General features: G+C 71.6%; 45 protein-coding genes (1 of these 45 running past the window's edge). 21 read left to right on the top strand and 24 right to left on the bottom strand.

All coding sequences use genetic code 11. From position 1 onward, the window contains the following. On the top strand, positions 1–1,128 hold the 3' portion of the coding sequence (locus Pma05_RS02415; RefSeq protein WP_203855587.1) for a nucleotide sugar dehydrogenase. 129 nt of this gene lie to the left of the window's left edge; only the last 1,128 of its 1,257 coding nucleotides appear in the window; its start codon lies off the left edge, out of view; the stop codon is at positions 1,126–1,128. Positions 1,129–1,191: 63 nt separating this feature from the next. Here Pma05_RS02415 and Pma05_RS02410 read toward each other — a convergent pair whose 3' ends face one another. Beyond that, a complete protein-coding gene (locus tag Pma05_RS02410) occupies positions 1,192–2,463 on the bottom strand; it encodes a putative hexosyltransferase (RefSeq protein ID WP_203855586.1) in 1,272 nt (423 codons plus the stop codon). 424 nt (positions 2,464–2,887) lie between these two features. Here Pma05_RS02410 and Pma05_RS02405 point away from each other — a divergent pair, with 424 nt between their 5' ends. From Pma05_RS02405 to Pma05_RS02390, 4 genes are all read left to right on the top strand, one after another. After that, positions 2,888–3,904, top strand: coding sequence for a glycosyltransferase family 2 protein (locus Pma05_RS02405; protein ID WP_307836835.1), 1,017 nt, complete (start codon positions 2,888–2,890; stop codon positions 3,902–3,904). Positions 3,905–4,223: 319 nt separating this feature from the next. Next, on the top strand, positions 4,224–5,894 hold the full coding sequence (locus Pma05_RS02400) for a glycosyltransferase family 4 protein (RefSeq protein ID WP_372441425.1): 1,671 nt from the start codon (positions 4,224–4,226) through the stop codon (positions 5,892–5,894). Beyond that, the gene (locus tag Pma05_RS02395) at positions 5,891–7,462 is read left to right on the top strand and encodes a glycosyltransferase family 2 protein (protein ID WP_203855585.1); all 1,572 of its coding nucleotides are present in this window, start codon (positions 5,891–5,893) and stop codon (positions 7,460–7,462) included. The genes Pma05_RS02400 and Pma05_RS02395 overlap by 4 nt, the downstream gene beginning before the upstream one ends. Positions 7,463–7,467: 5 nt before the next feature. Then, positions 7,468–8,751, top strand: coding sequence for a nucleotide sugar dehydrogenase (locus Pma05_RS02390; protein ID WP_203855584.1), 1,284 nt, complete (start codon positions 7,468–7,470; stop codon positions 8,749–8,751). Between the two features lie 92 nt (positions 8,752–8,843). Here the strand turns inward: Pma05_RS02390 and Pma05_RS02385 are convergent, their stop codons facing one another. Both Pma05_RS02385 and Pma05_RS02380 read right to left on the bottom strand, forming a co-directional pair. Next, positions 8,844–9,401 carry an acyltransferase gene (locus Pma05_RS02385; RefSeq protein ID WP_203855810.1) on the bottom strand — a complete coding sequence of 186 codons (558 nt, stop codon included), beginning with the start codon at positions 9,399–9,401 and terminating at the stop codon, positions 8,844–8,846. Between the two features lie 45 nt (positions 9,402–9,446). Beyond that, on the bottom strand, positions 9,447–11,183 hold the full coding sequence (locus tag Pma05_RS02380; RefSeq protein ID WP_372441424.1) for a glycosyltransferase family protein: 1,737 nt from the start codon (positions 11,181–11,183) through the stop codon (positions 9,447–9,449). Between the two features lie 215 nt (positions 11,184–11,398). Between Pma05_RS02380 and Pma05_RS02375 the strand changes: the two genes are divergently transcribed. Continuing rightward, the gene (locus Pma05_RS02375) at positions 11,399–12,454 is read left to right on the top strand and encodes an App1 family protein phosphatidate phosphatase (RefSeq protein ID WP_203855582.1); all 1,056 of its coding nucleotides are present in this window, start codon (positions 11,399–11,401) and stop codon (positions 12,452–12,454) included. Between the two features lie 25 nt (positions 12,455–12,479). Here the strand turns inward: Pma05_RS02375 and Pma05_RS02370 are convergent, their stop codons facing one another. After that, a complete protein-coding gene (locus Pma05_RS02370) occupies positions 12,480–12,833 on the bottom strand; it encodes an ArsR/SmtB family transcription factor (RefSeq protein WP_203855581.1) in 354 nt (117 codons plus the stop codon). A gap of 147 nt (positions 12,834–12,980) precedes the next feature. Here Pma05_RS02370 and Pma05_RS02365 point away from each other — a divergent pair, with 147 nt between their 5' ends. Continuing rightward, positions 12,981–13,835, top strand: a complete 855-nt coding sequence (locus tag Pma05_RS02365; protein ID WP_203855580.1) for a PhzF family phenazine biosynthesis protein — start codon at positions 12,981–12,983, stop codon at positions 13,833–13,835. 27 nt (positions 13,836–13,862) lie between these two features. Here the strand turns inward: Pma05_RS02365 and Pma05_RS02360 are convergent, their stop codons facing one another. From Pma05_RS02360 to Pma05_RS02330, 7 genes are all read right to left on the bottom strand, one after another. After that, entirely contained in the window at positions 13,863–15,497 is a 1,635-nt protein-coding gene (locus Pma05_RS02360; RefSeq protein WP_203855579.1) for a thiamine pyrophosphate-binding protein, read from the bottom strand. A 37-nt stretch (positions 15,498–15,534) separates the two neighbouring features. Continuing rightward, positions 15,535–16,296 (bottom strand): cyclase family protein, encoded by a 762-nt coding sequence (locus Pma05_RS02355; protein ID WP_203855578.1) that lies wholly within the window; start codon positions 16,294–16,296, stop codon positions 15,535–15,537. A 212-nt stretch (positions 16,297–16,508) separates the two neighbouring features. Then, on the bottom strand, positions 16,509–17,030 hold the full coding sequence (locus Pma05_RS02350) for a hypothetical protein (protein ID WP_203855577.1): 522 nt from the start codon (positions 17,028–17,030) through the stop codon (positions 16,509–16,511). A gap of 243 nt (positions 17,031–17,273) precedes the next feature. Next, on the bottom strand, positions 17,274–19,379 hold the full coding sequence (gene glgB, locus Pma05_RS02345) for a 1,4-alpha-glucan branching protein GlgB (RefSeq protein ID WP_203855576.1): 2,106 nt from the start codon (positions 19,377–19,379) through the stop codon (positions 17,274–17,276). Further along, positions 19,367–21,442 (bottom strand): alpha-1,4-glucan--maltose-1-phosphate maltosyltransferase, encoded by a 2,076-nt coding sequence (locus Pma05_RS02340; protein ID WP_203855575.1) that lies wholly within the window; start codon positions 21,440–21,442, stop codon positions 19,367–19,369. Before Pma05_RS02340 ends, glgB begins: the two co-directional genes overlap by 13 nt. A gap of 77 nt (positions 21,443–21,519) precedes the next feature. Then, entirely contained in the window at positions 21,520–22,752 is a 1,233-nt protein-coding gene (gene glgA / locus Pma05_RS02335; RefSeq protein ID WP_203855574.1) for a glycogen synthase, read from the bottom strand. A 215-nt stretch (positions 22,753–22,967) separates the two neighbouring features. Then, positions 22,968–23,609: a LysE/ArgO family amino acid transporter gene (locus Pma05_RS02330; RefSeq protein WP_372441423.1), complete on the bottom strand. Its 642-nt coding sequence runs from the start codon at positions 23,607–23,609 to the stop codon at positions 22,968–22,970. A gap of 72 nt (positions 23,610–23,681) precedes the next feature. Here Pma05_RS02330 and Pma05_RS02325 point away from each other — a divergent pair, with 72 nt between their 5' ends. The 3 genes from Pma05_RS02325 (at position 23,682) to pgm (ending at position 27,702) form a co-directional block, all read left to right on the top strand. Then, positions 23,682–24,572 (top strand): LysR family transcriptional regulator ArgP, encoded by an 891-nt coding sequence (locus Pma05_RS02325; protein WP_203855573.1) that lies wholly within the window; start codon positions 23,682–23,684, stop codon positions 24,570–24,572. Positions 24,573–24,695: 123 nt separating this feature from the next. Continuing rightward, positions 24,696–25,958 carry a glucose-1-phosphate adenylyltransferase gene (gene glgC, locus Pma05_RS02320; RefSeq protein ID WP_275414635.1) on the top strand — a complete coding sequence of 421 codons (1,263 nt, stop codon included), beginning with the start codon at positions 24,696–24,698 and terminating at the stop codon, positions 25,956–25,958. Between the two features lie 97 nt (positions 25,959–26,055). Then, the gene (gene pgm, locus Pma05_RS02315) at positions 26,056–27,702 is read left to right on the top strand and encodes a phosphoglucomutase (alpha-D-glucose-1,6-bisphosphate-dependent) (protein WP_203855571.1); all 1,647 of its coding nucleotides are present in this window, start codon (positions 26,056–26,058) and stop codon (positions 27,700–27,702) included. Positions 27,703–27,736: 34 nt separating this feature from the next. On the opposite strand, the gene Pma05_RS02310 is transcribed toward pgm, so the two are convergent. From Pma05_RS02310 to Pma05_RS02295, 4 genes are read right to left on the bottom strand one after another with little or no spacing between them, the layout of a single operon-like run. Further along, positions 27,737–28,198 carry a hypothetical protein gene (locus tag Pma05_RS02310; protein WP_203855570.1) on the bottom strand — a complete coding sequence of 154 codons (462 nt, stop codon included), beginning with the start codon at positions 28,196–28,198 and terminating at the stop codon, positions 27,737–27,739. 48 nt (positions 28,199–28,246) lie between these two features. After that, entirely contained in the window at positions 28,247–29,632 is a 1,386-nt protein-coding gene (locus tag Pma05_RS02305; RefSeq protein ID WP_239311554.1) for a S8 family serine peptidase, read from the bottom strand. Continuing rightward, complete coding sequence (locus tag Pma05_RS43365) at positions 29,629–31,098, bottom strand: MCP four helix bundle domain-containing protein (RefSeq protein ID WP_203855569.1); 1,470 nt, start codon at positions 31,096–31,098, stop codon at positions 29,629–29,631. Before Pma05_RS43365 ends, Pma05_RS02305 begins: the two co-directional genes overlap by 4 nt. Further along, positions 31,091–31,546, bottom strand: a complete 456-nt coding sequence (locus Pma05_RS02295; protein ID WP_203855568.1) for a hypothetical protein — start codon at positions 31,544–31,546, stop codon at positions 31,091–31,093. The genes Pma05_RS43365 and Pma05_RS02295 overlap by 8 nt, the downstream gene beginning before the upstream one ends. A gap of 490 nt (positions 31,547–32,036) precedes the next feature. On the opposite strand from Pma05_RS02295, the gene Pma05_RS42250 reads away from it, so the two are divergent. Beyond that, positions 32,037–34,091 carry a glycerophosphodiester phosphodiesterase family protein gene (locus Pma05_RS42250; RefSeq protein ID WP_239311553.1) on the top strand — a complete coding sequence of 685 codons (2,055 nt, stop codon included), beginning with the start codon at positions 32,037–32,039 and terminating at the stop codon, positions 34,089–34,091. A gap of 47 nt (positions 34,092–34,138) precedes the next feature. Here Pma05_RS42250 and Pma05_RS02280 read toward each other — a convergent pair whose 3' ends face one another. The 3 genes from Pma05_RS02280 to Pma05_RS02270 all read right to left on the bottom strand — a co-directional run bounded on the left by Pma05_RS02280 (position 34,139) and on the right by Pma05_RS02270 (position 38,632). Next, entirely contained in the window at positions 34,139–35,263 is a 1,125-nt protein-coding gene (locus Pma05_RS02280; RefSeq protein ID WP_203855567.1) for a DegT/DnrJ/EryC1/StrS family aminotransferase, read from the bottom strand. A 106-nt stretch (positions 35,264–35,369) separates the two neighbouring features. Continuing rightward, entirely contained in the window at positions 35,370–36,461 is a 1,092-nt protein-coding gene (locus Pma05_RS02275; protein ID WP_239311609.1) for a Gfo/Idh/MocA family protein, read from the bottom strand. Positions 36,462–36,733: 272 nt separating this feature from the next. Continuing rightward, positions 36,734–38,632 (bottom strand): polysaccharide biosynthesis protein, encoded by a 1,899-nt coding sequence (locus Pma05_RS02270; RefSeq protein ID WP_203855565.1) that lies wholly within the window; start codon positions 38,630–38,632, stop codon positions 36,734–36,736. A gap of 300 nt (positions 38,633–38,932) precedes the next feature. On the opposite strand from Pma05_RS02270, the gene Pma05_RS02265 reads away from it, so the two are divergent. The 5 genes from Pma05_RS02265 to Pma05_RS02245 all read left to right on the top strand — a co-directional run bounded on the left by Pma05_RS02265 (position 38,933) and on the right by Pma05_RS02245 (position 45,239). Then, positions 38,933–39,877, top strand: a complete 945-nt coding sequence (locus tag Pma05_RS02265; protein ID WP_203855564.1) for an NAD-dependent epimerase/dehydratase family protein — start codon at positions 38,933–38,935, stop codon at positions 39,875–39,877. A gap of 115 nt (positions 39,878–39,992) precedes the next feature. Continuing rightward, the gene (locus tag Pma05_RS02260; protein WP_239311552.1) at positions 39,993–41,351 is read left to right on the top strand and encodes a glycosyltransferase; all 1,359 of its coding nucleotides are present in this window, start codon (positions 39,993–39,995) and stop codon (positions 41,349–41,351) included. Then, entirely contained in the window at positions 41,348–42,595 is a 1,248-nt protein-coding gene (locus Pma05_RS02255) for an acyltransferase family protein (RefSeq protein ID WP_203855563.1), read from the top strand. The genes Pma05_RS02260 and Pma05_RS02255 overlap by 4 nt, the downstream gene beginning before the upstream one ends. 236 nt (positions 42,596–42,831) lie before the next feature. After that, on the top strand, positions 42,832–44,001 hold the full coding sequence (locus Pma05_RS02250; protein WP_239311550.1) for a glycosyltransferase: 1,170 nt from the start codon (positions 42,832–42,834) through the stop codon (positions 43,999–44,001). Beyond that, complete coding sequence (locus Pma05_RS02245; protein ID WP_203855562.1) at positions 43,998–45,239, top strand: glycosyltransferase family 4 protein; 1,242 nt, start codon at positions 43,998–44,000, stop codon at positions 45,237–45,239. The genes Pma05_RS02250 and Pma05_RS02245 overlap by 4 nt, the downstream gene beginning before the upstream one ends. On the opposite strand, the gene Pma05_RS02240 is transcribed toward Pma05_RS02245, so the two are convergent. After that, positions 45,204–46,409 carry an O-antigen ligase family protein gene (locus Pma05_RS02240; protein ID WP_203855561.1) on the bottom strand — a complete coding sequence of 402 codons (1,206 nt, stop codon included), beginning with the start codon at positions 46,407–46,409 and terminating at the stop codon, positions 45,204–45,206. The two genes, Pma05_RS02245 and Pma05_RS02240, sit on opposite strands and share 36 nt — an antisense overlap. A gap of 728 nt (positions 46,410–47,137) precedes the next feature. On the opposite strand from Pma05_RS02240, the gene Pma05_RS02235 reads away from it, so the two are divergent. Both Pma05_RS02235 and Pma05_RS02230 read left to right on the top strand, forming a co-directional pair. Then, positions 47,138–48,436 (top strand): glycosyltransferase, encoded by a 1,299-nt coding sequence (locus tag Pma05_RS02235; RefSeq protein WP_203855560.1) that lies wholly within the window; start codon positions 47,138–47,140, stop codon positions 48,434–48,436. A 181-nt stretch (positions 48,437–48,617) separates the two neighbouring features. After that, the gene (locus Pma05_RS02230; protein WP_239311549.1) at positions 48,618–49,907 is read left to right on the top strand and encodes an oligosaccharide flippase family protein; all 1,290 of its coding nucleotides are present in this window, start codon (positions 48,618–48,620) and stop codon (positions 49,905–49,907) included. On the opposite strand, the gene Pma05_RS02225 is transcribed toward Pma05_RS02230, so the two are convergent. The 5 genes from Pma05_RS02225 to Pma05_RS02205 form a co-directional block, all read right to left on the bottom strand. Beyond that, complete coding sequence (locus tag Pma05_RS02225) at positions 49,814–50,602, bottom strand: GNAT family N-acetyltransferase (protein ID WP_203855558.1); 789 nt, start codon at positions 50,600–50,602, stop codon at positions 49,814–49,816. The genes Pma05_RS02230 and Pma05_RS02225 overlap by 94 nt on opposite strands. Further along, positions 50,587–51,225, bottom strand: a complete 639-nt coding sequence (locus Pma05_RS02220; RefSeq protein ID WP_203855557.1) for a sugar transferase — start codon at positions 51,223–51,225, stop codon at positions 50,587–50,589. Before Pma05_RS02220 ends, Pma05_RS02225 begins: the two co-directional genes overlap by 16 nt. A gap of 7 nt (positions 51,226–51,232) precedes the next feature. Next, positions 51,233–52,282: a lipid II:glycine glycyltransferase FemX gene (locus Pma05_RS02215; RefSeq protein WP_203855556.1), complete on the bottom strand. Its 1,050-nt coding sequence runs from the start codon at positions 52,280–52,282 to the stop codon at positions 51,233–51,235. A 19-nt stretch (positions 52,283–52,301) separates the two neighbouring features. Then, positions 52,302–53,123, bottom strand: a complete 822-nt coding sequence (locus tag Pma05_RS02210) for an FkbM family methyltransferase (protein WP_203855555.1) — start codon at positions 53,121–53,123, stop codon at positions 52,302–52,304. A 143-nt stretch (positions 53,124–53,266) separates the two neighbouring features. Further along, positions 53,267–54,412: a DegT/DnrJ/EryC1/StrS family aminotransferase gene (locus tag Pma05_RS02205; RefSeq protein WP_239311548.1), complete on the bottom strand. Its 1,146-nt coding sequence runs from the start codon at positions 54,410–54,412 to the stop codon at positions 53,267–53,269. Between the two features lie 255 nt (positions 54,413–54,667). On the opposite strand from Pma05_RS02205, the gene Pma05_RS02200 reads away from it, so the two are divergent. From Pma05_RS02200 to Pma05_RS02190, 3 genes are all read left to right on the top strand, one after another. After that, positions 54,668–55,708 (top strand): polysaccharide biosynthesis protein, encoded by a 1,041-nt coding sequence (locus tag Pma05_RS02200; RefSeq protein ID WP_275414634.1) that lies wholly within the window; start codon positions 54,668–54,670, stop codon positions 55,706–55,708. Then, entirely contained in the window at positions 55,705–56,844 is a 1,140-nt protein-coding gene (locus tag Pma05_RS02195; RefSeq protein WP_203855554.1) for a polysaccharide biosynthesis C-terminal domain-containing protein, read from the top strand. Before Pma05_RS02200 ends, Pma05_RS02195 begins: the two co-directional genes overlap by 4 nt. Continuing rightward, positions 56,841–57,671, top strand: an 831-nt coding sequence (locus Pma05_RS02190) for a glycosyltransferase family 4 protein (RefSeq protein ID WP_203855553.1), incomplete at its 3' end; no start/stop codon positions are given. The genes Pma05_RS02195 and Pma05_RS02190, both read left to right, overlap by 4 nt.

The following is a 57,671-nucleotide window of genomic DNA, read 5'->3' as shown; positions in this document are numbered from 1 at the left end:
GTTTCGCACGTCGACGACCTTTCCGACGCCGACATCGCCGAGATGATCGACGGCGGCTTCCAGGCCACCACGGACGAGACCCGGATCGCCTCGGCGTCGACCGCGCTGATCTGTGTGCCCACCCCGCTCGCCGAGGACGGCGGTCCGGATCTGACCGCGGTCGAGTCCGCCGCGCGTGCGGTGTCGCGGAACCTCCGGCCCGGCATGCTGGTGATCCTTGAGTCGACGACCTATCCCGGTACGACCGACGAGATCGTCCGGCCGATCCTGGAGGAATCCGGGCTCACCGCCGGGGTCGACTTCCACCTCGCCTTCTCCCCGGAGCGGATCGACCCGGGCAACAAGGACTTCGGGCCGCGCAACACGCCAAAGGTCGTGGGTGGCCACACACCGGCCTGTACCGAGCGCGCCGCCGAGTTCTACGGCCGGTTCGTCGAGCGGATCGTGCGGACCCGGGGGACCCGCGAGGCGGAGACCGCGAAGCTGCTGGAGAACACCTATCGGCACGTCAACATCGCACTGGTCAACGAGATGGCCCGGTTCTGCCACGAACTCGACATCGACCTGTGGGACGTGATCAGGGCGGCGAGCAGCAAGCCGTTCGGGTTCCAGCCGTTCTACCCGGGGCCGGGCGTCGGCGGCCACTGCATCCCGATCGACCCGAACTACCTGAGCCACAACGTGCGGATGAAGCTGGGCTACCCGTTCCGGTTCGTGGAGCTGGCCCAGGAGATCAACGCGACGATGCCCAGTTACGTGGCGCGGCGCGCGCAGAACATCCTCAACGAGGCGGGCATGGCCACCAACGGCGCGAACATCCTGCTGTTGGGTGTGACGTACAAGCCCGACATCGCGGATCAGCGGGAATCGCCGGCGGTGCCCCTGGCCCGGCTGCTGACCGGCCTCGGCGCCAAGTTGAGCTACCACGACCCGTACGTGCGGAACTGGCACGCGTCCGGAGTCGACGTCCGGCGGGTGGAAGACGCGGAGACCGCCGTCGCCGAGGCGGATCTGGTCATCCTGGTGCAGAACCACCGCGCGTACGACGCGGAGAAACTGGCCGGGCTGGCCCGGCGGTTCTTCGACACCCGTGGCGTGACCACGGGCACCGAGTCGTACCGGCTCTGAGCCACCACGCATCTCGGGCGTGACGTCTGCTGGCGTCCCGCCCGAGATGCTTCCTGCATTTGGTTACGGCGACCAGCGCCAGTCCAGCGTCAGGTATGCCGCATACCAGCCGGAGGTGAGCACCAGGAACGTCAGGACCACGACCTGCGTCCGCCGACGGGCCGCGGCGAGAGCCGTTGCCACGGGCAGCAACAGGGTGAACACCGGCATCAGGTAGCGGCCCTTTCCGTAGTAGGCCCCGGCCGTGCCCAACACGAAGGCGACCGAGACCACCGAGAAGGCCAGCACCGGCAGCGGGTACCGGTCCAGCAGGAGCAGCACGGTCAACATGATCGCGATGCCGATCAGCAGGGTGACCATGTAGAAGGCCAGCAGTTGCGGCTTGGTCAACACCTCGTTCATGGCCGAGATCGTGTCCGCGCCACCGTCGAAGGTGTTGCCCCAGGACTCCCGCTGGACATAGAAGTAGCCGTCGAGGCGGCCCAGCCGGAGCCCCACGAAGGTCAGGTAACCGAGGTAGCCGAGCGGAGCCAGCGCCGCCGCCGCCCACGGCCGCCAGCCGTCCTGCCGGCGGAAGATCGCCACCAGCGCGGTCAGCCCCACCGCCGCGATCAGCGCGCTCGCGGTCGGGCGGGCCAGGCCGGCCACCAGGCAGAGGGCCCCGGCGAGCAGCCACTCGCGGCGGAGCAACGCGTAGAGGCTCCAGGCGGCGAAGGCGACGAACAACGGCTCGCTGTACGCCATGCTCTGCACCACCGCGTGTGGCACCGCGCCCCAGAGCATGGCCAGCAGCACGCCGACCGCCCGGGAGTGCAGGTGCCGGCCGACGGCGTACAGGCCCCAGGCGGCGGCGAGGCTGGCGAGCCAGGCGACGATCAGGCCGGCGGCGGCCGGGGAGAGCGGGGTGACGGCGGTCAGCACGTCGATCAGCAGCGGCAGTAGGGGGAAGAAGGCCAGGTTGCTGGAGCGGAACGACCCGTCCGGTTGCAGCGGGATCGCCGAGTCGTAGCCCTGCACCGCGATCTGTTGATACCAGCCGGAGTCGAACCGACCGGTCAGCAGCCACCACGGGTCCGGCCCGGCCCGCCAGGCGAAGACCACCAGGATCAGCAGCCCGACGAAGCGGACCAGAGCGTACCCGAGCAGGGCCGGGGTGGCGTCCGGCCACCGCCAGCGCCAGCGCCGTCCGCCGGCCGCAGGGGCCGATCCCGGTGCTTTCAGGGCGTCGCGGTCCGGTGTGCCGGAGCCGTCCTCGGCGTCCCGGGAACCGTCCGTGGAGACGGCGGCGGGGGGTACGGCGTCAGCGTCGGAAGGGGTGGCGGCGGGGGCGGACACAGGGCAAGACCTTAGCTCACCAACGGCCGGAAATGGCCCCACCGGGCGGGAGGATTGCGGTCCGTCGGACGCACGAGGGTGCCACGAATGGCGCCTGACGTATTAGAGTGGCCCCCGCTCGGTGCCGAGCGGCGTGATCCCCCCGCGCGTCGGCGTCGCCACCGGCACCGCACCGCCGTACCGCCCCATGGAACCCGCAGCGAACAGTGTCACCGCGGCATCGGTCGTCCCCCCGGCGCCGTACCGGACGATCCACGGCACGGCTCCGGCCGAGGCGTCGGTGTCGCCCGCACCCCAGCAATCGCCGAAGGGCGGTCCACGGTCGGATCCCGGCCGCCGGAACGGAGGTATCCACGTGTTCGAGCCAGCGTCGGAGGCCCGACCCACCGCTTGGCCTCCGGGCGCCGACGGGCGGGATGGCCCGCTGCTGTCCGTTGTCATCCCAATGTACAACGAGGAGTCCGCGCTGCCGATCATGTCCCGGCGGCTGCGGGGCGTGCTCGACGCGCTGGGCGACCGCTACGAGGTGGTGGCGGTCGACGACGGCAGCGCGGACCGGACCGCCGAGGTGCTGCGGGAGTTGCGGGCCGACTGGCCGGAACTCCGGGTGGTGAGCCTGCGGCGCAACAGCGGGCACCAGGCGGCCCTGCTCGCCGGCCTGATGCGGGCCAGCGGGGACTATCTGGTCAGCATCGACGCGGACCTACAGGATCCGCCCGAGGTGATCCCGGAGATGCTCCGGCTGGCCCAGCGGGACGGCCTGCACGTCGTGTACGGCGTGCGCAGCGACCGGAGCACCGACACCGCCTTCAAGCGCGGTACGGCCAGCGCCTACTACCGGCTGATGCGCAAGCTCGCCGGCCGGCACGTACCGGCACAGGCGGGCGACTTCCGGCTGCTCAGCCGGGATGTGGTGGAGGTGCTTCGGGAGCTGCCCGAGCGGACCCCGGTACTCCGGGTGGTGGTGCCCTGGCTCGGCTTCGCCAGCGGCGAGGTCAGCTACCTGCGCGCCGAGCGGGTCGCCGGGGAGACGAAGTATCCGCTCTCCCGGATGGTCCGGCTCGCCGCCGACAGCGTGACCAGCTTTTCCGCCGCCCCGTTGCGGATCGCCACCTGGTTCGGCGCCGCCGGCATGGTCGTCTCGTCGGTGTTGATCGTGATGGCGTTCGTCCGCTACCTGGCCGGGGCGACCGTGCCCGGTTGGGCGTCGGTGTTCGTCGCCGTCCTGTTCTTCGGTGCCGTCCAGATGCTCTTCCTGGGGCTGCTCGGCGAGTACGTCGGGCGGATCTACACCGCGATCCAGGGCCGTCCGGCATACCTGATCGCCGAGGACAGCATCGTCGCCGGGGAGAGCCTGGTGGGACGGCGGGTCGCGGCCGACGGTGCGGACCCGGGTCGGCTCCGGCAGCCGGAGCAGCGGTCGGTCGAGGTCTCCGTCTGACCGGATCGACGGGTCCAGGTAGCGCCGAAGAGGCCGACCGCGACGACGCCCGAGACGCCCGACGCCTCTCGCCGGCGGGCTCGGGCGCCGGGAAATGTGCTGACTGCGGGTGTCGCGCAGAACACGTACCGTAGCCCCGGCTGGTCGGCTGGCAGCGGGGATCAGGCAGGCTGGGTGCCGTACACTCGCCGGGGTCCACCGACGGACGGTACGGATCCGCGCCCGCTTTCCCGGCGGGTGTGCGGGATCCGACGTCCCGCCGGGACTTGGTTCGGCGGGTGTGCGCCGCTCTCCGGGCGGCACACGGGAGAGGCGGAGAATGGAGTTCGACGGCGCAGCCGACAGACCGGGCACTCGCGGTCGAATCGTGATGCTCGTGGACAACGGCGTCAACGGTGACTCCCGGGTGCAGAAGGTCGCCCGCTCGGCCGCCGAGGCCGGCTGGGACGTGACGCTGCTCGGCAGGTCGCCGCATGGAGCCGCGCAGACCTGGCGGCTCGGTCCCGCCGAGGTGCGACTGCTGCCGATGCCCGATCCGCTGGCCCGCCGCCGGCACGAGTTCCGGCGGGCCTGGCTGCGGTGGCCGCTGGCGTACCCGCCGAGTGGCATCGCCGCGCACCGGGCCCAGTGGGTGCGGGCCTGGCAGACGGACATCCGGCAGCGCGAGGCGGAGCTGACCCTGGCCGTCCGGGCCGGGCTGGCCGGCCGCCGGCTGGAGCGGCGGCGGCGCCGGCTGCGGATCGAGCGGAACGCCACGCACCTGCTCCGCCGCTGGGTGTCGCTCCGGTACTGGATGCTGACCCGGGCCCGGAAGGGCCGCAAGCTGACCGGCCCGTGGGACCGGCTCTACACCTGGTTCTGGTCGACCGTGCAGGGCGGCCGGGCCTGGCGCCGGCTGGAGCCAGGGCTGTGGGACTACGAGCTGGCCTTCGGGCCGGTGGTCGACGAGCTGGCACCGGATCTGATCCACGCGCACGACTTCCGGATGGTCGGGGTCGGCGCCCGGGCCAAGGTCCGCGCCGCCGAGGCCGGCCGGGACGTCAAGCTGGTCTGGGACGCCCACGAGTTCCTGCCCGGGGTGCAGCCGTGGCAGGACAACGCCCGGTGGCTTCCCGCGCACCGCGCACACGAGCGGGAGTACGTGCCGTACGCCGACGCCGCCATCACCGTCTCGGCGAGCCTCGCCGAGCTGCTGCGCCGGGAGCACGGGCTCGCCGAGCTGCCGGCGGTGGTGCTCAACGCACCCGACGTGACCGGCGAGCCGGCGGTGGACGCCGCACCGGCTCCGGAACTGCGCGCTCGGTGCGGCATCGGTCCGGAGGTGCCGCTGCTGGTATACAGCGGCGTGGCCGCCCCCAAGCGCGGCCTCGGCACGATGATCGAGGCGTTGCCGCAGTTGACCGGGGTGCACGTCGCCCTGGTGGTCAACAAGCCCGACGGCCCGTACGTCCGGGACCTGCTGTCCCGGGCCGAGGCGCTCGGCGTGCCGGACCGGGTGCACGTGCTGCCGTACGTCGCGCACTGGCAGGTGGTGCCGTTCCTCTCCGGTGCGGACGTCGGGGTGATCCCGATCCAGCACTGGCCCAACCACGAGATCGCGTTGATCACCAAGTTCTTCGAGTACGCGCACGCCCGGCTGCCGCTGGTGGTCAGCGATGTGAAGACGATGGCCGGGACGGTCCGGTCGACCGGGCAGGGTGAGGTGTTCCGGGCCGAGGACGTCGCCGACTACGTCCGCGCGGTCCGGGCGGTACTCGCGGACCGGGAGCGCTACCGGGCCGCGTACGACCGGCCGGGGCTGCTGGAGGGTTGGACCTGGGCGGCCCAGGCGGAGATCCTGACCGGGGTCTACCGGCGGCTGCTGGCCGGCGCCGACCCGACGGCGGCCGGCGCCGAACCGGCCCGCCCGGTGGCGTCCGCGTCCGGGGTGCCCGGTCCGGAGCCCGTCGAACCGAGCGGCCGGCCGGCCGCGGGGGCCACCGCGAGATGAGGGAACCCGACGTCAGCGTGGTGGTGGCGGTCTACAACACCATGCCCTACCTCACCAAGTGCCTGAACTCGCTGGTCCGGCAGAGCATCGGCCGGGACCGGATCGAGGTCGTCGCGGTCGACGACGGCTCCACCGACGGCAGCGGGCGGGAGCTGGACCGCTTCGCCCGGCTCTACCCGGAGACGGTCAAGGTGATCCACCAGGCCAACTCCGGCGGCCCGGCCGCGCCGAGCAACCGGGCCCTGGATGTCGCCACCGGCCGGTACGTCTTCTTCATCGGCGCCGACGACTACCTGGGGCCGGAGGCGCTGGAGCGGCTGGTACACGCGGCCGACGAGTACGACTCCGACGTCGTGCTCGGCAAGGCGATCGGAGTGAACAGCCGTAACATCCACCAGGCGGTCTTCGCCCGCAACGAGGTGGAGATCGACCTCTTCGACTCCGCCCTACCGTGGTCGCTGGCGAACACCAAGCTGTTCCGAAGGGAGCTGGTCGAGCGCCACCACCTGCGCTACCCGGAGGACATGCCGGTCGGCAGCGACCAGCCGTTCACCCTGGAGGCGTGCTTCCGGGCGAAGCGGATCTCGGTACTGGCGGACTACGACTTCTACCACGCGGTGCGCCGGCTCAACGCGCACAACATCACCTATCGGTCCCGGCACGTCGAGCGGCTCGGCTGCGTCAAGTCGATCATGGATTTCGTGGCCGGGCTGATCGAGCCGGGCGAGCGGCGCGACGCGATACTCGTCCGACACTTCGCCTGGGAGGTCGCCCGGCTGGTCGAGGACGACTTCCTGCAGCTGGATCGGGCGGTACAGGAGCAGGTGCTGGCGGGCGTCCGGGACCTCGCCGACCGCTACCTCACCGACCGGATCCGGGCCAGCCTGGAGATCGAACCCCGGCTGCGGATCGGCACCGCCCAGCGGGGCACCGTCGACGACCTCCTCGCGGTGATCCGGCAGGACGCCGAGGAGGGCGTACCGCCGACGGTCGTCGACGGCGACCGCTGGTACGCCGGCTATCCCGGCTTCCGGGACCCCCGGCTGGAGCTGCCGGACAGTTGGTTCGACGTCTCCGACAACGCCGCGGACTGGCTCGCCAGGCTGGAGGCGGTCGCCGTCACCTGGGAGACCTGCGACGACGGTGAGCGGGCGCTGGCCGTCACCGCCCGCACGCCCCGTCGTGACCTGGCGTCGCTGACCTCCGGCCCGATCGGGCTGACCGCCGGCGACGTCACCGGCACCACGCTGGAGACCAGCCGGGACGGCGCCGGCAGCACCGTCCGGGCCCAGTTCCGGGTGGGGCTGCTGCTCGCCGGCTCGGGAACCGGCGGTTCGCTGCTCTCCGTCCGGTCCCAGCTGACCGCCTTCGGCGGGGTCGGCACCGCGGCGGTACGGGCGCCGACCCGGCCCACCGTGTCACGCTTGATGTTCCGCCGGGGGATGCGGTTCTTCGTGATCACCCCGACAACGAGTCACCGAGGTCAACTCGTGATCGCCATCGCACCTGTCACCCCCCGTCGGGTACTGGCCCGACTTCGGCGCAGGTTGCCCCAGGGAGGAAAGTAGTAGGCATGAAAATCTGCGTCGTCGCTCTCGGAAAGATCGGCCTGCCGCTCGCCGTGCAGTTCGCCGACAAGGGGCACTCGGTGGTGGGTGCCGACGTGTCCGAGCGGGTCGTGAAGCTGGTCAACGACGGCGCCGTGCCGTTCCCGGGCGAGGCCGACCTCGACGTCAAGCTCAAGGAGGCGGTGGCGGCGGGCCGGCTCTCCGCCACCACCGACACCGCGGCGGCGGTCGCCGAGTCCGAGGCCGTGGTCGTGGTGGTGCCGCTCTTCGTGGACGCCGAGGGCGTGCCGGACTTCGGCTGGATGGACGACGCGACCCGGGCCATCGCGGCCGGGCTCAAGCCGGGCACCCTGGTCAGCTACGAGACCACGCTGCCGGTCGGCACCACCCGCAACCGCTGGGCGCCGATGCTGGAGGAGGGCTCCGGGCTCACGGTCGGCCGCGACTTCACCCTGGTGTTCAGCCCGGAGCGGGTGCTCACCGGCCGGGTCTTCGCCGACCTCCGGCGTTACCCGAAGCTGGTCGGCGGGGTGGACGAGGCGTCGGCCCGGCGCGGTGTCGAGTTCTACGAGGCGGTGCTGGACTTCGACGACCGTCCCGACCTGACCCGGCCGAACGGGGTGTGGGATCTGGGCTCGGCCGAGGCGTCGGAGCTGGCGAAGCTCGCCGAGACGACCTATCGGGACGTCAACATCGGTCTGGCGAACCAGTTCGCCCGGTTCGCCGACACCGTCGGAGTCGACGTCATCAAGGTCATCGAGGCATGCAACACGCAGCCGTACAGCCACATCCACTCGCCGGGGATCGCGGTCGGCGGGCACTGCATCCCGATCTACCCCCGGATGTACCTGTGGAACGACCCGGCGGCCACCGTCGTACGGTCGGCCCGGGAGGCCAACGCGGCGATGCCGGAATACGCGGTGGACCTGCTCGCGGCGGCGGTCGGTGACCTGACCGGGGTCGAGGTGCTGGTGCTCGGCGCCGCCTACCGGGGCGGGGTCAAGGAGACCGCGTTCTCGGGGGTCTTCCCGACCGTCGAGGCACTGCGCCGCCGGGGTGCGAAGCCGTACGTCTCGGACCCGATGTACACCGACGACGAACTCACCGCGCTCGGCCTGCCGGCGTACGCCGGTGAGTCGGTGACCGCCGCGGTGATCCAGGCCGACCACGCCGAGTACCGCACTCTCGGCAGCGCCGACCTGCCCGGGGTCGAGGTGCTGGTCGACGGCCGTCGGGTGACCGACCCGGCGCGCTGGTCCGACGTCCGCCGGGTGGTCATCGGCGGCTGAGTCCGAGACAGCCCGTACCCGCGAAACGCGTCGAGCCCTGGCCGCTCCGGAAGGAACGGTCAGGGCTCGGCTGTTAGGGCTCGTCCGGTCGGTCAGCGGGCGTCGGCGTCGGTCAGGGCCGGCGGGCGCTCCGGGTCCCGCGAGACGACCTCGCCCCGGGCGTCCACCCAGCCCTTCGGCCGGGCCGGGTTCCCGGCCACCAACTGGTACGGAGCGACGTCCTTGGTCACCACCGAGCCGGCGGCGATCATCGCGTACTCGCCGATCTCGACGCCGCAGACGATGGTCGCGTTCGCGCCGATCGAGGCGCCCCTGCGGACCATGGTCGGGGTGACCTGCCAGTCCGGGTTCTGGGCCCGCGGCCGGAGGTCGTTGGTGAAGACCGCGCAGGGGCCGACGAACACCTCGTCCTCGATCGTCACGCCCTGGTAGACGGAGACGTTGTTCTGGATCTTCACCAGGTCGCCGACCTCGACGTTCGCGTCCACGTAGACGTTCCGGCCGATCACGCAGTTCGCGCCCACCCGGGCGGTGGAGCGGACGTGGGCGAGGTGCCAGACCTTGCTGCCGTCGCCGATCCGCGCGCCCTCGTCGACCTCGGCCGAGGGGTGCACGAAGACCGTGTCGGGGAGGGCGGGAGGCTCGTTCATCGCTTGAGTCACGGCTTCGCAGGATACGCCGAGCGGCCCGGCCGGTCAGCCAGGGGGACGGAGGGTCGACTCCGGCAGGTAGATCGTGTGCGTGCCGACCCGGGTCACCCGGGCCGGCACGCCCGAGCGGCGCAGGTGGGCCTGGAACGCGGTGTCCGCGGGCGCGCCGGCCTCGAAGACGAAGGCCGGCCGGTCGGCGGCGCGGACCCGTCTCGGGTACGCCGAATAGCGGTCCTGCCCCGGCCGCAGGTTCGCGCCGAGTACCGCACAGGCGACCCGTTCCCGGGTGACGAACACCAGCCGGTTGCAGGTCCAGTACTCGGCGTACACCGCGCTGATCCCGGCCCGCTCCAGGGTGCGGGCGAGCTGCCGCTGCTGGCGCTCCTCGGCCCGGATCGTGCCGATCTCGCCGACCAGTTGTCCGGTGGCGCCGACCATCAGCACCACCAGCAGGGCGAGCACGGCGCTGGCGAGTACCCCGGCGAGCCGGGTCACCGGCCCGGTGGCCAGCCGCCCCGACCAGCGGGCGACCAGCCAGAGCGGCCAGAGTACGGCCGGCAGCGAGATCTGGAGGATCGACAGGTACCGGGCGCTGGCCAGTGGCGCGCTGCCGGCGAGCGAACTGCGGGCGTACGCCGCCACGGTGAGCGCGGCGCCGAGCAGCAGGGCGAGTTGGGTGGCGTACCCGAGCCGGGCGGTCCGGACCGCGCTACCGGCCGGGTCGGTCCCGGCCGTGCCGCCGGACGCGGCGTTCTCCGGCGTGCCGCCGGCTACCGCGTTCTCCGGTGTTCCGCCGGCTACGGCGTTCTCTGGCGTTCCGGAGGGCTCGGCGCCGTTCCCCGGCACCGGGGCCTGTCGACCGGCCCGGACGAGTCCGACCACCGCCAGTATCCCGGCGGCGAGCAGCAGCGCCAGGTAGAGCCCGCCCCAGGACATCTCGACGGGGTCACAGCCCTCCGGCCGGCAGAGCCCGGTGGCGAGCGGGATGCCGACCAGCAGCGCGCCGTGCAGCCGGGCGGTACCCGACGTCGCCTCGCCCTCGCCCGCGCTGACCTGTTGCAGTACGGAGAGCGAGTCCTGGCCGGGCGGCGCGGTCAGGTTGTCCACGATCAGCGGCGCGACCCCGAGCAGGAACCCGGCGACCAGTACGGCGCCGGCCGGCCCGAGCAGGTCCCGCCAGCAGCCGACCAGCAGCACCCCGAAGGCGACCACCAGGTAGGGCAGGACCAGCCAGTCGTCCCAGACGCAGAGCCCGGTGAGCAGGCCGAAGAGCCCGAACGCCCAGTACCGGCGCCGGTGCCGGGTTCGCCGCTGGCCGAGGGCGAGCGCGATCAGCAGCAGGCCCAGTACGGCGGGCTTGACCTCCGGCCGGCCGCCGACGGCGGTGATCTGGTCCCGGACCACCCGTTCGCCGCCGAGCGCGAGTACCCCGACCGTGAAGGTGGCCAGCCAGGGGGAGTAGAGCCGCCGGGTGAGCCGGTACGCCAGGTAGAGGAAGGCGGCGTACAGGAAGAGCAGGGGTATCCGCAGCGGTACCCAACCGGCGCCGAAGAGCAGGAAGAGCGGCGCGGCGAGGTAGCTCTGCACGGTACCCATGTAGTGCTGGCCGTAGAGGAAGACCGGCAGTTCACGGCCGTCGGCGATGTGCAGCGCGACGAGCCCGAAGGTGGCCTCGTCACTGTTCGAGCCGGGTACGGTCAGCAGGACCAGCGCCAGCCGGTAGCCCAGGCCGAGCAGCCCGAGGCCGAGCGCCAGTACGCCCGGCCGGTCGAGTGTTCGCAACCGCCGCCCCCCGCGCGGCACCGCCACCGACACCCCCCCGCGCCCCCGTCGCCGCCCCGCCTCGAAGTCTCGCACGGCGTGCTGCGGCCCAGGTCCGGATCGGCGCAGGTCGTAGCGGCTCCACCCGGTCCGGGAGCCCGCTCCGGGGGAGCGTTCCGACGGGTTAGTTGATCTGTCTCGTAGCCGGACCGGATGCTCTGTGGCAGGGTGTCAAGGTGTCGCTGATACCCGCCGGTCCAGCGTCCGCGCCCCGGCTGCACCGAGCGGCCCGGATCGAGGACGCGGTGCACCAGTTCATCGAGCGTCGCCTGGGGCAGGGTGGGTGGGATGTCACGATAATCCCGTACGCCGGCTATGGCGCGCCGGGGTGGATCCGGGTGCTGGGTCGGGTCCTGCTGACCCGGCTTCGCCGCCGTCCCCGCCGCCGTCCGGAGAAGGTACGCGGCTGGCGTAGCTTCGCCACCCTGCCGGTGCAGCACGCGCCGGTGGTGATCGAGGCGGGTGGCCGCCGACACGAGGCGCGGGCCGACCGGAGCGGCTTCATCGACCTCGTCGTCGAGGCCGACCTGGCACCCGGCTGGCAGAGCGTACGCCTGGCCAGTCCCGGCGCCGAGCCGGTCGACGCGCCGGTCCGGATCGTCGACCCGGAACTGCGGATCGGGGTCCTCTCCGACATCGACGACACCGTGATGGTGACCGCGCTGCCCCGGCCGCTGCTGGCCGCGTGGAACACCTTCGTGCTGGACGAGCACGCCCGGATGGCGGTACCCGGGATGGCGGTGCTCTACGAGCGCCTGGTCAATGCGCACCCCGGCGCCCCGGTGCTCTACCTCTCCACCGGTGCCTGGAACGTCGCGCCGGCCCTGACCCGGTTCCTCTCCCGGCACCTCTATCCGGCCGGCCCGCTGCTACTGACGAACTGGGGCCCGACGGCGGACAGGTGGTTCCGCAGCGGACGGGAGCACAAGCGGGCCACCCTGGCCCGGCTGGTCCGGGAGTTCCCGGAGATCCGGTGGCTGCTGATCGGCGACGACGGCCAGCACGACCAGGAGATCTACGCCGAGTTCGCCGCCGAGCACCCGGACAACGTGGCCGGGGTGCTGATCCGCCGGCTCTCCCCGACCCAGGCGGTACTGGCCGGTGGTTTCCCGGCGCCGGCCGGCAGCGCCGACGGCAGTACTCCGGCGGCCGGGCTGCTCGGCGAGCGCTGGTTCTGCGCACCGGACGGCGCCGGACTCTGGCGACTGCTCCGCGAGGCGAACCTCGTCTGAGGCGTGCCGGGTCCGAGCCGTCGGGTCAGCTTTCCCGGGCCGATTCCTCGGCTCGGCGGCGTTCGCGTCTGCCCCGGGCGATCTCGGTGCCGAGGGCGTCCAGCCGCTGGGTCCAGAACCCCCGGTAGCGCTCCAACCACCGGTCGATCTCCTGGAGCGGGGCGGGATCCACCGCGTAGAGCCGCCGGGTGCCGGCCGCGCGTACGGTGGTGAACCCGTTCTCCCGGAGCACCCGCAGGTGTTGTGAGACGCCCGGCTGGGAGATCCCGAACTCCTCCTGGATTACCGCGCTGACCTCGCCGGCCGACCGCTCGCCGTCGGCGAGCAGCTCCAGGATCCGCCGCCGGACGGGATCGCCGAGAACGTCGAACGCGTGCACGCCGCCATCCTTTCAGCGCTCACTTATATAACCAAAGTCTAACGCCCCGATCCGGAGATCGGTTCGGACGACCCTACCGGCCCGGTACCGGCGTCGAGCCGGACACCGGTCCCCGACAGCGTGGCCCGGTGCTGGTAGACAGGGGCGATGCGGCTCCGCCTGATCCAGATAGACGCCTTCGCCGACCGGGTGTTCCAGGGCAACCCGGCGGCCGTGATGCCCCTGCCCGGCTGGCTGCCCGACGCCGTCCTACAGGCCGTCGCCGAGGAGAACAACCTCTCCGAGACCGCCTTCTACACGGCGGAACTGCCGGCCGACGCCGCCCCGCCGCCCGGTGACGATCCCGCCTACCACCTGCGCTGGTTCACCCCGGCGGTCGAGGTCGACCTCTGCGGGCACGCGACCCTGGCCACCGCCGGGCAACTCTTCGACGACGTACACCCGGACGCGCGGCGGCTGCTGTTCTGGACCCGCAGCGGCTGGCTCCCGGTGGGCCGGGCCGACCGGGACGGCGAACTGGAACTGGACTTTCCGGCCGGGCGGCTGCGGGCGGTGCCGGACGGCGACGAGGTGTCCGCCGCCGCCGTGGCCGCGCTCGGCATCGAACCGGAGCACCGGTTCCAGGACACCGACCTGGTCTACCCGGTCCGCAGCGCCGCCGAGGTCCGGGCCGTCGCGGCGGACTTCACCACCCTGGCCCGACTGCCGGTACGCGGCGCGATCGTCACCGCCCCCGGCGACACCGACGGCGTCGACTTCGTCAGCCGGTGGTTCGGGGCCGGGGCGGGCGCCTTCGAGGACCCGGTGACCGGCTCCGCGCACAGCCAGATCGCGCCGTACTGGGCGGAGCGGCTCGGCCGGACGACGCTGACCGCCCGGCAGATCTCCGCTCGGGGCGGCACGGTGCACTGCGTGGTCGACGGCGACCGGGTACGCCTACGCGGCAGCTATCATCGCTACCTCGACGGCACCGTCACGCTGCCCGACCCGGCCGGCCGGTGACCGAGCCGCCCCGTGCGGCGGGTCGGGTCAGTGTCCGCGGAACGCCTCCGCCAGCCACCAGGCGCCGCGCTCGCTGGTGATCTTGGCGTCGACCACCAGCGGCCGGTCGCGGGGGCCGGTCAGCCAGTCCCGTACCGGGGCGAGGTCGTCGACGGTACGGACGGTCAGCGCGGCGCAGCCGTAGCCACGGGCGATCGAGGCGAGGTCGGTGTCGGGGAACCGGACCAGGTCCAGCGGGTGGCCGTCCGGGCCGAAGTGGTGCACCTCGGCGCCGTACGCCGCGTCGTCGTAGACCAGCACCAGCAGGGGCAGGCCGAGCCGGCTGGCGGTGACGAGTTCGGCCGCCGACATCAGGAACCCGCCGTCGCCGAGCGCCGCCACGGTGAGTCGGTCCGGTCGGGCCACGGCGGCACCGAGTGCGCTGGCCAGCCCCAGCCCGATCGACTGGAACGCCTGGGTGAAGCAGAACCCGGCGACGTCCGGTACGGAGAGGAACATCGACGGGTAGCCCATGAAGTTGCCGGAGTCGACCACCACGGTCCGCTCGGCCGGCAGCAGGTCGTCCAGCGCGATGGTCAGGGTACGCGGATCGATCCGTCCGTTACCGCTGTCGTCCGAATAGGACACGTCCCGCCAGCGTCCCTCGGTGGCGATCCGCCGCCGCAGTTCCGGGGTGCGCTGGGTGCCGGGCGGCCGGCCGACGCCCGGTTCCCGGTCCAGCCAGCGCAGCGCGTAGCGGGCGACCCGGGCCACGTCGCCGCTGACGTACCGGTCGATCCGGGGATGCCGAACCCCTCCGTCCGGCGCCTCGTCGACCTGGACCACCACCGCCGATGGGGAGATCAGTCGACCGTGCCTGGTGGTCCACATGTTCAACGTGCTGCCCCAGGCGACCACCAGGTCGGCCTCGGCGATCAGTTCGGCGGCGAGCGGGGTGGCGAACCCGCCCGAGACGTCGAGATACCACGGATCGCCGACGAAGAGTCCCTTGGCGGCGGCCGAGACCGCCAGCAGCGCGGCACACTCGTCGGCCAGCCGGGTCAGCGGCTCCCGGGCACCCCGGGCGCCCCGCCCGGCGACGAAGACCGGACGCCGGGCGGTGGTCAACGCGCTGACCAGCGGCTCCACGTCGGGAACCCAGTCGGTTTGGGCGGGCCAGGGATCAAGAGGGCCGGTCCAGGGCGCGATCTTGCGGCCCAGCACGTCCAGTGGCAGTCCCAGCAGTACCGTCTCACCCTGAGCCGCCCGCCGGTACGCGGCGTCGACGTCCACCACGACGTGCGCGGGGCGTACCCGTTGATAGTGGATGTCGAGCGCGGTCGCGGTGTGTGGCAGGTCGATGAAGAAGTTGGACCGTGCCTCGGTCGCCTCCGGCGCCAGCACCAGCATCGGGGTCCGGCTCTTGGCCGCCTCGACGATCCCGGTCAACGCGTTGGTGACCCCCGGTCCCTGGTGCACCGAGAGCACCCCGACCGACCCCGACGTACGCGCGTAGCCGTCCGCCATGCTCGCCGCCCCGCCCTCGTGCGCGGCGGCCACGAACCGGGCACCGCCGGCGACCAGCGCGTTGCTGACCTGGAAGTTGCCGCTGCCGACCACTCCGAAGACGTGCCGCACCCCGTGCGCGGCGAGGACCCGACCGACCACCTCGGCGACCCGCATGCCCTCACCCCCGTCCCGTCGCCCGCCTCGGCCGTCCCTACCGCTCGACCAGGGCGAGTACCCGGCACGGGCTGCCGGAGCCGTGCACGATCGGCAGCGGTCCGGCGACCACCACCGCACCGGTCGGCGGGAGCTGCGCCAGGTTGCGGAGCTGGGTGAGACCGTACTTGTCGGCGCCGAGCAGGAAGGAGTGGCACGGGAACGGCGGGTCGAACGAGTGCGCGGCCCCGGCGTCGGTGCCGACCGTCTCGACTCCGACGCCCTGCACCGGGGCCTCCTCGGCGAGCCACTTCGCGCAGCCGGGGGAGATCCCCGGAGTACGGCCGGCGTTGGCGTACCGCTGCGCGTCGTCGCCGTACGCGTCCCAGCCGGTCCGGTAGAGCAGCCAGCCGCCGGCCGGCAGCGGACCGTGCTCCGCCTCCCAGGCCCGGATGTGTTCGACCTCCAGCAGGAAGTCGGGGTCGGCGGCGGCTTCGGCGGTGTGGTCGAGCACCACCGCCGGGGCGATCAGCCGGCTCGGCGGCACCTGGGAGACGTCGTCGCCGTGCTGGCCGCTGACCCAGTGCACCGGTGCGTCGAAGTGCGTGCCGGTGTGCTCGCCGGTGGTGAAGTTGTTCCAGTACCAGGCCGGGCCGCGCTCGTCGTAGCGGCTGATCTCGCTCAGCGCGAACGGGACGGTCTGGCCGAACGGCTCGGGGAGGGTCAGGATCGGCGTCTGCGCCGAGAGCGGGGCGGTGAGGTCCACGACCTCGACCCGGCCGGTGGCGAGCGCGGCAACAAGATCTTGCAGCACGGTCATGGCGGAAACCTACCGGAGTTTCCGGGAATCGGGACCCGCGCGATCGGTCGGCAGCGCCCCGCCCGGCGGCCGAACCCGACGCGCGGAACGGCCACCCCGGGGGCGCCGCCGGCCAGGAGGACGACGCCACCGGGACGGGCCGGCACCGGCCGGTGCTCTCCGGGCGGGTGGAACGCGGCATCGTCGTCCTCCCGGTGCGTTCGGCCGATCGGTCAGCTCCAGTGCGACGAGTAGACCTGGGGTGTTCCGCAGTAGCCGGAAGGGATCGGCAGTGGTGTCGGTGCGTTCGCCGTCGCGGCCCGACAGACCTGGACGATCAGGGTGTCGACACCGGTGGACGGCTCTCGGGGGGCGAGTTGGAGGGTGTACTTGGTGATGTCGTTGTCCACCCTCGACGTGGCCTCGGCGACGAGGCGGCCACTGCCGTAGGCGTAGAAGGTGACGAAGCTGAACAGCCCGTCGTCCCGGCAGACCGGGCCGGGATCGCTCTCGTGGGGGCGATCGGCGATGGTGCCGATGACGGTCACCGAGCCGAGCCCGGGAGGTGCGGAGATCGGAATGAATTCGAGGGTTCCTTCGGCGACGCCGTACCGGCAGCTGTCGCCGCTGTCGGCGGCGAACGGTTGCGGGGCGAGGTCGGTGTCGGTGCCGGCCCGGGCGGGGCCGGTCAGGGCGGTGAGGGTGAGCAGGACGGCGGCGAGTACGACCGCCGACCGGCGGATCGGTCGCGGCATGGCGGTTCCTCCTGAGTAGACGGACGGTGCGGGTGGCGGTGCCTGTCTCGATGGCGGGGCGGGCGCAGGTGCGGCGGCCGGAGCCCCGCACGCGGTGGGCGGGACCTGCCGGCCGCCGGTCGGGACGGGAACCCAGCCGACCAGCCACCGAAAGACATTGTCACACGTCTATCTAATATTCGCAGGAGCTGCGCCACCGCTCGACCGATCGAGCCCAGGTGCCGGACGGCGCGGCGACCGTACTCAGCCCGGGCGGAGCCAGAGTACGCCGAGCGGCGGCACCCGCAGTGTCACCGAGGCGGGCAGGCCGTGCCACGGCTGGTCGTCGGCGGTGACCGCGCCCAAGTTGCCGACCCCGGAACCGCCGTAGCAGTCCGCGTCGGTGTTCAGGATCTCGGACCAGCGCCCGGCCAGCGGCAGCCCGATCCGGTAACCCTCGTGCGGCAGCGCGGCGAAGTTCGCCACGCAGACCAGCGGCGAGCCGTCGGCGGCGATCCGGACGAAGGCCAGGGTGTTGTTGGCGGAGTCGTCCGAGACGATCCACCGGAAGCCGGCCGGTACGGTGTCCTGGGACCAGAGCGCCGAATTGTCCCGGTAGCCGCGGTTCAGGTCCCGGAGCAGCCGCTGCACCCCGGCCCGGCCGGGATCGTCGACCAGGTGCCAGTCCAGTCCTCGGGTCTCGCTCCACTCCCGGTCGTCGCCCAGCTCGCAGCCCATGAAGAGCAGTTGCTTGCCCGGATGCGCCCACATGTACGCCAGCAGCGCGCGTACCCCGGCCAGTTTGCGCCACTGGTCACCGGGCATCTTGCCGAGCAGCGACCCCTTGCCGTGCACCACCTCGTCGTGGCTGATCGGCAGCACGTAGTTCTCGCTCCAGGCGTACACCAGGGAGAAGGTCAGCTCGTTGTGGTGGTGCTGCCGATAGATCGGGTCCTTGCCGAGGTAGCTGAGGGTGTCGTGCATCCAGCCCATGTTCCACTTGAAGCCGAAACCCAGCCCGCCGGAGTCGGTCGACCGGGTCACCCCCGGCCAGGCCGTCGACTCCTCGGCCACCATCAGCACGCCCGGATGCGCGCGATAGACGGTCGCGTCGACCTCCTGGAGCAGCGCGATCGCCTCCAGGTTCTCCCGGCCGCCGTGCTGGTTCGGCAGCCACTCGCCCTCGTTGCGGGAGTAGTCCAGATAGAGCATCGAGGCGACCGCGTCCACCCGCAGACCGTCCACATGGAACTCTTCGCACCAGTAGAGCGCGTTCGCCACCAGGAAGTTGCGGACCTCCGGCCGGCCGTAGTCGAAGACGTACGTGCCCCAGTCCGGGTGCTCGCCCCGGCGCGGGTCGGGGTGCTCGTAGAGCGGGGTGCCGTCGAACCGGGCCAGTGCCCACTCGTCCCGGGGGAAGTGCGCCGGCACCCAGTCCAGCAGTACCCCGATCCCGGCGCCGTGCAGCCGGTCGACCAGATAGCGGAAGTCGTCGGGGTCGCCGAAGCGCGCGGTCGGGGCGTAGTAGCCGGTCACCTGGTAGCCCCAAGAGCCGCCGAACGGGTGCTCCATCACCGGCAGGAACTCCACGTGCGTGAAGCCCAGGTCCAGCACGTACGCGGTGAGCTGCTCGGCCAGTTCCCGATAGGACAGACCCGGCCGCCACGAGCCGAGGTGCACCTCGTAGACGCTGACCGGCTCCTGGTGCGGCTGCCGCCGGGCCCGCCGGTCCAGCCAGTCGGCATCGGACCACGCGTAGCCGGACTCGAATACCACCGAGGCGGTGCTCGGCGGCACCTCGGTACGCCGGGCCAGCGGATCCGCCTTGTCCCGCCACCGCCCGTCCCGGGACAGGATCCGGTATTTGTACCGCTGCCCGGCCGCCGCCTCCGGCACGAAGATCTCCCAGACCCCGCTGCCGCCCAACGAGCGCATCGGCCAGCCCTCGTGCGCGCCCCAGCCGGTGAAGTCGCCGACCACCCGCACGCCCAGGGCGTTCGGCGCCCAGACCGCGAAGGAGACCCCGCCGCCGACGGCGGGCCGGGCGCCGAGCGCCGTCCAGAGCCGCTCGTGCCGGCCCTCCGCGATCAGGTGCAGGTCGAGTTCCCCGACGGTCGGCGGGAAGCGGTACGGGTCGTCACGCACCGCCCCGTCCACCACCACCCGGTAGTCGAGCACCGTGCCGGGGACCGTGGCCTCGAAGATCCCCTCGTCGTGTACCCGGCGCATCGGCTGGCGTTCCTCGCCGACCAGCACCTCCACCGTGCCGGCGCCCCGGCGCAGCGTACGGATCACCGTCCGGTCGCCGTCGGGGTGCGTACCGAGCAGGGCGTGCGGGTCGTGTGCGGTACCCGCGATCAGCTCGTCCATCCCTGGCCTTCCGGTCCGGCGGGGTTGTCGGTGCGGTCCCCGGCCGTTGCCCCGGTCTCGTCGCCCGGCCGGCCGTCCTGCCGGTGCACGGTGAAGCCGTCCTGCGGGTGCACGGTGAAGACGTGTGCGGGGCAGACGAACGGGTCGAGCCGGACGACGTTGCGCTGCCCCCAGTCGTAGCGGGCACCGGTCAGCTCGTCGTGCACGGTGAACCGCTCGTGCCAGTCGAAGCCGAGCGCCGGCATCTCCAGCACGGTGTTGCCCCACTGCACCTGCCCGGGGTCGACCGAGCAGACCACCAGCACGGTGTTGCCGGTCTGCTCGTCCCGTTTCGACCAGCAGAGCAGCGCCGGGTTGTCGATCTCGTGGAAGACCAGGTTGCGGAGCCAGTGCAGCGCCGGGTTGTCCCGCCGGACCGCGTTGAGCCGGGCCAGGAACGGTGCCAGCGACCGCCCCTCCGCCTCGGCCGCCGCCCAGTCCCGGGGACGCAGCTCGAACTTCTCGTTGTCGAGGTATTCCTCGGCGCCCGGCCGGGCAACATGCTCGAAGAGTTCGTAGCCGGCGTAGATCCCCCAGGAGGGCGAGAGCAGGCTGGCCAGCACCGCACGGATCTTGAACATCGGCGGCCCGCAGTGCTGGAGGTGCTCCGGCAGGATGTCCGGGGTGTTCGGCCAGAAGTTCGGCCGCATGTAGTCCGCCGCCGCCACCAGCTCGGTGCAGTATTCCCGCAGCTCGGCCGTGCTGGTCCGCCAGGCGAAGTAGGTGTACGACTGGGTGAAGCCGATCTTGCCGAGCCCGTGCATCACCGCCGGTCGGGTGAACGCCTCGGCCAGGAAGAGCACCTCGGGGTCGTACCGCTTGACCTCCCAGATCAGCCAGTGCCAGAAGTCGAACGGCTTGGTGTGCGGGTTGTCCACCCGGAAGATCCGGACGCCCTGGTCGACCCAGTGCCGCACCACCCGCAGCACCTCGGCCCGGATCCCCTCCGGATCGTCGTCGAAGTTGACCGGATAGATGTCCTGGTATTTCTTCGGCGGATTCTCCGCGTACGCGATCGACCCGTCCGCCCGGCTGGTGAACCACTCCGGATGGGCGGTCACCCACGGGTGGTCCGGCGCGGCCTGGAGCGCCAGGTCCATCGCCACCTCCAGGCCGACCTGCCCGGCGGCGGCGACGAACGCCCGGAAGTCGTCGAGTGTGCCCAGGTCGGGGTGGATCGCGTCGTGCCCGCCCTCGGCCGCGCCGATCGCCCACGGTGAGCCGACGTCGTCCGGGCCGGCGACCAGGGTGTTGTTCCGGCCCTTCCGGTTGATCCGGCCGATCGGGTGGATCGGCGGCAGGTAGAGCACGTCGAAGCCCATCGCGGCCACCCCGGGCAGCCGCTCGGCGGCGGTGCGGAAGGTCCCGGACCGGGCCGCCCGCCCGTCGGTGGCCAGCACCGCTCCCTCGGAGCGCGGGAAGAACTCGTACCAGGCGGAGAAGAGCGCCCTGGACCGGTCCACCCAGATCGGCTGGGTGGGGGCGCTGGTCAGCAGCGTCCGGACCGGATGCGCCCAGAGCAGGTCGGCCAGGTCCAGTGCGGGGGAGACCCGCTCCGGCAGCGGCCGGTCACCGTCCCGCAACGCGGCGGCGGCGGCCCGGACCCGGTCCCGCTCCCGCACCGGTACGCCGTCGGCGGCCCGGTCCAGCAGGTCGGCGCCCTCGGCCAGGTCGTTGGCCAACTCGGCCGGCCCCTGCCCGGCATCGATCTTCTTTCCGACGGCGTCCCGCCAGGTCAGGTAGGGATCCTCGAACGCCTGCACGGTGAAGCTCCACTCGCCCACCGCGTCCGGCCGGATGGTGCCGTGCCACCGGTCGTCGAAATGCGGGCCGGGGCGCATCCGGACCACCGGCCGCGACGCGCCGTCCGGGCCGCGCCAGGCGACCTGGCAGCCCATCGCCGCATGCCCCTCCCGGTACGACCGCGCGGTCACCGGGACCAGTTCGCCGACCACCGCCTTGGCCGGGTACCGGCCACAGGCCACGGACGGCGTCACGTCCTCGATCGGGATCCGTCCACTCACCCTGCCCAACCTACTGGCATTGATCGACCCCCGCCCGCTGGACGCCTCCGCCGGATAGGTGTCGTGTCGTGACCCGGCTAGGTGGCGTCGAGAGTGGAGCGGTAGACCGCCATGGTGCGGTCGGCGATGGCGTCCCAGGAGAAGTGTTCGACCGCCCGGCGCCGGCCGGCCCGGCCCAGCTCGACGGCCCGTCTCGGATCGTCGAGCAGTTCGGTGATCGCGTCCGCCAGGTCGGCGACGAAGCGCTCCGGGTCGAGCGGGGTGCCCGTGCCGTCGCTGGCCTGGGCGATCGGCACCAGCAGACCGGTCGAGCCGTCCGCGACCACCTCCGGGATGCCGCCGGTGGCGGTCGCCACCACCGCGGTCTCGCAGGCCATCGCCTCCAGGTTGACGATGCCCATCGGTTCGTAGACGGACGGGCAGACGAAGACGGTGCTGTGGCTGAGGACCTGGATCACCTCGGGCTTGGGCAGCATCTCGGCCACCCAGACCACCCCCGCCCGGCTGGCCCGCAGCTCGGTGACCAACTCCTCCACCTCGGCGGCGATCTCGGCGGTGTCCGGGGCACCGGCCAGCAGCACGAGCTGGGCCTCGGGCGGCAGCCGGCGGGCCGCCCGGAGCAGGTACGGCAGGCCCTTCTGCCGGGTGATCCGGCCGACGTACGTCACGCTGGGCCGGTCGGGGTCGACGCCGAGCCGCGCCAGCACGTCGGTGCCGGAATCCGGGGCGTACTGGTGGGTGTCGATGCCGTTGTGTACCACCCGGACCCGGTCCGGCGAGACCGTCGGATAGGCGGCCAGCAGGTCGTGCATCATCCCGGCGGAGACCGCGATCACCGCGTCGGCGGCCTCCAGCGCGGTCCGCTCGCACCACGACGAGAGCGCGTAGCCCCCGCCGAGCTGCTCCGCCTTCCACGGCCGCAGCGGTTCCAGGCTGTGCACGGTCACCACGTGCGGTACCCCGTGCAGCAGCTTTGCGACGTGGCCGGCGAGGTTGGCGTACCAGGTGTGGCTGTGCACCACGTCCGTGCCGACCGTACCGGCCGCCATCGCCAGGTCCACCCCCATGGTGCGGAGCGCGGCGTTCGCGCGCGCCAGCTCGGCCGGCTCCGGATACGCGGTGACGCCCGGCTCGGCGTACGGGGGCTGGCGGGGTGCGCCGAAGCAGTGCACCCGGGTGTCGGCGCGGGTACGCAGTTCGCGGGCGAGGTACTCGACGTGCACTCCCGCCCCGCCGTACACCTCCGGGGGGTACTCCCGGGTCAGCAGGTCGACCCGGAGCCGCCGGTCCTTCGGCACCGATTCCGTCACAGCCGGCACCCTAGCCCAGCCCCCTCGAATCCGCCCGAGAAGCGCCGCCCCCACCCCGCCCCGCCCCACCCCGCCCCGCCCCACCCCGCCCCGCCCCGCCCCACCCCGCCCCGCTCCGTCGCGTCGCGCGACAAGGGCGAAGATCGCGCTACTTCACTGGAGTAGTGGCCTCGGTCGCGGGCGGTGGGCACTCCTTCCGGGAAGTAGTGGGGAGGTCAACCGTTCAGCACGAGGGTGACGGCGATGGTGATCATTGTTAGGGCGATCAGGGCGTCGAGGAGGCGCCAGGCGTGGGGGTGGGCGAAGGGGCGGGTGAGCAAGCGGGCGCCGTAGCCGAGGGCGGCGAACCAGACGAAGCTGGCGAGCGCGGCTCCGGCCCCGAACGACCACCGGCCGGACCGGCCGTGGGTGTTGGCGATCGAGCCGACCAGCAGCACGGTGTCCAGGTAGACGTGCGGGTTGAGCCAGGTCATCGCCAGCACGGTGAGTACGGCCGTGCGCAGCGTCGAGCCGCCGCCACCGTTGCCGGCCCGGAGGCTCTGGGTGCCGAAGACCCGGCGGGCGGCGAGCAGGCCGTAGCCGACCAGGAAGGCGGCGCCGGCCCAGCGGAGCACGGTGAGCACGACCGGGGCGCGTTCGACCACCGCCCCGATCCCGGTGACGCCGGCCAGGATCAGCACGGCATCCGAGACGGCGCAGATCGCCACGATCGGCAGCACGTGTTCGGCGCGTACGCCCTGGCGGAGCACGTACGCGTTCTGGGCGCCGATCGCCACGATCAGGGAGAGGCCGACGCCGAACCCGGCGACGAGCACCGGCACCAAGTCGGTCGCGGCGGCGGTGGAGGAGAGGATCACGGGCCCGACCCTAGGGAAGTCGGCCGGACCACTCCAGCTAATCATTCTTACGATTCATTAGGCTTGCTTAACATGGACCTCCAGTTCGAGCAGCTCCGTACCTTCGTCGCCGTGGTCGACGACGGCTCGTTCGAGGCGGCGGCCCGGCGGCTGCACGTCACCCCGTCAGCGGTCAGCCAGCGGATGAAGGCGCTGGAGAGCACCGTCGGCCGGGTGCTGGTCGAGCGCGGCAAGCCGGCCCGCCCGACGCCCTCGGGGCAGGTGGTGCTCCGGCTGGCCCGCCAGGTCGCGCTGCTCGCCACCGACGCGCTCGAGGAGCTGGGGCAGGACTCGGCCGAGCCGGCGGAGTTCAGCCGGATCCCGATCGTGGTCAACGGCGACTCGTTGAACACCTGGGTACTCCCGGCGCTGGCGCTGGCGGCCCGCGAGCGGATCTGTGTCGACGTCTACCGCGAGGACCAGGGCCACTCGGTCGAACTGCTCCGCCAGGGTACGGCGATGGCGGCGATCACCTCCGAGTCCCGGCCGGTGCAGGGCTGCGCGGTACGCCCGCTCGGCCGGATGCGCTACCGCCCGATGGCCAGTCCCGAGTACGTCCGGACCTGGCTGCCGGACGGCCCGACGCTCGGAGCCCTGGCCCGCGCCCCGATGGTTCTCGTCGACCGCCGGGACGACCTCCAGGAGCGCTATCTCCGGCGGAGGTCCCGCCGGGCCTGGAACCCGCCGCGCAGCTACGTGCAGTCCTCCGGCGACTTTCCGGAGGCGATCCGGCTCGGGCTCGGCTGGGGGATGCTGCCGCCCCAGCAGAGCGACCGCTATCCGGCCGGCAGCCTGGTGCCGATCGACCCGGCGGCGGTGGTGGAGGTGCCGCTCTACTGGCAGCAGTGGCGGCTCGACTCCCGGCTCCTCGGCGTACTGGCCGACAGCATCGCCGCCGCAGCCGCCGACGCCCTCGACGGGTAGCCGTCCCGGGTCCCCGACGGGTGGCGGCGGCCGGGGGCTCGGTCAGCGGTGGGTGGTGGTGGGGAGTGGGGCGAATCGGGGTGTTGAAGATCTTGACGGGACGAAGCCGACGAGCCCCGTGCGGTGGGCTGCCGGCTCCGTTACCGTCGGGACATGCCAGCCAAGGTCCTCGCGATCGTCCTGGCCGGGGGAGAGGGCAAGCGACTGATGCCCCTCACCGCCGACCGGGCCAAACCGGCCGTCCCGTTCGGCGGCATGTACCGCATGATCGATTTTGTGCTGTCCAACCTGGCCAATGGCGGGTTCCTCAAGATCGTCGTGTTGACGCAGTACAAGTCGCACTCGCTGGACCGGCACGTCACCAAGACCTGGCGGATGTCGAACCTGCTCGGCAACTACGTGACGCCGGTACCGGCGCAGCAGCGCCGCGGACCGTGGTGGTTCGCCGGCTCCGCCGACGCGATCTACCAGAGCTTCAACCTGATCAACGACGAGCAGCCGGACTACGTCATCGTGTTCGGCGCCGACCACATCTACCGGATGGATCCCCGGCAGATGCTGGAGCAGCACATCTCCTCCGGCGCCGGGGTGACCGTCGCCGGCATCCGCCAGCCGCTCTCCTCGGCCGACCAGTTCGGCGTGATCGAGGTCGGGTCGGACGGCCGGCGGATCCAGGCGTTCCGGGAGAAGCCGACCGACGCGAAGGGCCTGCCGGACGCGCCCGACGAGATCTACGCGTCGATGGGCAACTACGTCTTCACCACCAAGGTGCTCTGCGAGACGGTGGAGACCGACGCGGCCGACAAGGCCAGCAAGCACGACATGGGCGGCAGCATCATCCCGATGCTGGTCGAGCGGGGCGAGGCGAACGTCTACGACTTCCGGGACAACGAGGTGCCGGGCAGTACCGACCGGGACCGGGCGTACTGGCGGGACGTGGGGACGCTGGACTCGTTCTACGAGGCGCACATGGACCTGATCGCCGTACACCCGGTCTTCAACCTCTACAACTACGAGTGGCCGATCTACACCGACCACCCGCCGTGGCCGCCGGCGAAGTTCGTGCACGGGCTGGAGGAACGGGTCGGCCGGGCGGTGGAGTCGATGATCTCGCCGGGGGTGGTGATCTCGGGCGCCCTGGTGGAGAACTCGGTCGTCTCGCCGAATGTCCGGGTGCACTCCTGGGCCCACGTGGAAGGCTCGGTGGTGATGGAGGGAGTGGAGATCGGCCGGCACGCCGTCGTCCGCAACGCCATCCTCGACAAGAACGTGGTGGTGCCGGAGGGCGCGGAGATCGGCGTCGACCTGGACCGCGACCGCGAGCGGTACACGGTCTCCGACCGTGGGATCGTGGTCGTCGGCAAGGGGCAGCGCGTCGAGCCCTGACCCGTCGACCACCACGACCGCGCCGGTTCCCCGTGCCCACACCCGTGCCAGCTCAGGTCGGGGACGGTGCGGATCCGCCCCGTCAGAAGGAGGCCACATGTCGGTACACGCCCGCGCCGGCCAGCCCGCCGAGCCCGAGGACCTGGTGGACGTGCCCCGGCTCGTCACCGCGTACTACGCCGAGCAGCCGGACCCGGCCGACCCGGCGCAGCAGGTCTCGTTCGGCACCTCGGGGCACCGTGGGTCGAGCCTGCGGGCCGCGTTCAACGAGCGGCACATCCTGGCGATCACGCAGGCGACCTGCGAATACCGGCGGGAGCAGGGCGTCGACGGGCCGCTCTTCCTGGCCCGCGACACGCACGCGCTCTCCGAGCCGGCGATGGTGAGCGCGCTGGAGGTGCTGGCCGGCAACGAGGTGACGGTGCTGGTCGACAGCCGGGACGGCTACACCCCGACCCCGGCACTGTCGCACGCGGTGCTCCGGCACAACTCCGGGCGTACCGGCGGGCTCGCCGACGGGATCGTGATCACCCCGTCGCACAACCCGCCGTCGGACGGCGGATTCAAGTACAACCCGACGCATGGCGGGCCGGCCGACACCGACGCGACCAGGTGGATCCAGGACCGGGCGAACGCGCTGCTGGCCGACGGGCTCCGCGAGGTCAGGCGCATCCCGTACGCCCGGGCGCGCGCCGCCGACACCACCGGCGGCTACGACTTCCTCGCCGAGTACGTCGACGAGCTGCCCTCGGCACTTGACCTGGCGGCGGTACGGGCCGCCGGGGTGCGGATCGGCGCGGACCCGCTGGGCGGGGCGAGCGTGGCGTACTGGGGCGAGATCGCGGACCGGCACGGGCTGGACCTGACCGTGGTGAATCCGCTGGTCGACCCGGCCTGGCGGTTCATGACCCTGGACTGGGACGGCAAGATCCGGATGGACTGCTCGTCCCCGTACGCGATGGCCTCGCTGATCGCCCGGCGCGCCGAGTACCAGGTCGCCACCGGCAACGACGCGGACGCCGACCGGCACGGCATCGTCACCCCGGACGGCGGTCTGCTGAACCCGAACCACTACCTGGCGGTGGCGATCTCCTACCTGTTCCGCAACCGGCCCGACTGGTCCGCCGGGGCGGCGGTCGGCAAGACCCTGGTCTCCTCGTCCATGATCGACCGGGTCGCCGCCGACCTGGGCCGGAAGCTGCTGGAGGTCCCGGTCGGCTTCAAGTGGTTCGTGCCGGGGCTGCTGGACGGCTCGGTCGGCTTCGGCGGCGAGGAGAGCGCCGGGGCGTCGTTCCTGGCCCGCGACGGCCGGACCTGGACCACCGACAAGGACGGCATCCTGCTCTGCCTGCTGGCCGCCGAGATCATCGCGGTGACCGGTCGGACTCCGAGCGAGCACTATGCCGACCTGGTGTCCCGGTTCGGCGAGCCGGCGTACGCCCGGATCGACGCGCCGGCCGACCGGGCCCAGAAGGCCGTGCTCGGGCGGCTCTCCCCGGACCAGGTCACCGCCACCGAGCTGGCCGGGGAGCCGATCACCGCCACCCTGACCGAGGCGCCGGGCAACGGTGCGGCGATCGGCGGGCTGAAGGTCAGTACCGGGTCCGGCTGGTTCGCCGCCCGCCCGTCCGGCACCGAGGACGTCTACAAGATCTACGCGGAGTCCTTCCGGGGACCGGAGCACCTCGGCCGACTCCAGGAAGAGGCGCAGGCGCTGATCACCGACGTGCTGAAGGGCGCCTGACCAGGCCGGCCCGAGGGGTGTGCCGCCGGCCGGGTCAGTCCCGTACCGGCGGTGCCCCGGTCTCCGGCCACCGGTCGCCGGCGTCGAGCCGTCTGCGCAGCAGCGCGGCCAGCGGCATCGACTGGCCGTCCGGTCCGCCCTCACCGATGATCAGCTTTGCCGGTTGCGGCCGGGGAGTCGCACCGGTCAACCGGGTACGCAGGCTGGTCGGCACCGTCAGCAGGTAGAAGTTCCCGGCGGCGTCCACCGCGTGGATCCGGGCGAGGTCCAGATACCAGCCGGTGAGGTTGGTGCGGTAGCGGGTACGGCCGTTGTAGGCGAGCGCGGTCAGCCTGGTCTGCCGCAGTCCCCGCTCCCGGGCCTGTGCGGCGAACGCCGCGACGAGTTGCCGGGCCTGTTCGTGCTCCGCGTCCCGACGGTGCTGGTCGGCCAGTGCCCGGGCGGCGACCGCCTGCCGTCGTTGCCCCGCCCAGTCACCGGACCCGTCCTGTCGCATCTGTCGGACGGTACGCCCACCGCGATCGTCGGCGCCGGCCGAGCCCGGCTATCCGCCGTACGGAGGGGCGCCGGGATTCCCGGGTGGGCGGGACTGCCCGGGTGGGCCGTAGCCGGACGGATAGCCGCCCGGCGGCGCGGGATATCCGGACTGCTGGGGTGGTGCTGCCGGATATCCGGGCGACGGTGCTCCCGGCGGTCCCGGATAGCGCGCGGTCGGGGCGGGATGAGCCGGCAACGGGTGCCCGGGACCGGGTGGCCCGCCGGTGGTCCGTCGACGGCGTCGGGCGCGTACCAGCACCCAGCCGAGTACGCCGGCACCGGCCAGTACCACCAGCAGGCAGAGCCCGCCGACCACGTACGCGGCGGGGCTGAGCCGGATGTCGGCCGACCCGCCGGGCGCTGGTGCGGCGACGGCTGGTGACATCGTGTCCGCCGTTGGAGTCGGTTCGGTGGACGGGGTGGGCTGTGCCCCGGCCGGGTCGACGTCGGCGGTGAGCGCCTCGACGAGGTTGAGCACGCCGTGGCCGTACTCGGGATCCCGGCCCCGGGCGCCCCGGTCGGTGGCGGTCGCGGTGAGCCGGTGCACCACCTCGGGTGCGGTGAGGTCCGGATACTTCGCCCGGACCAGCGCGGCGGCCCCGGCCACGATCGCGGTGGAGTCGCTTGTCCCGCTGGCGGCCTGGTACGCCCCGGTGCGGCTGGTGGAGGCGATGTCCACCCCGGGTGCGACAAGTCCGACCGCTTTGCCGGTGACGCTGATCGGGGCGAGTTTCCCGTCCCGTCCGGTGGCGCCGACGGCGAGTACGCCCGGGTAGGCGGCCGGCCAACCCATGAATGCGTCGTCCGGCCGGTTTCCGGTGGCGGCCACCACGACGATGTCGGCGGCCAGGGCGTCCTGGACGGCTTGCCGCAGGCTTTCGCTGGCACCGGCGGTCAGCGACAGCGACATCACGCCCGCCTTGCGGCGAACCGCCTCCCGGACCGCCGGCGGCAGGTCGTCGCCGGCACCGACCTTGGTCCGCGAGCTGCGGATCGGCAGGATCTTGGCCTTGGGGGCGATCCCGAGAACGCCGTCGGCGTTACCCGGACCGTGCCCGTGCCCGGCGATGAGTCCCGCCATCGCGGTGCCGTGTCCGTCGGTGTCCTGCCGGCCGTCGGTGTCCGCGCCGGTCACGTCGACGCCGGGCAGGATGTTGCCGGTCAGGTCCTTGTGGTCGGCCCGTACCCCGGTGTCGATCACCGCCACCACGACACCGGCCCCCTGGGTGACCCGGTGTGCCTCGGCGACGCCGAGCGCCCGCAGGTGCCACTGCCGGTCCCGGACCGTGTCCGCCAGCGCCGGTGGCGCGCTGAGTGGTATCGCGAGCAGACCGCAGACGGCTGCCGCGCACCAGCGCGGCAGCCGTGCGTGGAACCGGGTGGCTCTCGTCACCGGTCCTTCCCGAGGATGCCGCCACCGGCCTCGTGTCGGCTGACGTCCCGGTTCGGCTCGATCTCGGGGGCGACGCCCTGCTCGACCTCCCACGGGTTGTCGGGGTCCCACTGCTTCTGGTCGGGGTCGTCCTGGTCGCGACGGCCACGGGCACCGCCGGTCGCGCCGGCCCCGGTCGCACCGCTCGCGCCGGGCCGGCGGGTACCCGACCTGGCGCCGGCCGGGCCGGCCCCGGCCCCGCCAGCCGCGCCGGGACGGCCGCCACCCTGCTGCCCGATGACGCCGCCCACCGGGTTCACCCCCTTGGGTACGCCGCCCGAGCGGGGTGCGCCGACGCCGCCCGGTGGTACGCCGGCGCCTCCGCCGGGGCGGGCACCGATCACGCCACCCGGCGGTATACCGGTCGGCCCCGAACCGAGCGGACCGACCTTGCCCGGTACGCCGGGGCCACCGCGCGGCCCGGCGCCGAGTCCCGGGCCGATGCCCGGCGGTCGGCCGGGGCCGGGCGTCGGCACGCCGATGGTCGGCGGGACGACCGGCGATACCGGAGGCGGCGGCCCGACCGGCGGGCTGGGCGGCGGTGCGACGGGCGGCGGTGCGGTGGGGGGCGGGACGACGCCGGTCAGGGTCGGGCCGTCCTCCAACGGAGAGGTGGGCGGGCTGACCGGCTCGGGAGTCAGTTCGGTCCCGATGTTCGGCGGCAGAGTCCCCTCGATGAAGCCGGGGCGGGACTCCTCCTCCTCGCCGCGACGGCGCGGCGGCGGATTGACGATGGGCGGGCGGACCGTTCCGTCTGAGTCGTCGTCGATTGGCTCCGGGGTGCCCTCCCTGTTGATCAACGGGGGGACGTATTCCGGTGGCGGCTGGATCCGGCCGCCACCGTCCCGGGCCGAGCCGTCCACCTCCACCTGTACCGCGCGGGCCCGGGCGACCAGCGCCGCCTGCTGGGCGTCGCTCACCGGCGGGTCGGTGAGGAGCGTCATCGCGCCCTCGCCGAGGAAGTCCCCGGCCTTCTGACCCAGCGCGGTCAGGCCGAAGCGCGACCCGGCGACCCCGCCGGCCGTCCCCCCGATGTCGCCGGCCAGCTCGACCTGCCGCTGGTAATCGGCCAGCTTCCGCTGGTTTTCCAGGTATTCCTTGTAGATCGGCTCCAGCTTGGTCCGCGCCTGCTCGATGGCGTCCGCCACGTGCCCGATGTGCGTGGCGTTGTTCTGGGCCGAGGTCGACGTCTGCCGGCTCGCCTCGATCAGCCGGTCCAGTTCGACCATGTACGCGGCCGAGGCCGCGTTCTGCTCCGGCGGCCACAGCGCGGCGAGCTGGTCACGGCAGTCCTGCAACCTGGTGGCGTGCCCGCCCAGCATGCTGGACGCCCGCTCCCAGGCCGCCACCTGGTCCCGGCTCGGCTGGAGCTTCTGCTGTGCCGCCTCGACCAGCCGCCACAGGTGCGGGATGTATTCCTCAGCCATTGCCGTCGCCTCCCGTCCCGGTGGCCGGCGCACCCGGATTCGGGTGGGATTCCGGCCTGGTCTGCTCGGTCGGCGGCAGGACTTCGTGCACGTCGTTCACGGTGGCGTGCGCGAACGCGTCGGAGCCGCGGTAGTTGGCGGCGATCTGCTCGGCCGCCTGTGCCACCGCCTGGGTGCCCTTGTCCAGGTTGACCAGTGCCTCCAGGCTCTTGCGGATGCACTCGTCGTAGCGCTCCTGAAGGTGCAGCCAGTCGTCGCCCTCGAGTCGGTCGCCGATGGTGGCGCCCGGCTCCATGGCGTCGTGCACCGGCGGTACCTGGGTGCGGTAGCCCTCCTTGAGTTCGTCGCGCATCGCCGCCGCGGCGCTCGCCAGGCCGTCGATCTCGACATTGATCTGGCCGATGACCGCCGCGGCTGCCGCGCCGATCGCGCCGGCCGCCGCGCCCACCGATGGACCAACCGGGCTCATCGCAGCCCCTCCCCGTGGATGGTTGGGTGACGTGGTCGCGCCTGATTGTAGCTGAATCACGACAAGCGACTCGTTGTCAAATCGGACGTGGTGGATCGCGAAGTGGACAGTGTGCGCTGCGGTGTGCGGCATTTTTCGGCGCCGGACGGCCCAAGGGGGGCCGACCCGTCCGGACATCCCCACCGGTTCGCCCGATCCCTCGCCGGCCGTCGACCCCGGTTCACCCCGATGTCGCCCGGTGCACGCCTTCCGGCCGTCGGCCGTGGTGATGCTGTGCCCCGATCGCCGGGCCGGACCCGGCGCGACCAGTGAACCTTTTTCAACCTGAACCGCGCGGCGCTCACCCACCGCGTCCGACCTTGCGCTCCGACGGAGCGCAAGGGGAGGTGGAAAAAGGTTCAGTCGACACCGCACCGGAGGCCCGGCCGACTCGGGCTCCGAGGCACCACATTGGAACAGGTGATTACCGATGTCCCGACGGCGCCAACTGATCGGCGCGCTGCTGGTGACGGCGGCCGTACTGGCCGGGATGCCCACCGGCGTCCAGGCGGGCGAGCGCCACCGACCGGAGTCCCGGCGGAGTTTCGACCTACAGGCCCACCGGGGCGGGCTCGGCCTGCGGGTGGAGAACACCCTCGCCTCGTTCGGCAACGCGCTCCAGCTCGGGGTCAGCACCCTCGAACTGGACGTGCAGGTGACCGAGGACCGGCAGGTGGTGGTGACCCACGACCGCCGGGTCACCGGTACGAAGTGTGTCGACACCGCCCCGGCCACCCCGAACGACCCCGAGTTCCCGTACGTCGGCAAGTACGTCAACACGCTGACCCTGGCCCAGGTGCGTACCCTCGACTGCGGTACGAAGACGCTGGCCGACAAGCCGGGCCAGCTCGCCGTACCCGGGGCTCCGATGCCGTTGCTGCGCGAGGTCCTCGCGCTCGTCAACCGCTACCGGGCGGACGACGTCATGCTCAACGTGGAGACCAAGGTGGAGGCCGGCGCGCCGACCGAGACCGCTCCCCGGGAGCAGTTCGTGCAGCTCACCGCGGCCGAGATCCGGGCCGCCGGGCTGCTGAGGCAGGTCACCATCCAGAGCTTCGACTGGGGCGCGCTGATGCGGATGCGTCAGGTCGAGCCCCGGCTGCCGCTGGTCGCGCTGACGAACTACGACTTCCTCCAGACCGGGCAGCCGGGCGCCTCGCCCTGGCTCGGCGGCCTCGACATCGACGACTTCGGCGGCGACCCGATCAAGGCGATCAAGACCTTCGGCGCCACCGCCTTCTCGCCGGTGCACGGGTTCCCGCAGAACGGTACGGTCACCGACCCGGGCTACCGGCCGTACGTGACGAAGGAGATGGTCGCGCACGCGCACCGCAACGGCATCAAGGTGGTGCCGTGGACGATCGACGACGTGCCGACGATGGCGAAGCTGCTCGACGACGGGGTGGACGGCATCATCACCGACTACCCGGACCGGCTGCGTGCGCTGCTGGCGGAGCGCCGGATCGCGCTGCCGAAGGGGTACGCCGCGCCGTTCGACATCCAGGCGCACCGGGGTGGCCGGGCCACGAGGCCGGAGAACACCCTGCCGGCCTTCGCCAACGCGCTCGGCAACCCGGCCATCTCCACGCTGGAGCTGGACACCGGGGTGACCCGGGACGGCCACCTGGTGGTGCTGCACGACCGCACCGTCAACGGCAGCCACTGCGAGGACACCGCGCCGGTCCGGCCGGGTGACCCGGCGTTCCCGTACGTCGGCAAGCGGGTGCACGACCTGACGCTGGCGCAGCTCCGGACCATCGACTGCGGCTCGAAGACCCTGCCGGAGCTGCCGGAGCAGGTGGCCGTGCCGGGTGCCCGGATCCCGACCCTGGACGAGGTCTTCGACCTGGTAGGGCGCAGCGGCCGGCGGGACGTACGGCTGAACATCGAGACCAAGCTGAGCCCGCTGGTGGCGGACACCGAGCCGTACCGGAGCTTCACCGCGAAGCTGGTCCGGGCGGTCGAGCGGGCCGGCTTCGTGGACCGGGTGACGATCCAGTCGTTCGACTGGCGGACCATCACCTACGCCCGGGACCTCAACCGGCGGATCGAGACCGTCGCCCTGGTCTGGCAGTACGGCCCGGCCGAGTGCGCCAGCCTCGCCGACGAGTGCTCGCTCCAGGCGGTCTACGGCGACCGCTCGGTACGCAGCCCGTGGACGGCCGGGCTGGACTGGTGGCGGTACCGGGACCTCGGCAAGCTGGTCCGGGCGTCCGGCGCCGGCACGGTCTCGGCCAACTGGCAGGTGCACGACCCGGCCCAGGGCACGGTGCCGTCGGCCGACTGGTATCTGCGGCAGGACCCGGCGTACTTCCACGGGCCGACGGTCGCCGACCTGCAACGGCGGTCCGGGCTGAAGGTAGTGCCGTACACGGTGGACGATCCGGCGGTGATGCAGCGGGTGATCGACCTCGGGGTGGACGGCATCATCACCGACTATCCCGAGCGGCTGGTGGCGGTGGCGATCCGCAACGGCCTGCGCTGACCTGACCGCGAGACGGGCTCCCTGGACGTCCAGGGAGCCCGTCGTCGTCACACCCGCTCGAAGTAGCCGCGTACCTCGGCGACGACGGTCTCCACCTGCTCCTCGGTGAGTTCCGGATAGATCGGCAGGGAGAGGCACTCCCGGGCCCACGCCTCGGTGACCGGCAGGTCGCCGGGCTTGTATCCGAGCGCGGCGTACGCCGGTTGCAGGTGCAGCGGGATCGGATAGTGCACCCCGGCGCCGATGCCGGCTTCGCGCAGGTGGGCCAGCAACCCGTCCCGATAGCGGGTCCGGAGCACGAAGAGGTGGTAGACGCCGCGCCGGTTCGGCGGCTCGGCCGGCAGCACCAGGTCGCCGACCCCGTCGAGCCGGGACCGGTACGCCGCCGCCAACTCCCGCCGCCGCCGGTTGCCCTCGGCCAGCGTGCCCAGCTTGACCGCGAGTACGGCCGCCTGCACCGTGTCCAGCCGGGCCGCGTAGCCGACGGTGAGGTGCTCGTACTTGCTGGTGCGGCCGTGGTCGGAGAGCCGCCGGATCCGTTCGGCGAGGGCCGGGTCGGAGGTGGTGACCGCGCCCGCGTCGCCGAACGCCCCGAGGTTCTTGCCGGGATAGAACGAGAAGCAGCCGATCCGGCCGTACGCCCCGGCCCGGACCACCGAACCGTCGTCCCGGACGTACTCGGCGCCGTGCGCCTGGGCGGAGTCCTCGATCAGCGGCACCCCGGCGGCCGAGGCGAGCGCGCCGATCGCGGTCAGGTCGACCGGCAGGCCGTAGAGGTGCACCGGCAGCACCGCCCGGACCCGGTCGAGCACCGACTTCAGCGCGTCCGGGTCCATCCCGCCGGTCTCGGCGTCCACCTCGACGAAGCGCGGCCTGGCCCCCAGCCAGCTCACCGGTTCGGCGGTGGCGACGAAGGTGTGCGCCGGCACCGCCACCTCGTCGCCGGGCCCGACCCCGAGCGCGGCCAGGCTCAGGTGGATCGCGGCGGTGCCGGAGGCGACCCCGATCGCGTGGGTGGTGCCGCAGAAGGCGGCGAACTCCGACTCGAACTCGCCGACCTCGCGGCCCAGGATGAACCGGGTCTCCTCGACGACCGCGCGGATCGCCGCGTCGATCGCGTCCCGGTGCCGGTCGTAGGCGGCGGCCAGGTCGACCAGGGGGATTCGGGCCATGTCACGCTCCTGTGTGCTCGGTGCTGCTCGGTCGCGGCGCTGCCCGGTGCGCGTCGTCGCGCTCGTCGCGTCGTCGCGGCGCCGCTCGCTGCGCGGCGCCGAGGGCTCAGCGCGCGGCGGTGGTCAGGTCGGGGTGCGGGCCGTCCGGGTGCGGGCGCCCGCGGTGCGTCCCGGTGGCGTCGACCGGGCCGGGGACGGCAGGCACCGGCACCGTCGCGCCGCCGGCCCGCAGCGACGCGTCGGCGGCCTCCAGCACCGCCACCACCCGGGCGCCGTTCCAGCCGTCCGTCCGGGGGCGTGCCCCGGTCCGCACGCAGTCGAGGAAGTGCCGCAACTCCAGGCCGAGCGGTTCCGCCGGGGAGAGCACGGGTACGTGCACCGCGTCGTCGCGCAGCCGGTAGCGCCGCACGCCGTCCCCGGCCGGCTCCAGCGGTTCCGCCCCCTTGTCGTGCACGGTGAGCCGGGCGTTGGTGTTCAGGTCGTCGTAGACCAGCATCCGCCGGGTGCCGACCACGGTGGTACGCCGGGTCTTCGCCGGGTCGAGCCAGCTCACGTGCATGTGTGCTACCACGTCCCCGGGATAGCCGACGGTGACGAACGTGACGTCCTCGACGCCGTCGTGCAGGTAGCGACCGCCCTGGGCGGCGACCCAGCGCGGCTCGGCGTCGAGCAGGTAGTTGGCGATCGAGACGTCGTGCGGCCCGATCGACCAGAAGGTGTGCAGGTCGTTCTGGATCCGGCCGAGGTTGAGCCGCTGGGAGTGCAGGTAGAGGACGTCTCCGATCTCGCCGGACCGGATGTAGTCGCGCATCCGCTCGACCGCCGGGACGTACTCGAAGGTGTGCCCGACCATCAGCACCAGGCCGGACCGGTCGGCGGTCTCGGCCAGCGCGACCGCGTCGGCGACCGACATCGCCAGCGGCTTCTCGACGAAGACGTGCTTGCCGGCGGCCAGCGCCCGGCGGGCCAGCGGGGCGTGGCTCGGCGCCGGGGTGGCGATCAGGACGGCCCGGACCTCGTCGTTGGCCAGCACCGCGTCGAGGTCGCCGGTCGCGCGGACCTGGGGGTACCGCTCGGTGGCGGCGTGCCGTCGCTCCGGGCTGGAATCCACCAGGTAGCGCCACCGCACCGGGGCCAGCTTGTCGAGGTTCCGGGCGAGGTTGGTGCCCCAGTAACCAAAACCGATCAGGGCCAACATTCCGGTCACGTGTCGCCTCCAGCGGATCGGGCGGTTGTGGGGTCGTGGAATTTCGGGATTGGCTGTGTGAGTCGATCGGACACGTGACATCGGGCGCCCGGGCGCGAATAGAAACTCGACTCTTGTTTCCGGTACCGCGGCCGACAATCGGCGGGGTGCCGGACGGATCGGAATGATCCTGCGGCTATTCTCGGGAAATCCTGCTACGGCCGTCCCGCGACCCGCCAGCGGGCTGTCCGCTTTCCGACCCGTCGCCTGGCTTTCCGAGCTTGTCAATTCGACCGGAACGGGGACGGAAAACTATTTCGCGTGTTCGGCACCAGGGCGACGTTCCCCGCATCCTGGTGCGGCTGACCGCAGAGCCAGGCGAGGCGCTCGATCACCTTTTCCGGCTCGTCGAACGGGTCCAGTGCGGTCACCTCTGTCGGGGCCAGCGGCGGGACCGGGACATGGGAGATCAGTGGATGCAGCGGCCGTACGTCGACCTCGCCGGAACCGAACAGGTCCTCGTGCAGTTTCTCGCCGGGCCGCAGTCCGGTGTAGACGATCCGAGGCGAGCCCGGCGCCTGGTTGGCGAGCTGCCGGGCCAGGTCCACGATTCGTACCGGCCGGCCCATGTCGAGCACCAGCGCCTCGCCGTCCTGCCCGATCGCGGTCGCCTGGAGTACCAGGTGCACCGCCTCCTGCACGGTCATCAGGTAACGCGTGACGTCGGGATGGGTGACGGTGACCGGCAACCCGGCCTCGATCTGCGTCTGGAAGGCGGTCACCACGGATCCGCGGCTGCTCAACACGTTGCCGAACCGTACGCTGAGGAAGGTGCCCGGGGACTGGGCGGCGGCGTACGCGGTCAGCCGCTCGGTGATCCGTTTGGAGTAGCCGAGCACGCTGATCGGGTTCGCCGCCTTGTCGGTGGAGATGTTCACGAACCTGGCCACGTCGCGAGCCGCGTTCAGCACCGACAGCGTGCCCCAGACGTTGGTCTTGACCGCCTCTCGGGGGTGCCGCTGCAACAGAGTGAGGTGCTTCAGCGCGGCGGCGTGGAAGATGACGTCCGGACGGCGGGCCCGGATCGTCCGCGCGATGCCCTCGGTGTCGCGCAGGTCGGCGAGGATCAGTTCGGGCCCGTCCAGCAGCGCCTGGCCGGACAGCGACAGTTGCAGGCCGTGCAGAGCCGACTCGTCCCGGTCGAGCATCATCAGCTCGCCCGGATCCGCCCGGAGGATCTGCCGGCACAGCTCGGAGCCGATGGAGCCACCGGCGCCGGTGACCAGCACCCGCTGGCCGGCCAGCGTGGAGTCCGCGGTGACCAGGTCGGCGACGAGTTGGCGCCGGCCCAGCAGATCGTCGATCCCCACGTCCCGTACGTCGGCGACGCTGATCCGGTGGTCGACCAACTCGCGTACCGAGGGCAGCACCTTGAACTCGGCACCGGCCTGGAGGGTAGCGGTCCGGACCGCCCGGATCAGATCGGCGTCCGCGTTCGCGACCGAGAAGATGACAGTGGTCGCACCGGTCTGGGCAACCGCCTCGCGGATCTCCCTCTGGCCCCCGAGCATCCGTACGTCGTCGATGCGCAGGTGCCGCTTGTCCGGGTCGTCGTCGAGCAGCCCGACCGGGAGGTACCGGCCCTGCGGATCGCTGACCAGCGCCCGGAGCAGACCCTCGCCGGCCGACCCGGCTCCGAACAGCAGCACCGGGGTGGCGGAGCCGGCGTGGGGCCGCAGTGAGCGGTCGATCCGATGCCGTTGCACCGCCCGGACGGACAGCATCAGCAGCAGGGCCACCGCCCCGCCCACCACCGGAGTGCTGGCCGGCACAGGTCGATCCGCGGTGGACAGCACGGAGCCGAGCACGATCGCCGCGGCGCAGGTGACCGTGACGGTCAGGCACCGGGCCTCCTGGAGACTGCCGAGCGGATGCCGCGCCCAGTACCGGCGGTGCAGCCAGGACAGGGCGCCGTACGCCGAGGTGGCCAGCAGGCCGGCGCCGACCACCTGGGTCAGCCGGCCGGTGGTGAGGTCGAACTCGTACCGTGTCCACGCCGCGCTGACGAAGCCGACGATCCAGGCGAGCGTGTCGGTGGCGAGCAGTGCCGCCGCGCGGCGGTACGGATCCGGGCGCCGCCGCGCCGTGACGGTCGTCCCGGGTGTGGCCTCGGCGAGCTGCATGTACGACTCCTCGTGCACGTCCGGCGGCGCCGCGTCCCGAGCGTCTCCGGGCGGGCAAATTTCTCAGCAGTCAACTTTTAACCACTGCCGCAGCTCCGGGTGCGCCTTTGGGGATTTTTGGGCCGACCATCCATTTCTGTGTCACCGCGCAGGCGTTTCCTGGTTGACCTGGCCGTACGGCCCGAATCTTTCTCAGCTCGGCGCCGCCCCGATTCGCGGCGTCGTCGATCCTTCCGCCGTTACCCGCCGGGCGTCCGTTCGTTGAGAGGTCGTGAATATCCGGGGTGGCGGGAGAGGGTAGTGAAGATCGTCGTTACGGGGGGAGCCGGATTTATCGGCTCCAATGTGGTACGCGCTCTTGCTGCCGTCCCGGAAGTCGACGAGATCGTGATCCTCGACGACCTTTCGACCGGATCGCTCGACAATATCCGGGAGCTTCCCGCGCGGTTGCTGACCGGTACGATTCTCGACGGAGCGCTCCTCGACGAGGCGTTCGCGGGCGCGGCGAGTGTCGTACACCTCGCGGCGATTCCATCGGTGCCGAGATCCATTCACGATCCGTACCGCAGTCACCAGGCCAACGCGACCGGGACGCTGCTGGTGCTTGAGGCGGTCCGCCGGCACGGCGTGCCACAGGTCGTCCTCGCCTCCTCGTCGTCCGTCTACGGGGGCAACCTCGCCCTGCCGAAGCGGGAGACGCTGCGCGCGATGCCACTGAGCCCGTACGCGGTGTCGAAGCTGGCGACCGAGGCGTACGCCATCGCCTACGCCTCCTGCTTCGGCCTCTCGGTGCTGCCGTTCCGCTTCTTCAACGTCTTCGGTCCCGGCCAGGCGGCGAACCACGCCTACGCGGCGGTGGTGCCCGCCTTCGTCTCGGCCGCGCTCGACGGGCGCCCCCTGCGGGTGTTCGGCGACGGACGGCAGACCCGGGACTTCACCTTCGTCGGCAGCGTCGCCTCGGTGATCGTCGACGCCGTTCGCCGCCGGGTGTCGGCGCCGGACGCGGTGAACCTCGCCTTCGGGACGAGGACCTCGCTGGGTGTCCTCGTGGGGGAGTTGGAGGCAGTCCTCGGTCGGCGGCTCGAGGTGACGTACGAGGCGGCCCGCCCGGGAGACGCCCGGGACTCGCAGGCCGACTGCACGGTGCTGCGGTCGCTGTTCCCGGGCGTCCGCCCGTACCCGCTGCGGGCCGGCCTGGAGGTCACGGTCGCCTGGATGTCCGACCACGTCCCGGCGGCACGCTAGGCCGTGTCTTACCAGGTCATGCCCTGCTACGCCGGGCCCGGACGACGACTGGCAGCGTGGTGGGACACCGCCCGGAGCGCCCTGCTCGGGGGTCGACGCCGGAGGAGGGCATCGATTGAGTCACCGGACGGAGGACGTGGACTTCCCCCGGGTGCTGGTGGTCGGCGCGGCGCCGATCGGCGCGGCGACGGGCACCGGCATCACCCTCGGCAACCTGTTCGAGGGCTGGCCGAGGGACCGTCTCGCTCAGGTCTACACGATGGACGTCGTGCCGCCGGCCGACGCCTGCGGGCGTCAGTTCCAGGTCGACCCCCGGAGCGCCCCGATCGACCACGTCGCGAGACGCCTGCTCAGCGGGGGTGACCGGGCGCTGCTCCGGGGTGCCCCGCCGATCGCCGCGGTCCCGTCGCCGGGCGGGCGGCGATCGCCACGCGCCGGACTACACGCCGAACTGCGTGCCGTTGCCGACCTCAGCCTGTTCCGGGTTTCCGGACGCCTCCGGGAGTGGGTCCGGGACTTCCACCCCGACCTGGTCTACTCTCCGCTCGGCAGCGTCCGGATCATGAGGCTGGCCGGTCGGCTCGCCCAGCGGTGCGGCGTACCGCTGGTTCCGCACTTCATGGACGACTGGCCCAGCACCCTCTACTCGACCGGTGAGTTGCTCGGGCGGGCTCGCGGCGCCGTCCGGTCCAGTCTGCGTACGGTCATCCGGCTGTCCGAGGGCGGGATCTGCATCAGCCGGCCGATGGCCGACGAGTACGAACGGCGGTACGGCCGACCATTCGCCGCCTTCGTGAACTGTGTCGACGCCGCCGCCTTCGCCGACCCGGACAGCCCGTCGCGGGCCAGCCGTGCCTCGTCCGGGCTGGATCTGGTCTACGTGGGCGGGTTGCACCTGGACCGGTGGCGATCCCTGCGCCAGCTTGGAGTGGCCCTGGAGTCACTCGGCAGCACGGACGCGCCGCTGCTCACCATCCACGCGCCGGAGGCGGACCTCGACCGGTACCGGGACTCCTTCGCCGGCTGCTCGGCGGTCCGACTGGCCCGGTCGCTGCGCGGCCATGAGGTTCCGGGGATCCTCGCCCGGGCGGACGTACTGGTCCACATCGAGTCGTTCCGTGCCGAGATCCAGCAGTACACCCGCTTTTCCCTGTCTACCAAGCTTCCGCAGTACCTCGCGGCCGGGCGTCCCGTTCTCGGGTACGGCCCCGGCGAGTTGGCGTCGATGCTGCACATCCGGGCGGCGGAGGCCGGGATCGTCGTGGGGGTCGACGACCATGCGTTGCTCGCGACCCGGTTGGCGGAGCTGTGCGGTGATGCGGCGTTGCGTCGTCGCCTGGCGCGCAACGGGTACGCCTACGCGCGGCAGCACCACCGGAAGGAAGAGGTAGCCGCGAGGTTCGCCGGTTACCTGCGGTCGATGACGGCGGCACGAGGAGGACCCCGAGGCGTACGGGTGGGGGCGGCGCGGTGACGGTGACGGATCGCCGGGCGGACGGCGAAGGCCACCGGCCTGCGGCGGGGCAGGGGCGGGAGGCGAACTGCTTCGACTTCCTCCGGCTGATGGCGGCGCTCTGCGTGGTCGTCCAGCACGCGGTGGCCCACCTGGACACCAGCTTCCTGTGGTACCGCGCCGACAACGGCCTCTGGTTCGGCGACGGCGTGGCGATGTTCTTCGTCATCAGCGGTGCCATGGTGTACGCCTCCGCCGAGCGCTGCCACCAGGATGGCCGGCCGTGGCGCGACTACCTGCGGAACCGTCTTCTCCGGATCGCTCCCGCGCTGTACGTCTACACCGCGGTGGCGCTGCTGTTTCTGCTCACCGCGGGGATCGTCAGCTTCTCCGCCCTGGCCGACCCGCACGTGCTCGCCTGGCTCGCGAGTGGCCTGCTCTTCATGCCGGTCTACCATCCCGCCGCCTTCCAGGGGTTCGGTGTCGGCGTGCTCAACGGCAGCCTGTGGACCATTCCCGCCGAGGTGAGTTACTACCTGGTCGTCCCCGGCCTGGTGCTGCTGGCGGCTCGTCGGTCGTTCGGCACGATGATGCTGCTCACCGCGACCATCGGGACCATGGGTGCCGCGTTGTACGGCCTGGCCGGTGGATCCGGGAGCGAGAGTCTCCTGGCCAAGCTTCTGGCCGCGTCGCTCCTCCCGTGGCTCGGATTCTTCCTCCTGGGCATGTGGTGGCGCCGGGTGTGGCACCGGGTCCCGCAGTCCGGCGCGCTGGCGGTGGTCGCCCTCGTCCTGTATCTGGGCTGCGCGATGTGGCGGCACTCCGTCGGCCCAGGGATGGGGGTGGCGGTGGCCCTGATCGCCGGCCTGCCCCTGTCGTACCTGGTGTTCTGGGTCGGCCATCGAGGGCCGCGGGTCCTGCGGCGGGCAACGGACCGGCTGGGCGACCTGAGTTTTGGCACCTACATCTGGCACATGCCGGTCGTCAACCTGCTGATCTGGCTCGGCGCGATCGAGGGCCCACTGCGTGGCACACCTCTGATCCTGCTGGTAATCGCCCTGACGATCGTCTGTGCCCTGTTTTCCTGGCATTTCGTGGAGAAGCCCGCGCTCCGCCTCAAGCGCTACTCGTCTCGACCCGATTCGTTCGGTGGGCCGGGGCGGGCGGATTACCTCCACGGTCCGAATGCGAATCGTCTTCCCTTGGTTCGGTCGGGTACAAGAACCCGCGTCCGCATAGATGGGGGCCGGCGAAGACTTCGGTAGAAGTTGCATCCGGTCGGGTTTCGGCGAACCCCCGGGCGACGTGAGCGGTAATATCGGCGTTGACAGCGGTGGGCAGATGCATTGTCGATAGTCGATACCTATTGGTTCGGGCGAGAGGGATTCGGCATGCCAGAGCAGTTCCGGAACCGCGTGGTGGAATGCCACGGCGCCACGTCAGCGAGCGGTGCACGGGCCGGGGCGACGTCCGGATCCACATGCCTGGCGTAAGGGAATGGGTGGCGTACGTTGGTCCTTTTCGCTTTCCGTGGGGCCAGGCATGCTCCCGCAGGGTCCACGGCATCGCCTCCTCGCTCGCCGCGGGCGGCTACGACGTGGTGGTGGCCAGTGGAGAGGAGGGCCCGGCCGCGCCGAGCAGGCTGGCGGAGGTCGACGGGCCGGGATCGGTCTCCCATCTCGGCCTCGGGGAGCTGCCCTCGGTCGGCGACAACCTGCTGTCCAAGTCGGCGCAGGTCATTCTCTGGTCCGGTCGAACAACCCTCGCCTGGCTGGATGCGCAGGCTACCAAGCCTTCCCACGTCATCGTCTATGGCGGCGGGACACAATACATGGTCCGCCTTCGGCGGTGGTGTCGCGGCAATCGGGTTCCGCTGATCGCCGACGTCGTCGAGTGGCACAGCCCTCGACAGTTGATCGGCGGTCTGTTCGGGCCGATCCATATCGGCGCCAAGATCGCCTTGCGTTACCACTATCCCCGCTGCGACGGAGTCATCGCGATCAGTTCCTTCCTCGAAGGGCATTATCGGGAGCGCGGCTGTCGGGCGATCCGGGTACCGCCGACACTCGACGTCCTGGGACTGCCCGTCAACGCGCCGCCGGGCGTACCGGACCGGTCCGGCCTCACAGTCGTGTACGCGGGCACGCCGGGCCGGAAGGACCTGCTGGCGAACGTCATCCACGGGGTGGACCGGGTCGCTCGGGCGGGCGGCGACGTGCGGCTCCACGTCGTCGGGCCGTCGCCGGCGGAGGTACGGCGGTTGCTCGGGGCGCCGCCGCCAAGCTCCGTACGGGTCCTGGGGAGGTTGCCTCAACCCGACGTCTCGAACGTGTTGCGGCAGGCGGATTTCAGCGTTCTGCTTCGGAGACCGGCGCGGTTTGCCCAGGCCGGCTTTCCCACCAAGTTCTGCGAGAGCCTCGCGAACGGGATTCCGGTGATCGCCAACCTCACCAGCGACCTCGGGCGATATCTGAACGACGGCGTCGAAGGCATCGTCTGCGTCGACCACTCGGCGGAGGCGCTGGCCGTGGCGCTGGGTCGGGCGCTGCGGCTGAGTGCGGAGGAGCGCACCGTGATGCGTAAGGCAGCGCGCGAGCGGGCGCTGGAGTCGTTCGACTTCCGCACGTACGCGACGTCGCTCAGCGGGTTCCTGGAAGAGGTGCGGGCATGACCGAGCGGAGTGAGGCGGGTGTCATGACCCAGTGGAACGAGGGCATCGGCCAGCTCGGCCGACCCGGTCATGACGACGAGCGCACCGAGGAGCCGCAGGAGCCGGTGCGGGTCTGCGTGGTCGGGCCACTGCCGCCGCCGATGGGTGGCATTGCCCGAGGCATGCACATGATCAGGCGACAGGCCCTGCGACACCCCGGTGTGGAGTTGGAGGTCATCGACATCGCGGTCCGGTGGCGGGCCGTACACGACTTTTCGCTGGTCAAGCGGGCCATAGACGGCGCTCGGCAGTTGACAGCCGGCGCCTGGGCCCTGTTGCGGACGGTGGCGGGTGGGAAGACGGACGTCGTACACGTCAAGACCTCGGGTGGGCTCGGGGTCGTCCGGGACCTCGTTCTGCTGATCATCGCCAGGAGCGCGCGCCTTCCGGTCGTCTACCAGCTCCACTTCGGTCGGGTTCCGCAGATCGCCGAGGCCAACAGCCTGGAGTGGAGGCTCATGACGCGGGTCATCCGCCGGGCGAAGGTCGTCGTGCTCGACCGACACACCGAGGCGGCGATCGCCCGGCACCTCCCCGGGGCACGCGTCGGACGGATGCCCAACGGCGTCGACCTGGCCGAGTTGCCGATGCCCAGGCCGGACCGGGGCGGTCCGCGTACGGCCCTCTTCGTCGGCTGGGTCCTGCGGCCCAAGGGCATCGAGGACCTCCTCGCCGCGTGGATCGAGGTGGGCAGCCCGGAGTGGAGGCTGCTCGTGGTCGGTCCCTGTGACGAGGCGTACCTACGGTCTCTCAGGCGCACGTTCGGGGCACTGGACTCGGTCTCGTTCCTCGGCGAACAACCGCACTCGCGGGCTTGGGAGCTGATGGCGGAGTGCGACCTGTTCGTGCTGCCGAGCCACACCGAAGGGTTCCCCAACGTGGTCGTGGAGGCGATGGCCCTGGGCCGGGCGATCGTCTCCACGGATGTCGGGGCGGTAGCCGAGATGCTGGCGGACGACTGCGGCGTCGTCGTTCCCCCCGCTCGCCCGGCCCTGTTGGCCCCGGCTCTCGCCACGCTCATGAACGACCCGGCCCGGCGCCGGGAGTTGGGCGACCACGCACGGGCCAAGGCCACGCGGGAGTACTCCCTCGACAGGGTCTTCGATCGGCATGTCGCCCTCTGGCACGAGGTCGTCTCCGCGTCCTCGCCTCATCCGACCGCTCTACCGGCGCCACGCCCCCCGGGCCGGACCCGTTAGCGGCCGTGCCGCTCCGGCCCGGCCCGGCGCTGCGCCGATCCCGGCAGGGGTGCGCGGTGACCCGGTGGACGCCGCTGGCCACACCGACAACAGTCCGAGGGTGAGCCACACGCCCAGGGCGGTCTCCCAGTGTCCGGTCAGCCAGATCGGCAACAGACTCGTCAGGAGGAAACCCGCGAGCCGCCGCCCCTGCGGCGTGGACCGGGAGGCGGGCCTCCGGAGCGCGGCGGCGAAGACGGCGGCGAAGAGCAGCAGGCCGAACAGACCCAGGTCGTTGCCGACGGTCAGCAGCAGGGTGTGCGCTCCGACGCCAAGCGGGTTCGTCACCGGGAACGTGCCCGCACCCTGCCCGAGCAGGAACGCGTCCCACCAGGAGGATGCCGCGTATGGCCAGATCACCAGCCGGCCGGACATGTCGCCGGTCGACCGGTCGCCGAACGAGACGTCCAGCCAGATCAGCCGGTCGCTTCCGAGGCCGAGCGGGACCAGGACGAGCAGGACGGGAACGATCACCGCGGCGAGAATCCACATCACCCGCGCCGACAGCCGGCTCAGCACCAAATACCCGGCACCGAGCGCCAGGGCGATCAGTGCCCCCTTCGTGCCCGTGAGCAGGACCGCGTAGGCCAGTACCGGCAGGACCGCGTACAGGCCGAACCGGGCGACCCGGGGCTGGCCGGGCACGCTGAGCAGCAGCACCGAGAGCACGGCGGCGGTGACGAAGGAGTACGCGGTGAAGTTGATGTTCGTCTCGGTGATGCCGAACCGGACGCTCAGGTCGAAGGCCTCGCTGCGGGTGGGTGCGCCCTCCGCCAAAGACTCGAGGATCACCTGGAAAGCTCGCAGCACGCAGGCGGCCAGATAGGAGTACCCGACGAGCAACATGTTCCTTCGGGTGGTGCACAGGTGGCGTGCCGCCACGAACAGTAGACAGGCACCGGCGTAGCGGTATGCGGAACTCAGCGTGATGTCAAAGCTGTCGGTCCACCACAGTGTCGCGTAGGCCCAGAAGCCGAGAGCCAGCGCCAGGACCTCCGGCACCCGCAGCCGAGGCATCCGGCCGCTGAGGACGATCGCGATGGCCAGGCAGATGCCGATCAGTTGCTGGTGGCGTGCCCAGGCGGCCAGGAAGGCGACGACGCACAACAGGGCGACGCTGGGCCCGCTCACTGAACCTTTTTCAACCCCCCCCTGCGGTCCGTGGTGGCCGCGGGTGGAAGTCGGGGCGCAGCCGCCGCGCGGTTCAGGTTGAAAAAGGTTCACCCGGTCCGTGACCGGGATGATGCCCGTGTTCGAGGCGCTGCCCCGCCGTTCCCCGGGCCGGGTCGGGGAACGGTCCCACCGCCGACCATTCGCCCATTCGGCCGCGGGGGCGATCGGGTCACGCTGACCTGTGCCGTGCACGTCTGGAACCTCTTTCGCGCGTGTCCGGTCGGCTCGCCGCCAGACGATTACCGTGACCGGTTTCGTCGGGGAGATGGCATCCACCGGTGACCGTGCGTGCTCCGAAACTGTTTCAGACGGGAACCTGGGCATCGCCTTCTCGACATTGACCAGTGCAATTTCGGCCAGTCGCAGCGTACCGGAAGTTTTGAGTCCGCCATCCCGTTCTCGGTGACTTTGGTGCCGGACCGGGTGCCCGGACACGCTGCGCGTCGAGGCGTCGGGAACCCATCGTCGTAACCCCACGCCCGATCGTCGTAACCCCACGCCCGATTCTGCGTTGGACCGATGGCCAGGCCAGGACCAGCGGGTACGTCGACCGGGCCTGATCGCGAGGGCCGGGGGCCGATGTCAACCGGCTGTTCGCGGCCGGACCGCCGCCCTTTCCCCGATCTGGCGATGGAGGTTTGCTGCATATGTTGGCCCGTCGTGGCCCGGACGCGGATGATTCCTCCGTGATCCTCGGCGAGTGCCCGGTGACCGGGGTGAGCATCCCGGTGACCCTGCTTGGATTCACCGTTCCGGACGAGGCGATCGAAGAGATCCTGGCCCGGGATGCCGCGATGCCGGTCCAGACGCACACCTTTGCCTGGGGTCTGGTACGGGCCCTGATCGCCGGGGGATGTCACGTGACACTGCTGTCCGCGATGCCGGTCTCGACATACCCGCGGCATCCTCGGATTCGTTTCCGCGGGCGCCGGTTCGATGCGGACGGGGTGCAGGGGCGACTACTGGGTTTCCTCAACCTCCTCGGGGCGAAACACGCCACCCGGTTCCTGGCCGTGTTGCTCGTCGGCTGGCGAGCCACCGGCCGGTGGGGTACGCAGGTCCTGCTCATCCACGGGATACACACTCCCTTCCTCTGGTTCGGGGTGTTGCTGGCGGCGATCCGGGGGACGTTGGTCGTCCCGGTGCTCACCGATCCCCCCACGCTCGTCGGCCCTGGAGAGGGAAGACCGACCAGACTGCTGCGCGGATTGGACGCCTGGCTCGTCAGAGCCGCGCTCCGGCGGTGCGACGGGGTGATAGCACTCACCGCCGCGCTCGCCGAGGATTTCGCGCCGGGACGACGACATCTGGTGCTGGAGGGAATCTACAGCCCGGCGCGTCCGGAGTCGGCTGGCTCGATCCGGTCGACCTCGATCCGGTCGAGCCGGCGGCGGGAGACGTACGAGATCGCCTATGCCGGCAGCCTGACCCGGACGTACGGCGTGGACCGGCTCGTCGAGGCGGTCCGCCAGATCGACCAGCCGAGCCTCCGGCTGAGCATCTTCGGTCGGGGTGAGTTGGAGCCCTGGATCGCGGAGCAGGCCGCCGCCGACTCCCGGATCCGTCACCCGCGACTGCTCGGTCGCGACGAACTCCTGCACCGCCTCGCCTCGGCGGACCTGCTGGTCAATCCTCGGCCCGTTGACCAGGACTTCGTGCGGTACTCGTTTCCGTCGAAGCTGATCGAATACCTGTCGGTTGGCGTTCCGGTGGTGACCACCCGGCTGCCGGGGATACCCGGCGATTACCGGGGCCGGGTGGTCTTCGCCGAGTCGGACACCGCCGAGGGACTCGCGGCGGCGATCCGTTCCGTGCTCAGTTGGCGGCCGGGGGAGGCCGCCGAGTTCGGCGTCGCGGCGGCGGCCTTCATCGGCGAAACCCGTGGTGTCCGGGCACAGGGTACGAAGCTCGCGGCGTTCATTCGGGAACTCGCCCGGACGAACAGGCGACCCGCCAGGTCGCGGACATCCGTCGGCGTCGTCTAGGCCGGCGATGCGATCCCCCCGACCGGAGACGATCAAGCACCACCGGCATCGGTCCGACGACTCGTCGGCCGCCCCGGCGCCGGGCCGTGGCGCGGACCGGGGTCCCGATCGCAGTAGGCGACTGGCGTCCGGAATCGTCACCACCGCGTTGAGCCGGGGTGTCAGCGTCCTAGTGCCGCTCATGCTCATACCGATCACGTTGTCGTACCTCGGTGCCGATCTCTTCGGCTTGTGGATGGTGGTGACGGCGCTAACCGGAATGGTCGCCTTCGCGGACCTGGGGCTCGGCAACGGGTTGATGACGAAGCTCGCCGCCTGCTGTTCGATCGGGGATCCGGAGCGGGCCCGCTGCTACATCTCGAACGCGTACGTCCTGTTGACCGCGATAGCGGTCGGTCTCTGCGGCCTGCTCTGGCCGCTGTCCGCGCTCGTCCCGTGGCCGTCGGTGTTCAACGTGACCGGCTCCGCCACGCCGTCCGACGCCCGGCACATCACGCTGGTCTGCCTGACCGCGTTCATCCTCAACGTGCCCCTGTCGCTGGTGATCCGGGTGCAGTACGCGTACCAGCAGGTGACGCAGAGCAACCTCTGGCAGGCGGCCGGGAGTGCCCTGTCGGTGCCGTTGGTGCTGGGCGCGACGACCGCCGAACTGTCCCCGATCGCGGTCGTCGCCGGCACCGTCGCCGGTCCGGTAGTGGTCAACGTGGTCAACAGCATCTGGATCTACGCCGTGCGGATGCCGGAACTCGCGCCGCGGATCCGGTACGTCGAGCCGGGTGCCGCCCGGGAGCTGTTCCGGCTGAGTGGTCTGTTCCTGGCGTTGACCATCGTGATGTCGCTGGCCACCAATGCCGACATGTTGATCGTGGCGCACGCCCTCGACCTGCACAGCGTCACGGCTTACGCGGTGCCGGCGAGGGTCTGCGCCGTGCTCGGGCTTCTCGTGTCGTTGCTCAACGTGCCGATGTGGCCGGCCAGCGGCGATGCCCTCACCCAGGGGCACCTCGACTGGATACGGCGGACCACGCGACGGCTGACGATCCTGTCCGCGCTCTCGGTCTTCCTCGCGTCCGTCCTGCTGGTCTGCGGCGGCCCCATACTCGTCTCGTTCGGGATCCGTGGCGTGTCGGTAGGAGCGGATCGCTGGTTGTTCGTCGGCCTCGCCGCGTGGTGGATGCTGCTCGCGGCCATCTCACCGAGGTTCATGGTCCAGAACGCGGCCGGTGTCGTCTGGCCACAGTTGCTCGGCTGGACGCTCTACCTCGTGCTGTCGGTCGTCACGAAGTGGTACGGCCTGGGGCACCTCGGGGTCACCGCCGTCCCGTACATCGGTGTCGCGATCTACGGCCTGACGGTCCTTCCCGCGGCCCTGTACGGCTATCGCAAAGCTGTCGCACCCGACAGCCGCATCCGGGCGACGTGGGCGAAGCCGTCGTCCCCGGAACCGGTACCGGCAGGCCGGATCGAGTAGCTCCGGCTCGGCTGGACGAGGCGCCGAAGCGCACCGGCGAGCGCGGCGCCGGCAGGTCCGGGCTCGGTCCGCAGGGCGGTGCCGACCAGCCGGATCCGGCCCACCCGGTTGTCACCGCGGCGTACCGAGAGGTCGCCGAAGCCGTACGCCGCGTGGTGCGCGGTGAACGCCGGCCAGTCGAGCACGCCGACCTGCCCGGCATCACCGGACCGCTCGAGATCCGCCGCCGGTATGTCCGTCCAGACCGCGTAGTCGAGGTCGCGGAAGCCGAATCGTCGGTAGAGGGACCGGGCGGGCGCGTTGTCCGTCACGACGTCGAGCCCGAGCGTGGCCAGGCCGAGGTCGGCGGCCAGCCGGAGGCCGTCGGTGAGCAGGGCCGAACCGTACCCCCGGCCCCGGTGGTCGTCCCGGACCGCGAGGCCGTTCAGGAAGAGTTGCGAGTCCAGCAGCCGCCAGTCCGCGACGGCGATGACGGCCGTTGCGACCCGGATCGCTCGCAACCGGACCGTCCGGAGCGCGGTGGGTGGCGCGACGGCGGCGGCGAGGAACCCGGCGTAGCCGGCCGCGTGGTACGGGACCAGGCCGGCACAGGTCGGGGGTACGGAGCTGGCGAGCAGCGCTACCACCTCGGCACCGGTACGGGCGTCGAGCCGGCGTACGTCCTCGACCTGGGTCGGGCTCACGAGGGCAGGCACGACAGCTCCCGCTCCTTGTCGAGGTCTAGCATCCGGGCGGAGGGATCGGTGGCCACCCCCGAGCCGCCCAGCACCTTCCCGGTGGTGCGGAGCAGGATCCACAGGTCGAGCCGGAGCGTCCAGTCGGTGACGTACCGGACGTCGAGTTCCAGCCGTTCGTCCCAGGCGACGCCGTTGCGGCCACTGACCTGGGCGAGTCCGGTGATGCCCGGCCGTACGGAGAAGCGGCGCAGCTCGCGGTCGGTGTACCAGGGGTCGTACCGGGGGAGTAGGGGGCGTGGCCCGACAAGACTCAGGTCGCCGCGGATGATGTTCACCAGTTGGGGCAGTTCGTCGATGCTGAACCGGCGCAGCACCCGACCCAGCCCACCGCACCGCTCGCCGTCGCTGAGCAGCCGTCCGTGCCGATCCCGTTCCGCGGTCATGGTGCGGAGCTTGTAGATCCGGAAGCGCCGGAGCGACCTGCCGGTGCGTTCCTGTACGAAGAAGACCGGTGAGCCGAGCCGGATCCGTACCAGGAGGGCGGCGACGCCCAGCACCGGGGCGGTGGCGACCAGCATCAGTACGGCCACCACGAGGTCGAGGACGCGTTTCGTGGCCCGCTGGGCGGGGAGCGAGAACATAAGTCAGTTACCTCAGTCGATATCCAGGGAAGTAGCCCGACCGGACGATGTCCGGAACCGTCCGCGAGGTGGCGGCGGCGTGCGCCCGCAGCAGGGCGTCGTACCGGGCGGGGTCGATGACGACGGCGCCGGTCCAGAACGGTGTGCGGCGCCCCCCGAAAGAGCGCTTGAACTGGAAGAGCCCGTCGTCCGGGCGCACCCCGCCACCGAGGTGGACGACGCCGCACCCGGTGGCCGAGGCCCAGTCCAGGATCGTCCACAACAGCAGGTTGTTGCCGCCCTGGCGGAACCCTTCGGGGGTCGAGCCGGCGAGGTGGTAGTGCGCCCGGGTGCCGTGCCGGAGCACCAGCGACGCGGCCACCACGGCACCCTCGGCGGTACGTACCTCGGCGACCAGCAGGTTCTTTCCCACCCCGTGGGCGAGCCGGTGGTAGTAGGCGTCCGGGAAGAAGTACTCGGGTGCGCCGCCGACCCGCACCATGGTCTCCTCGTACAGCCGGCGGAACGCCGAGCCGTGGGCCATGTCGTCCGAGGTCGCGGGCCGGATATCGCCGGTCAGGCCGGCGTTACGTGCCTTGCGTACCTTGTTGCGGCAGGTGCTCGACATCCCGGCCCAGATCCGGTCCGGTCCACCGTCCACGGTGACGGTGATGGTGTCCGCCCGACGGGTCATCCCGATCGCGCCCAGTCCAAGCGCCGCGTCGACGGAGGACGGGTCGAGGGGGGAGAACCGGAGGAACAGGCTGACCACCCGGGTGTCCCGCCAGTACTCGACCGCGAGGGACCAGAATCGGGTGAGGTCCTCGGCGGGACAGTCGGCGGAGCGGTACACCCCGGCGTAGCCGTACGGGCTGACCGTGTCGAAAAGCTGGTCGTCGATGCGGCGCAGGACGTACGGGACCATGATGGTGTCGCGCCAGTGCAGGGTGCGCCAGACTCCCCCCTCCGGGGTGGCCGCCGCAGCGCCGTAGCCGGCGGTGAAGTAGACGTCCGGGCAGACCGGGTCGAGCCGATCCGCCGCGCCCGTGGGGTCGAGGATGCCGAGCCGCGTGCTCATCGTCGCTCCGGTAACCGGTTCAGTCGTTCCGGGAACCGGCTGGTTCGGCCGCCGCCAGGCTCTCCGGCGGCCAGCCGTCCGGGGGTTGGCGGTCGGCCGGCAGACCGAACACGTTGCTCGCGCCGGGCGGTATCGAGGAGAGCGGCGAGCCCAGCGGAGTGAAGAGGCGATAGCCCGCGCCGTGCAGGAGGTCGCGAATCTCGCGGTGGCGGGTCTGCACCTCGACCATCAGCGCCGGGCGGGTACGCCGGATGGTCTCCCGGGCGCCGAGCAGCACCTCCCACTCGTAGCCCTCGACGTCGACCTTGACGAAGTCCGGGGCGGCCCCGGCCTCCGCCACGTACGCGTCGATGGTGGTGACCTCGACCCGGCGCCCGACGACGTGCGCCGGAATGGCATTGGCCTGGGTGGCGGCGAGCCCTGCGAAGCGCGGGACGAGCGAGTTGTTCTGGCCGGTCAGGTCCTCCTCGAAGAGGACCAGTTCGCCCGGCTCGGCGCCGACGGCCTTGGCGATTACCCGGATGCCGGGCTTGCCGGCCGCGTTGGCCCGGAGATAGGGCAGGTTGTTCGAGCCGGGTTCGAAGACGTGGACCGTGCCGGTCGGCCCGACCAACCGGGCGAAGTACAGTGCGATGTAGCCGACGTGGCCGCCGACTTCCAGTACGCGGTCACCGGGCCGGACGAGATGGCGGAAGGTGGCCATCGACGACTGCTCCCGCCGCCGGCCGTGGAACCAGTAGCCCTTGTGCCGGAACGAGTGCAGCCGCATGGGGTCCCGCGTGTAGTGGTGCCGGATGGTGATGTCTCCCGGGTTCAGGTGGGCGAACAGGTAGAGACCCACGCGTCGGACAGACCGCTTTCCCGATGTCAGCAGATTCATCTCTGTCTCTCATGTCGAGGCGGGCGGCTCGCGGTCCGCCGAGCCGTACGGCGCCGGGCGAGGTTCGGGTCGACCCGCTCGTCCGAGTGGGACCAGCGCGTCCGTCATCCGCGTTCCAGAAAGCGTTCGATCGCGCCAAGTACGCGGGTGACCTGGGGTTCGGTCAGCGCCGAACCGCTGGGCAGGGTCAGACCGGTATCGAAGAGCCGCTGCGCGGCGCCGGTGAGGCTGGCTCGCGCGGTGCCGAAGACCGGTTGCAGGTGCATCGGCTTCCACACCGGTCGGGTCTCGATGTCCTGCCTGCCGAGGTGGGATGCCAGGTCGCTGGCGTGCCAGCCGGCCTGGGCCGGGTCGACGGTGATCGTGGTGAGCCAGCAGTTGGTGCCGGGGTCGGCGTCGGCGAGCAGACGTACCCCGGGGACCGCGGCGAAGAGTTTCGCGTACCGCCCTCGCAGTCGCCGGCGGCGGGCGATCATGGCGTCCAGCCGGCGGAGCTGAGCCCGCCCGAGGGCGGCCAGCAGGTTACTGAGTCGGTAGTTGTAGCCGACGTCGGTGTGCTCGTAGTGCGCGACCGGCTGGCGGGCCTGGGTGGACAGGTAGCGGCACCGGTCGATCAGCTCGGCGTCGTCGGAGACCACCATGCCGCCGCCCGAGGTAGTTATGATCTTGTTGCCGTTGAACGAGAGCACGCCGGCCCGGCCGAAGGATCCGGCGGGTCGGCCGTCCCGAACGGCGCCCAGCGCCTCCGCCGCGTCCTCGATGACCGGCACCCCGGCCGCCGCGCAGACCGGCAGGATCTCCGGGTAGCTGGCGCAGGAGCCGAACATGTCCACCGGCAGCACGGCCGCGACGGTGCGGCCGGCGGCGCGCAACTCGCGGAGCAGGTCCGTCAGCAGGGCCGGATCGATGTTCCCGGTCGCCGGCTCACAGTCGACGAAGACCGGCTCGGCGCCGGTGTAGACCACCGCGTTGGCGGTTGCCACGAACGTCAGAGTGGGCACGATCACGACCTGGCCGGGTCTGGCGCCGAGGGCGAGCAGGGCCAGGTGCAGAGCCGCGGTGCCCGAGCTGACCGCCACCGCGTACGCCGTACCGACTCGCTCGGCGATCTCGCGCTCAAAGGAGTCGATCTCCGGTCCGACGGGTGCGACCCAACCCGACCGTACCGCCCGGAGCAGGTACGACTCCTCCAGCGGCCCGATGTCCGGCGCGGAGAGGTGGATTCGGCCGCTCGGGTTGAGAACTTCCACGGGTCGGGCCTCCGGTGCTGAGTGGCTAAAGTTGCCGAAAGCGTTCTATCAGGTGACTGATGATGACCTCAGGGGTTTCACATAACTGGCGATAGGTAAGAGCGCCTTGCCCCCTATCGAGTAGTCCTAATGTTGTATCGCCGTACTTCGAGCGTTTCTAGCTGGACTGTTGCTCGTTGCCCGTGATGTGGCGGCCGGCATGTCCATCCAGGTGAACGTTGCTTGCCACCAAGTAGTGACGACGAGGGAGCGACGTTGACTTTTCCTTGCACCGGACGCCGGGTGCTGATCACGGGCGGCACCGGTTCCTTCGGCCAGACGATGGTGCGCCGGCTGCTCGACCGAGACGTCGGCGAGGTACGGGTGCTCAGCCGGGACGAGGCCAAGCAGGACCTGATGCGACACCGGCTCGGCGACGACCGGGTCCACTACCACGTCGGGGACGTCCGCGACTACGACACCATGCTGCGGGCGACCCGGGGCGTCGACTTCGTCTTCCACGCCGCGGCGCTCAAGCAGGTGCCGTCCTGCGAGTTCTTCCCGCTGGAGGCCGTTCGGACCAACGTGCTCGGCAGCGGCAACGTCCTCGATGCGGCCGAACGCAACGGCGTCGCATCGGTGGTCGTGCTCAGCACGGACAAGGCGGTCTACCCGGTCAACGCGATGGGCATGAGCAAGGCCCTGATGGAGAAGGTGGTCCAGGCGCACGCCCGGCACCACCCGAACGGCCGGACCACGGTCTCCTGCGTGCGGTACGGCAACGTGATGTTCTCCCGGGGCTCGGTCATCCCGCTCTTCGTCGAGCAGATCCGGGCCGGCCGGGCCCCGACGGTGACCAACCCGGCGATGACCCGGTTCCTGATGTCGCTGACCGAGTCGGTGGAACTGGTCGAGCACGCCTTCCTGCACGCCCGGCCCGGTGACATCTTCATCCGCAAGGCCAGCGCCTGCACCGTCGGCGACCTGGCCACCGCGCTCTGCCAGCTCTTCGACGTGCCGGCCAAGCTCGACCTGATCGGGGTACGGCACGGCGAGAAGCTGGACGAGACGCTGGCCAGCCGGGAGGAGGTGGCCCAGGCCGAGGACTTCGGCGAGTTCTTCCGGGTACCCCTGGACGCCCGCGACCTGAACTACGCGCTGTACGTCTCCGAGGGCGACCCGACCGGCGCGGTCGGCCAGGACTTCAACTCCGCCAACGCGCCCCGGCTCGACGTACCCGAGATAGTGGAGCTGCTCCTCACCCTGCCGGAGATCCGGGCCGAGCTGGCCGCCCGAGACCTGGCGACGGCGCCGTGAAATTGGTGCTCACCGGTGCCGGCGGGTTCCTCGGCTGGCACGTACGGGTGCTGGTCCGTGCCCTCGGCTGGCCCGAACCGGTCACGCTGACCCGGGCCGACCTGGCCGATCCGGTCGCCGTTGCGGCCGTGGTCTCCGGTGCCGACCGACTGCTGCACCTGGCCGGGGTGAACCGGGGCGACCCGGCCGAGGTGGCGGCCGGCAACGTGGAGTTGGCCGCCGCGCTCGCCCGGGGACTCCGGCAGTGCCCGGTACCGCCGAAGACGGTGGTCTTCGCCAACTCGGTGCAGGCCGGCAACGGCACGCCGTACGGGGACTCCAAACAGGCCGCCGCCGCGACGTTGGCCGGCGCGACCGGCGGCGGTCCCGGATTCGACGACGTGTTGCTACCCAACCTGTACGGCGAGCACGGCAGGCCGCACTACAACTCGGTGGTGGCGACCTTCTGCCGGCAGCTCGCCGACGGCGCGGCACCCGAGGTGCGCGACGACCGGGAACTGACCCTGGTGCACGCGCTCGACGCCGCCGCCCGGCTGCTCGACGCGCCACCGGCCGGACCCTGGGACGGCGCCATGCCGGCGGTGCGGCTCGGAGTACGCGCCCTGGCCGACCGGCTGACCGGATTCGCCCGGGTGTACCGCCGAGGGGAGATCCCGGCGCTGGCGGACCGGCACGACGTACGGCTGTTCAACACGTACCGGTCGCACTGCTTCCCGGGGCACTGTCCACTGCCGCTGGTCCGGCACGCGGATCGGCGCGGCGCGCTGGTAGAGGTGGTCAAGGCGCACGGCGGGGCCGGGCAGACGTTCGCCTCGACCAGCGGGCCGGGAATCACCCGAGGTGAGCACTTCCACCTCGCCAAGGTGGAGCGGTTCGCGGTGCTGAGCGGCACCGCCGAGATTGCGCTGCGCCGGGTCGGGCACCGGGACATCGTCCGGTTCCGGGTCGGCGGGGACGAGCCGGTGGTGGTCGACATGCCGACGATGTGGGCGCACAACATCACCAACACCGGCGACGGCGAACTGCTGACCCTGTTCTGGGCGAACGAACTCTTCGACCCGGCCTACCCGGACACCTACCCGGAGCCGGTGCGGGGTGCCGCCGCCCGGCCAGCGGCCCCGGCGGTGGTCGGGTGAGGATCGGCGTCGTCACCCAGTGGTACCCGCCGGAGCCGGCCTTCGTCACCGGTGAACTTGTCCGGGAACTCGACTCCCGAGGACATCAGGTGCGGGTGCTCACCACCTACCCGAACTATCCCGGCGGGCGGGTCTATCCCGGTTACCGTCAGCGCTGGCGGGAGCAGAGCAGCACCGGCAACCTCACCGTACGCCGGGTGCCGGTCCATCCGAGCCACGACTCGTCCACGCTCGGCCGGATCGCCAACTTCGTCAGCTTCGCCGCGACCAGCTCGCTGGCGGCGCCCGGCTACCTGAACGGCGTCGACGCGCTGTACGTCTACCACCCGCCCGCGACCGCGTTCAGCGCGGCGGCGGTGGCCCGGCTGGTCCGGCGTGCCCCGGTGTTGCTGCACGTGCAGGACATGTGGCCGGAGTCGGTCACGGCCTCGGCGATGAGCCCGAGCGGCGGCCTCGGCCGGGCGATCGACCGCACCCTGGCCGCGACGATGCGCCGGCTGTACCGGAGCGCCGACACGATTGCCGTCATCTCGCCGTCAATGGCCGAGCTGGTGATCGAGCGGGGCGCCGATCCGGACCGGGTCCGGGTGGTGTGGAACTGGACCGACGAGCGGCTGTTCCGCCCGGTGCCGGTGACCGAGGCTGCCCGGGCCGCGCTCGGCCGCCGGGGGGACCGCTGCACCGTCATGTTCGCCGGCAACATCGGCCCGTTCCAGCGGGTCGAGACGGCGATCCGAGCGGCGTACGCGGCCTCGGACCGGGTCGACCTGGTCCTGGTCGGCTCCGGTACGGAGGAGGACGCCGCCCGCCGGCTCCCCCCCCCCCCC

The sequence above is a fragment of the Plantactinospora mayteni genome (genome assembly GCF_016862935.1).
Lineage (GTDB): Bacteria > Actinomycetota > Actinomycetes > Mycobacteriales > Micromonosporaceae > Plantactinospora > Plantactinospora mayteni.
This window is presented reverse-complemented; position numbering and strand designations above follow the sequence as displayed.

Coding starts and splice junctions, on each gene's coding strand:
- Pma05_RS02310 (WP_203855570.1), bottom strand. CDS start 28,198: ATGCGACAGGACGGGTCCGGTGACTGGGCGGGGCAACGACGGCAGGCG.
- Pma05_RS02275 (WP_239311609.1), bottom strand. CDS start 36,461: ATGTTGGCCCTGATCGGTTTTGGTTACTGGGGCACCAACCTCGCCCGG.
- Pma05_RS02360 (WP_203855579.1), bottom strand. CDS start 15,497: ATGCGGGTCGCCGAGGTGGTCGGTCGGGTCCTCGCCGCGCACGGGGTG.
- Pma05_RS02325 (WP_203855573.1), top strand. CDS start 23,682: ATGGACCTCCAGTTCGAGCAGCTCCGTACCTTCGTCGCCGTGGTCGAC.
- Pma05_RS02395 (WP_203855585.1), top strand. CDS start 5,891: ATGAGGGAACCCGACGTCAGCGTGGTGGTGGCGGTCTACAACACCATG.
- Pma05_RS02400 (WP_372441425.1), top strand. CDS start 4,224: ATGGAGTTCGACGGCGCAGCCGACAGACCGGGCACTCGCGGTCGAATC.
- Pma05_RS02220 (WP_203855557.1), bottom strand. CDS start 51,225: ATGTTCTCGCTCCCCGCCCAGCGGGCCACGAAACGCGTCCTCGACCTC.
- Pma05_RS02270 (WP_203855565.1), bottom strand. CDS start 38,632: ATGCAGCTCGCCGAGGCCACACCCGGGACGACCGTCACGGCGCGGCGG.
- Pma05_RS02245 (WP_203855562.1), top strand. CDS start 43,998: ATGACCGAGCGGAGTGAGGCGGGTGTCATGACCCAGTGGAACGAGGGC.
- Pma05_RS02350 (WP_203855577.1), bottom strand. CDS start 17,030: ATGCCGCGACCGATCCGCCGGTCGGCGGTCGTACTCGCCGCCGTCCTG.
- Pma05_RS02215 (WP_203855556.1), bottom strand. CDS start 52,282: ATGAGCACGCGGCTCGGCATCCTCGACCCCACGGGCGCGGCGGATCGG.
- pgm (WP_203855571.1), top strand. CDS start 26,056: ATGTCGGTACACGCCCGCGCCGGCCAGCCCGCCGAGCCCGAGGACCTG.
- Pma05_RS02280 (WP_203855567.1), bottom strand. CDS start 35,263: ATGGCCCGAATCCCCCTGGTCGACCTGGCCGCCGCCTACGACCGGCAC.
- Pma05_RS02230 (WP_239311549.1), top strand. CDS start 48,618: ATGCTCATACCGATCACGTTGTCGTACCTCGGTGCCGATCTCTTCGGC.
- Pma05_RS02355 (WP_203855578.1), bottom strand. CDS start 16,296: ATGACCGTGCTGCAAGATCTTGTTGCCGCGCTCGCCACCGGCCGGGTC.
- Pma05_RS02385 (WP_203855810.1), bottom strand. CDS start 9,401: ATGAACGAGCCTCCCGCCCTCCCCGACACGGTCTTCGTGCACCCCTCG.
- Pma05_RS43365 (WP_203855569.1), bottom strand. CDS start 31,098: ATGGCTGAGGAATACATCCCGCACCTGTGGCGGCTGGTCGAGGCGGCA.
- Pma05_RS02390 (WP_203855584.1), top strand. CDS start 7,468: ATGAAAATCTGCGTCGTCGCTCTCGGAAAGATCGGCCTGCCGCTCGCC.
- glgB (WP_203855576.1), bottom strand. CDS start 19,379: ATGGACGAGCTGATCGCGGGTACCGCACACGACCCGCACGCCCTGCTC.
- Pma05_RS02365 (WP_203855580.1), top strand. CDS start 12,981: ATGCGGCTCCGCCTGATCCAGATAGACGCCTTCGCCGACCGGGTGTTC.
- Pma05_RS42250 (WP_239311553.1), top strand. CDS start 32,037: ATGTCCCGACGGCGCCAACTGATCGGCGCGCTGCTGGTGACGGCGGCC.